At 34.8% G+C, this 55,692-nt stretch carries 66 protein-coding genes, 2 pseudogenes and 1 riboswitch (1 of these 69 only partly in view); of the genes and pseudogenes, 43 read left to right on the top strand and 25 right to left on the bottom strand.

Going from position 1 to position 55,692, the window contains the following annotated elements:
* The 5 genes from ABH957_RS24830 to ABH957_RS24810 form a co-directional block, all read left to right on the top strand.
* A protein-coding gene (locus ABH957_RS24830) for an FtsX-like permease family protein (RefSeq protein ID WP_404512426.1) crosses the window boundary here: on the top strand, positions 1 to 67 show its 3' end. It extends 1,796 nt beyond the left edge of the window; 67 of the gene's 1,863 nt are visible here — the last part of the coding sequence; its start codon lies beyond the left edge, outside the window; the stop codon is at positions 65 to 67.
* A 77-nt stretch (positions 68 to 144) separates the two neighbouring features.
* The gene (locus ABH957_RS24825) at positions 145 to 966 is read left to right on the top strand and encodes a peptidoglycan-N-acetylglucosamine deacetylase (protein WP_002143531.1); all 822 of its coding nucleotides are present in this window, start codon (positions 145 to 147) and stop codon (positions 964 to 966) included.
* Between the two features lie 14 nt (positions 967 to 980).
* Positions 981 to 1,640, top strand: a complete 660-nt coding sequence (locus ABH957_RS24820) for a YkyA family protein (protein ID WP_404512448.1) — start codon at positions 981 to 983, stop codon at positions 1,638 to 1,640.
* Positions 1,641 to 1,850: 210 nt separating this feature from the next.
* Positions 1,851 to 2,612, top strand: a complete 762-nt coding sequence (locus ABH957_RS24815; protein WP_003192015.1) for an ABC transporter ATP-binding protein — start codon at positions 1,851 to 1,853, stop codon at positions 2,610 to 2,612.
* Positions 2,613 to 2,627: 15 nt separating this feature from the next.
* Positions 2,628 to 4,475, top strand: a complete 1,848-nt coding sequence (locus ABH957_RS24810) for an FtsX-like permease family protein (RefSeq protein ID WP_404491839.1) — start codon at positions 2,628 to 2,630, stop codon at positions 4,473 to 4,475.
* Between the two features lie 217 nt (positions 4,476 to 4,692).
* Here the strand turns inward: ABH957_RS24810 and ABH957_RS24805 are convergent, their stop codons facing one another.
* Complete coding sequence (locus tag ABH957_RS24805) at positions 4,693 to 4,872, bottom strand: cold-inducible protein YdjO-related protein (protein ID WP_002015777.1); 180 nt, start codon at positions 4,870 to 4,872, stop codon at positions 4,693 to 4,695.
* Positions 4,873 to 5,245: 373 nt separating this feature from the next.
* Here ABH957_RS24805 and ABH957_RS24800 point away from each other — a divergent pair.
* From ABH957_RS24800 to ABH957_RS24790, 3 genes and pseudogenes are all read left to right on the top strand, one after another.
* A pseudogene (locus tag ABH957_RS24800) lies at positions 5,246 to 5,416 on the top strand (FtsX-like permease family protein); the annotation flags it as partial.
* 121 nt (positions 5,417 to 5,537) lie between these two features.
* Positions 5,538 to 5,792 carry a hypothetical protein gene (locus ABH957_RS24795; protein ID WP_002164894.1) on the top strand — a complete coding sequence of 85 codons (255 nt, stop codon included), beginning with the start codon at positions 5,538 to 5,540 and terminating at the stop codon, positions 5,790 to 5,792.
* A gap of 52 nt (positions 5,793 to 5,844) precedes the next feature.
* Positions 5,845 to 6,609 carry a hypothetical protein gene (locus ABH957_RS24790; RefSeq protein ID WP_113938183.1) on the top strand — a complete coding sequence of 255 codons (765 nt, stop codon included), beginning with the start codon at positions 5,845 to 5,847 and terminating at the stop codon, positions 6,607 to 6,609.
* Between the two features lie 39 nt (positions 6,610 to 6,648).
* Here the strand turns inward: ABH957_RS24790 and ABH957_RS24785 are convergent, their stop codons facing one another.
* The gene (locus tag ABH957_RS24785) at positions 6,649 to 7,560 is read right to left on the bottom strand and encodes an Rpn family recombination-promoting nuclease/putative transposase (protein WP_404512424.1); all 912 of its coding nucleotides are present in this window, start codon (positions 7,558 to 7,560) and stop codon (positions 6,649 to 6,651) included.
* Positions 7,561 to 7,626: 66 nt separating this feature from the next.
* Here ABH957_RS24785 and ABH957_RS24780 point away from each other — a divergent pair, with 66 nt between their 5' ends.
* Entirely contained in the window at positions 7,627 to 8,316 is a 690-nt protein-coding gene (locus ABH957_RS24780; protein WP_404512422.1) for a DUF7003 family protein, read from the top strand.
* Positions 8,317 to 8,395: 79 nt separating this feature from the next.
* Here the strand turns inward: ABH957_RS24780 and ABH957_RS24775 are convergent, their stop codons facing one another.
* Complete coding sequence (locus ABH957_RS24775; protein ID WP_404448399.1) at positions 8,396 to 9,298, bottom strand: diacylglycerol/lipid kinase family protein; 903 nt, start codon at positions 9,296 to 9,298, stop codon at positions 8,396 to 8,398.
* A gap of 150 nt (positions 9,299 to 9,448) precedes the next feature.
* A complete protein-coding gene (gene hpt / locus ABH957_RS24770) occupies positions 9,449 to 9,976 on the bottom strand; it encodes a hypoxanthine phosphoribosyltransferase (protein ID WP_000687586.1) in 528 nt (175 codons plus the stop codon).
* Positions 9,977 to 10,137: 161 nt separating this feature from the next.
* Between hpt and ABH957_RS24765 the strand changes: the two genes are divergently transcribed.
* From ABH957_RS24765 to ABH957_RS24735, 7 genes are all read left to right on the top strand, one after another.
* Complete coding sequence (locus tag ABH957_RS24765; RefSeq protein WP_002034478.1) at positions 10,138 to 10,353, top strand: hypothetical protein; 216 nt, start codon at positions 10,138 to 10,140, stop codon at positions 10,351 to 10,353.
* Between the two features lie 184 nt (positions 10,354 to 10,537).
* Positions 10,538 to 10,870, top strand: coding sequence for a hypothetical protein (locus ABH957_RS24760; RefSeq protein WP_000410947.1), 333 nt, complete (start codon positions 10,538 to 10,540; stop codon positions 10,868 to 10,870).
* 160 nt (positions 10,871 to 11,030) lie between these two features.
* Entirely contained in the window at positions 11,031 to 13,772 is a 2,742-nt protein-coding gene (locus ABH957_RS24755; RefSeq protein ID WP_404512446.1) for an S-layer homology domain-containing protein, read from the top strand.
* Between the two features lie 172 nt (positions 13,773 to 13,944).
* Positions 13,945 to 14,439: an LPXTG cell wall anchor domain-containing protein gene (locus ABH957_RS24750; RefSeq protein ID WP_404448396.1), complete on the top strand. Its 495-nt coding sequence runs from the start codon at positions 13,945 to 13,947 to the stop codon at positions 14,437 to 14,439.
* Positions 14,440 to 14,528: 89 nt separating this feature from the next.
* Complete coding sequence (locus tag ABH957_RS24745; RefSeq protein ID WP_113938178.1) at positions 14,529 to 15,149, top strand: class D sortase; 621 nt, start codon at positions 14,529 to 14,531, stop codon at positions 15,147 to 15,149.
* A gap of 54 nt (positions 15,150 to 15,203) precedes the next feature.
* On the top strand, positions 15,204 to 15,893 hold the full coding sequence (locus tag ABH957_RS24740; RefSeq protein WP_113938177.1) for a response regulator transcription factor: 690 nt from the start codon (positions 15,204 to 15,206) through the stop codon (positions 15,891 to 15,893).
* On the top strand, positions 15,890 to 17,743 hold the full coding sequence (locus ABH957_RS24735; protein WP_404457703.1) for a sensor histidine kinase: 1,854 nt from the start codon (positions 15,890 to 15,892) through the stop codon (positions 17,741 to 17,743). The genes ABH957_RS24740 and ABH957_RS24735 overlap by 4 nt, the downstream gene beginning before the upstream one ends.
* Before the next feature lie 219 nt (positions 17,744 to 17,962).
* Here ABH957_RS24735 and thiT read toward each other — a convergent pair whose 3' ends face one another.
* Positions 17,963 to 18,622: an energy-coupled thiamine transporter ThiT gene (gene thiT / locus ABH957_RS24730; RefSeq protein WP_044443876.1), complete on the bottom strand. Its 660-nt coding sequence runs from the start codon at positions 18,620 to 18,622 to the stop codon at positions 17,963 to 17,965.
* Between the two features lie 86 nt (positions 18,623 to 18,708).
* Positions 18,709 to 18,810: riboswitch (TPP riboswitch) on the bottom strand.
* 191 nt (positions 18,811 to 19,001) lie between these two features.
* Here thiT and ABH957_RS24725 point away from each other — a divergent pair.
* The 3 genes from ABH957_RS24725 to ABH957_RS24715 are packed head-to-tail and all read left to right on the top strand — an operon-like array spanning position 19,002 to position 21,398.
* On the top strand, positions 19,002 to 19,229 hold the full coding sequence (locus tag ABH957_RS24725) for a FeoA family protein (RefSeq protein WP_000060512.1): 228 nt from the start codon (positions 19,002 to 19,004) through the stop codon (positions 19,227 to 19,229).
* Positions 19,226 to 21,214 carry a ferrous iron transport protein B gene (gene feoB / locus ABH957_RS24720; RefSeq protein ID WP_404512420.1) on the top strand — a complete coding sequence of 663 codons (1,989 nt, stop codon included), beginning with the start codon at positions 19,226 to 19,228 and terminating at the stop codon, positions 21,212 to 21,214. Before ABH957_RS24725 ends, feoB begins: the two co-directional genes overlap by 4 nt.
* A gap of 16 nt (positions 21,215 to 21,230) precedes the next feature.
* The gene (locus tag ABH957_RS24715) at positions 21,231 to 21,398 is read left to right on the top strand and encodes a FeoB-associated Cys-rich membrane protein (RefSeq protein WP_000989601.1); all 168 of its coding nucleotides are present in this window, start codon (positions 21,231 to 21,233) and stop codon (positions 21,396 to 21,398) included.
* 35 nt (positions 21,399 to 21,433) lie between these two features.
* Here ABH957_RS24715 and ABH957_RS24710 read toward each other — a convergent pair whose 3' ends face one another.
* Positions 21,434 to 22,012: a lipoprotein BA_5634 family protein gene (locus tag ABH957_RS24710; RefSeq protein ID WP_002129594.1), complete on the bottom strand. Its 579-nt coding sequence runs from the start codon at positions 22,010 to 22,012 to the stop codon at positions 21,434 to 21,436.
* A 403-nt stretch (positions 22,013 to 22,415) separates the two neighbouring features.
* Between ABH957_RS24710 and ABH957_RS24705 the strand changes: the two genes are divergently transcribed.
* The 5 genes from ABH957_RS24705 (at position 22,416) to ABH957_RS24685 (ending at position 25,241) form a co-directional block, all read left to right on the top strand.
* Positions 22,416 to 23,081, top strand: a complete 666-nt coding sequence (locus ABH957_RS24705; protein ID WP_002015754.1) for a PspA/IM30 family protein — start codon at positions 22,416 to 22,418, stop codon at positions 23,079 to 23,081.
* Positions 23,082 to 23,161: 80 nt separating this feature from the next.
* Complete coding sequence (locus ABH957_RS24700; RefSeq protein ID WP_002015753.1) at positions 23,162 to 23,566, top strand: DUF350 domain-containing protein; 405 nt, start codon at positions 23,162 to 23,164, stop codon at positions 23,564 to 23,566.
* A 21-nt stretch (positions 23,567 to 23,587) separates the two neighbouring features.
* Positions 23,588 to 24,094 carry a DUF4178 domain-containing protein gene (locus tag ABH957_RS24695; protein WP_002015752.1) on the top strand — a complete coding sequence of 169 codons (507 nt, stop codon included), beginning with the start codon at positions 23,588 to 23,590 and terminating at the stop codon, positions 24,092 to 24,094.
* A gap of 13 nt (positions 24,095 to 24,107) precedes the next feature.
* Entirely contained in the window at positions 24,108 to 24,926 is an 819-nt protein-coding gene (locus ABH957_RS24690; RefSeq protein ID WP_002089171.1) for a DUF4247 domain-containing protein, read from the top strand.
* 96 nt (positions 24,927 to 25,022) lie between these two features.
* Positions 25,023 to 25,241, top strand: a complete 219-nt coding sequence (locus tag ABH957_RS24685; protein WP_193652298.1) for a hypothetical protein — start codon at positions 25,023 to 25,025, stop codon at positions 25,239 to 25,241.
* A gap of 138 nt (positions 25,242 to 25,379) precedes the next feature.
* On the opposite strand, the gene ABH957_RS24680 is transcribed toward ABH957_RS24685, so the two are convergent.
* Both ABH957_RS24680 and ABH957_RS24675 read right to left on the bottom strand, forming a co-directional pair.
* Entirely contained in the window at positions 25,380 to 26,252 is an 873-nt protein-coding gene (locus ABH957_RS24680) for a YitT family protein (RefSeq protein ID WP_000738210.1), read from the bottom strand.
* A gap of 202 nt (positions 26,253 to 26,454) precedes the next feature.
* A complete protein-coding gene (locus ABH957_RS24675; protein ID WP_404457696.1) occupies positions 26,455 to 27,489 on the bottom strand; it encodes a YdcF family protein in 1,035 nt (344 codons plus the stop codon).
* Between the two features lie 745 nt (positions 27,490 to 28,234).
* Between ABH957_RS24675 and ABH957_RS24670 the strand changes: the two genes are divergently transcribed.
* Positions 28,235 to 29,047: an S-layer homology domain-containing protein gene (locus ABH957_RS24670; RefSeq protein WP_002089166.1), complete on the top strand. Its 813-nt coding sequence runs from the start codon at positions 28,235 to 28,237 to the stop codon at positions 29,045 to 29,047.
* Between the two features lie 84 nt (positions 29,048 to 29,131).
* The gene (locus tag ABH957_RS24665; protein WP_002015747.1) at positions 29,132 to 29,365 is read left to right on the top strand and encodes a spore germination protein; all 234 of its coding nucleotides are present in this window, start codon (positions 29,132 to 29,134) and stop codon (positions 29,363 to 29,365) included.
* A 169-nt stretch (positions 29,366 to 29,534) separates the two neighbouring features.
* On the opposite strand, the gene cydB is transcribed toward ABH957_RS24665, so the two are convergent.
* On the bottom strand, positions 29,535 to 30,563 hold the full coding sequence (cydB, locus tag ABH957_RS24660) for a cytochrome d ubiquinol oxidase subunit II (RefSeq protein ID WP_002164909.1): 1,029 nt from the start codon (positions 30,561 to 30,563) through the stop codon (positions 29,535 to 29,537).
* Positions 30,553 to 31,902, bottom strand: a complete 1,350-nt coding sequence (cydA, locus tag ABH957_RS24655) for a cytochrome ubiquinol oxidase subunit I (protein WP_404512418.1) — start codon at positions 31,900 to 31,902, stop codon at positions 30,553 to 30,555. Before cydA ends, cydB begins: the two co-directional genes overlap by 11 nt.
* A gap of 224 nt (positions 31,903 to 32,126) precedes the next feature.
* On the opposite strand from cydA, the gene ABH957_RS24650 reads away from it, so the two are divergent.
* A complete protein-coding gene (locus tag ABH957_RS24650; protein WP_002015742.1) occupies positions 32,127 to 32,690 on the top strand; it encodes a beta-class carbonic anhydrase in 564 nt (187 codons plus the stop codon).
* Here the strand turns inward: ABH957_RS24650 and yidD are convergent.
* Positions 32,687 to 32,923 carry a membrane protein insertion efficiency factor YidD gene (gene yidD, locus ABH957_RS24645; RefSeq protein WP_002112460.1) on the bottom strand — a complete coding sequence of 79 codons (237 nt, stop codon included), beginning with the start codon at positions 32,921 to 32,923 and terminating at the stop codon, positions 32,687 to 32,689. The genes ABH957_RS24650 and yidD overlap by 4 nt on opposite strands.
* 128 nt (positions 32,924 to 33,051) lie before the next feature.
* Here yidD and luxS point away from each other — a divergent pair, with 128 nt between their 5' ends.
* Positions 33,052 to 33,525: an S-ribosylhomocysteine lyase LuxS gene (gene luxS / locus ABH957_RS24640; protein ID WP_001141371.1), complete on the top strand. Its 474-nt coding sequence runs from the start codon at positions 33,052 to 33,054 to the stop codon at positions 33,523 to 33,525.
* A 61-nt stretch (positions 33,526 to 33,586) separates the two neighbouring features.
* On the opposite strand, the gene ABH957_RS24635 is transcribed toward luxS, so the two are convergent.
* Genes ABH957_RS24635 through ytzI form a run of 4 tightly spaced genes read right to left on the bottom strand, consistent with a single transcriptional unit; the run spans position 33,587 to position 34,468 of the window.
* Positions 33,587 to 33,817 carry a YczI family protein gene (locus tag ABH957_RS24635; protein ID WP_002138770.1) on the bottom strand — a complete coding sequence of 77 codons (231 nt, stop codon included), beginning with the start codon at positions 33,815 to 33,817 and terminating at the stop codon, positions 33,587 to 33,589.
* 24 nt (positions 33,818 to 33,841) lie between these two features.
* Positions 33,842 to 34,072, bottom strand: coding sequence for a DUF3953 domain-containing protein (locus tag ABH957_RS24630; protein ID WP_404457689.1), 231 nt, complete (start codon positions 34,070 to 34,072; stop codon positions 33,842 to 33,844).
* A gap of 14 nt (positions 34,073 to 34,086) precedes the next feature.
* Positions 34,087 to 34,317: a YczI family protein gene (locus ABH957_RS24625; protein ID WP_113938167.1), complete on the bottom strand. Its 231-nt coding sequence runs from the start codon at positions 34,315 to 34,317 to the stop codon at positions 34,087 to 34,089.
* A 1-nt stretch (position 34,318) separates the two neighbouring features.
* Positions 34,319 to 34,468 (bottom strand): YtzI protein, encoded by a 150-nt coding sequence (gene ytzI, locus ABH957_RS24620; protein WP_404512416.1) that lies wholly within the window; start codon positions 34,466 to 34,468, stop codon positions 34,319 to 34,321.
* An 83-nt stretch (positions 34,469 to 34,551) separates the two neighbouring features.
* Here ytzI and ABH957_RS24615 point away from each other — a divergent pair, with 83 nt between their 5' ends.
* From ABH957_RS24615 to ABH957_RS24605, 3 genes are all read left to right on the top strand, one after another.
* Entirely contained in the window at positions 34,552 to 34,869 is a 318-nt protein-coding gene (locus ABH957_RS24615; protein ID WP_002089150.1) for a hypothetical protein, read from the top strand.
* Between the two features lie 84 nt (positions 34,870 to 34,953).
* Positions 34,954 to 35,433 carry an antimutator 8-oxo-(dGTP/GTP)ase gene (gene mutTA, locus ABH957_RS24610; protein WP_002015736.1) on the top strand — a complete coding sequence of 160 codons (480 nt, stop codon included), beginning with the start codon at positions 34,954 to 34,956 and terminating at the stop codon, positions 35,431 to 35,433.
* 113 nt (positions 35,434 to 35,546) lie between these two features.
* A complete protein-coding gene (locus tag ABH957_RS24605) occupies positions 35,547 to 36,083 on the top strand; it encodes a DUF3267 domain-containing protein (RefSeq protein WP_113938165.1) in 537 nt (178 codons plus the stop codon).
* A 107-nt stretch (positions 36,084 to 36,190) separates the two neighbouring features.
* Here ABH957_RS24605 and ABH957_RS24600 read toward each other — a convergent pair whose 3' ends face one another.
* A complete protein-coding gene (locus ABH957_RS24600; RefSeq protein ID WP_404457685.1) occupies positions 36,191 to 36,865 on the bottom strand; it encodes an HAD family hydrolase in 675 nt (224 codons plus the stop codon).
* Positions 36,866 to 36,958: 93 nt separating this feature from the next.
* On the opposite strand from ABH957_RS24600, the gene ABH957_RS24595 reads away from it, so the two are divergent.
* The gene (locus ABH957_RS24595) at positions 36,959 to 38,077 is read left to right on the top strand and encodes a recombinase family protein (protein WP_404448368.1); all 1,119 of its coding nucleotides are present in this window, start codon (positions 36,959 to 36,961) and stop codon (positions 38,075 to 38,077) included.
* A 225-nt stretch (positions 38,078 to 38,302) separates the two neighbouring features.
* Entirely contained in the window at positions 38,303 to 38,530 is a 228-nt protein-coding gene (locus ABH957_RS24590) for a hypothetical protein (protein WP_002089142.1), read from the top strand.
* A gap of 34 nt (positions 38,531 to 38,564) precedes the next feature.
* Here ABH957_RS24590 and ABH957_RS24585 read toward each other — a convergent pair whose 3' ends face one another.
* The 3 genes from ABH957_RS24585 to ABH957_RS24575 are packed head-to-tail and all read right to left on the bottom strand — an operon-like array spanning position 38,565 to position 41,147.
* Positions 38,565 to 39,371: an ABC transporter permease gene (locus tag ABH957_RS24585; protein WP_404457682.1), complete on the bottom strand. Its 807-nt coding sequence runs from the start codon at positions 39,369 to 39,371 to the stop codon at positions 38,565 to 38,567.
* Positions 39,364 to 40,128 (bottom strand): ABC transporter ATP-binding protein, encoded by a 765-nt coding sequence (locus ABH957_RS24580; protein WP_002034467.1) that lies wholly within the window; start codon positions 40,126 to 40,128, stop codon positions 39,364 to 39,366. The genes ABH957_RS24585 and ABH957_RS24580 overlap by 8 nt, the downstream gene beginning before the upstream one ends.
* 11 nt (positions 40,129 to 40,139) lie before the next feature.
* Complete coding sequence (locus tag ABH957_RS24575) at positions 40,140 to 41,147, bottom strand: ABC transporter substrate-binding protein (RefSeq protein ID WP_002089139.1); 1,008 nt, start codon at positions 41,145 to 41,147, stop codon at positions 40,140 to 40,142.
* Positions 41,148 to 41,267: 120 nt separating this feature from the next.
* On the opposite strand from ABH957_RS24575, the gene ABH957_RS24570 reads away from it, so the two are divergent.
* The 5 genes from ABH957_RS24570 (at position 41,268) to ABH957_RS24550 (ending at position 45,251) form a co-directional block, all read left to right on the top strand.
* The gene (locus ABH957_RS24570; protein WP_002034469.1) at positions 41,268 to 41,564 is read left to right on the top strand and encodes a DUF3986 family protein; all 297 of its coding nucleotides are present in this window, start codon (positions 41,268 to 41,270) and stop codon (positions 41,562 to 41,564) included.
* An 11-nt stretch (positions 41,565 to 41,575) separates the two neighbouring features.
* Positions 41,576 to 41,806 (top strand): hypothetical protein, encoded by a 231-nt coding sequence (locus ABH957_RS24565; protein ID WP_404457679.1) that lies wholly within the window; start codon positions 41,576 to 41,578, stop codon positions 41,804 to 41,806.
* 193 nt (positions 41,807 to 41,999) lie between these two features.
* Positions 42,000 to 42,563, top strand: a complete 564-nt coding sequence (locus tag ABH957_RS24560; RefSeq protein ID WP_404457676.1) for a YwbE family protein — start codon at positions 42,000 to 42,002, stop codon at positions 42,561 to 42,563.
* A gap of 184 nt (positions 42,564 to 42,747) precedes the next feature.
* A complete protein-coding gene (locus ABH957_RS24555; RefSeq protein WP_404512414.1) occupies positions 42,748 to 44,814 on the top strand; it encodes an LTA synthase family protein in 2,067 nt (688 codons plus the stop codon).
* A gap of 152 nt (positions 44,815 to 44,966) precedes the next feature.
* Positions 44,967 to 45,251: an ABC transporter permease subunit gene (locus ABH957_RS24550; RefSeq protein ID WP_404457779.1), complete on the top strand. Its 285-nt coding sequence runs from the start codon at positions 44,967 to 44,969 to the stop codon at positions 45,249 to 45,251.
* 25 nt (positions 45,252 to 45,276) lie between these two features.
* Here the strand turns inward: ABH957_RS24550 and ABH957_RS24545 are convergent, their stop codons facing one another.
* Both ABH957_RS24545 and ABH957_RS24540 read right to left on the bottom strand, forming a co-directional pair.
* The gene (locus ABH957_RS24545) at positions 45,277 to 46,086 is read right to left on the bottom strand and encodes an alpha/beta fold hydrolase (RefSeq protein WP_404512412.1); all 810 of its coding nucleotides are present in this window, start codon (positions 46,084 to 46,086) and stop codon (positions 45,277 to 45,279) included.
* 21 nt (positions 46,087 to 46,107) lie between these two features.
* A complete protein-coding gene (locus tag ABH957_RS24540; RefSeq protein ID WP_404448357.1) occupies positions 46,108 to 48,135 on the bottom strand; it encodes a catalase in 2,028 nt (675 codons plus the stop codon).
* 172 nt (positions 48,136 to 48,307) lie between these two features.
* Here ABH957_RS24540 and ABH957_RS24535 point away from each other — a divergent pair, with 172 nt between their 5' ends.
* Entirely contained in the window at positions 48,308 to 49,537 is a 1,230-nt protein-coding gene (locus tag ABH957_RS24535; protein WP_404457670.1) for an ATP-binding protein, read from the top strand.
* Positions 49,538 to 49,562: 25 nt separating this feature from the next.
* Positions 49,563 to 50,780 (top strand): ATP-binding protein, encoded by a 1,218-nt coding sequence (locus ABH957_RS24530; RefSeq protein WP_088032190.1) that lies wholly within the window; start codon positions 49,563 to 49,565, stop codon positions 50,778 to 50,780.
* A gap of 147 nt (positions 50,781 to 50,927) precedes the next feature.
* Here the strand turns inward: ABH957_RS24530 and ABH957_RS29495 are convergent, their stop codons facing one another.
* The 3 genes and pseudogenes from ABH957_RS29495 to ABH957_RS24505 all read right to left on the bottom strand — a co-directional run bounded on the left by ABH957_RS29495 (position 50,928) and on the right by ABH957_RS24505 (position 52,900).
* Positions 50,928 to 52,295, bottom strand: coding sequence for a collagen-like triple helix repeat-containing protein (locus ABH957_RS29495; protein ID WP_483862342.1), 1,368 nt, complete (start codon positions 52,293 to 52,295; stop codon positions 50,928 to 50,930).
* A gap of 138 nt (positions 52,296 to 52,433) precedes the next feature.
* Positions 52,434 to 52,655: pseudogene (locus ABH957_RS24510) on the bottom strand (Nif3-like dinuclear metal center hexameric protein); the annotation flags it as partial.
* A gap of 62 nt (positions 52,656 to 52,717) precedes the next feature.
* Positions 52,718 to 52,900 carry a hypothetical protein gene (locus tag ABH957_RS24505; protein ID WP_242310586.1) on the bottom strand — a complete coding sequence of 61 codons (183 nt, stop codon included), beginning with the start codon at positions 52,898 to 52,900 and terminating at the stop codon, positions 52,718 to 52,720.
* A gap of 211 nt (positions 52,901 to 53,111) precedes the next feature.
* On the opposite strand from ABH957_RS24505, the gene ABH957_RS24500 reads away from it, so the two are divergent.
* Both ABH957_RS24500 and ABH957_RS24495 read left to right on the top strand, forming a co-directional pair.
* Complete coding sequence (locus tag ABH957_RS24500) at positions 53,112 to 53,435, top strand: iron-sulfur cluster biosynthesis family protein (protein ID WP_002089124.1); 324 nt, start codon at positions 53,112 to 53,114, stop codon at positions 53,433 to 53,435.
* A 113-nt stretch (positions 53,436 to 53,548) separates the two neighbouring features.
* A complete protein-coding gene (locus ABH957_RS24495; RefSeq protein ID WP_002034445.1) occupies positions 53,549 to 54,454 on the top strand; it encodes a DMT family transporter in 906 nt (301 codons plus the stop codon).
* Between the two features lie 28 nt (positions 54,455 to 54,482).
* Here the strand turns inward: ABH957_RS24495 and ABH957_RS24490 are convergent, their stop codons facing one another.
* The gene (locus ABH957_RS24490) at positions 54,483 to 54,704 is read right to left on the bottom strand and encodes a hypothetical protein (RefSeq protein ID WP_002015710.1); all 222 of its coding nucleotides are present in this window, start codon (positions 54,702 to 54,704) and stop codon (positions 54,483 to 54,485) included.
* A gap of 288 nt (positions 54,705 to 54,992) precedes the next feature.
* Between ABH957_RS24490 and ABH957_RS24485 the strand changes: the two genes are divergently transcribed.
* Complete coding sequence (locus tag ABH957_RS24485) at positions 54,993 to 55,376, top strand: ATP synthase subunit I (RefSeq protein ID WP_002089121.1); 384 nt, start codon at positions 54,993 to 54,995, stop codon at positions 55,374 to 55,376.
* Positions 55,377 to 55,692: the final 316 nt, after the last annotated feature.

Below are 55,692 nucleotides of genomic sequence, written 5' to 3'. Positions count from 1 at the left end.
TTATATAGTCTACTATTTAATCACTGTACAATTATATAAGAGGATTGTTCTTCCGAAGGAAAGATAAATATATAACGAGGAAGACTTGAAAAGCTAGATTAATATTTCATTAATAAGTAAGGGATGTAGAAAGGAATTAATAGAATGGGGAAATTGTTAAAGGTAAAAAACATAGTTGTAATGACAGTAGCTACAGTTGTAGTGGGAGGAGCTTTTTTCGTATTTCAATCGATAACCTCACCTGCAAAAGCGATAGCAAATCAAGAAAATTCAGTTCAGTATGCAAATGAACAAATAAAAGTGGAAATGAATAAGGTAGCACCAACGCAATTTAATGGTCAAACTAGGAAAATTGCCTATCTTACTTTTGATGATGGTCCAGGAAAGTATACGGCACAGTTACTAGATATATTAAAGGAAAATGATGCGAAAGCAACATTTTTTCTAATCGGTCAAAATGTAAAATCATATCCTGATTTAGTAAAACGAGAAGAAGTAGAAGGACACTATGTGGGAATGCATAGTATGACGCATAATAACAAGAAATTATATGCCCAGGGTGGCTATGTAGATGAAATGAAAGAGGATCAAAGTTTAATTGCTAGTATTCTTGGACATGCTCCAAAACTAACACGTCCGCCATATGGTTCGAAGCCTGGGTTACACGAAGAACTTCGTAATAAAGTTGTAGAAAATGGTCTTAAAGTATGGGATTGGACAATTGATTCATTAGATTGGGAATACAGTGGAATGCCAATAAATACAGCAACAGCAAAAATTGTTCAAAATGTACTGGCTGGTGCGACAGATCAAAAAGAAGTGATTTTGATGCATGACATTCATCCGCAATCCGTTGCAGCAGTACCTGCTATTATTAAAGGGTTAAAAGAAAAAGGGTATGAATTGGAAGCGTATCATGAAGATGATCATTTCCCATTGAACTTTATGCATGATAAACGTATGTAACATAGGAGGAACTGATATTGATTTATAAAGCGTTAACGATTACGGGAATTATATCTATAAGCTTATTGACAGGGTGTTTTGGCGCAAAGCCAGAAGCAGAATTGTACGTCGCATTTGAAAACGCGATGAAGCAAGAAAAGATGGTTTCTGAAGATGCGAAAAAACTAGAGGTCTTAGAAAAACAAGGTCAAGAGTTATACAATCAAATTATAAATGATGGTAAAGATAGTAACCAAGCAATTATGCCGAAGCTAGAGCAAGCTACAAAAAGTATTGATGAACGTGAAAAAGTATGGAACAAAGAAAAAGAAGCTTTTGGAAAAGCACAAGAAGAAGTAAAATCAGTTCATAAAACTATAGATAAAATGGAAGATGCAGCTCTTCAGAAACAAGCAAAAAACATACAGGATATTTATAAAAAGCGTTATGCATCTTTTAGTAAGATAAATGATTCGTATCAAAAGTTAATGAAATCTGAAAGAGAATTATATAAAAGCTTAGGTGAAAAAGAAACGAACTTAAAAAAGGTTAGTGAAAAGATTAAAGGTGTAAATCAAATGAATGAGGACATTCGACGAGAAAAAGAGAAATTTAATAGATATACACAAGAATATAACAAAGAGAAATTAGATTTTTATAAACAAGCGAAAATTAAGATGAAAGAGGAGAAATAAATACTTTATTTCTTACTCCAAAATAGAATAGAGAAATCAAAAGTCCCAAGCTACTAGCCTTGGGGCTTTTTCATATTCTTAAAGAAATGTTAAGAATATCCGCTGCTATTTATTAAGAAATGCTATCTATACTTAGAAATGGGTTAAGAAGTGCTCGGAAAATATGTAGGGAAAATAAAAGATAGGAAAAAGAAGTGTAGGAGGATATATATGAAAGCATCAGTTGTAGAGGTAAAGAATGTACAAAAGGTATACGGTAAAAAAGATGAGAGTCAATCACATGCACTAAAGAATGTATCGTTCTCAATTCAAGAGGGTGAATTCGTTGGAATTATGGGACCATCTGGTTCAGGAAAAACAACATTATTGAATGTAATTTCTACATTAGATAAGGCAACAGGTGGAATTGTTGAAATTGCTGGAATAGATATTACGAAAATGAAGCAGGGAGAATTATCTGATTTTCGCTCAGAGACACTAGGGTTTATCTTTCAAGATTTTAACTTACTTGAAAATTTATTAATCTATGAAAACATTGCATTACCGCTTTCTCTGCAAGGCGTTCATTCGAAAAGAATTGAATCAAAGGTGAAAAAGGTAGCAGAAATGTTAGGGATTTCAGAGATTCTTCAAAAATATCCGTCCGAAGTATCTGGTGGACAAAAACAACGTTCGGCAGCGGCCCGTGCACTTGTACATGAGCCAGCCATTATTTTAGGAGATGAGCCAACAGGAGCGCTTGATTCTAAAAATGCGAAAAGTTTATTAGAGTCGATGACCAACTTAAATGAAGAACAGGATGTTTCGATTATGATGGTTACACATGATCCATTTAGTGCGAGTTACTGCCGACGTATTTTATTCATCCAAGACGGAGAACTGTATAAAGAAATTCATCGCAGAGGTACGCGTGATGAGTTTTATAAAGAAATTTTAGATGTGCTTGCGGATTTAGGCACACAAAAAGCATAAGAAAGAAGGTTCAACATGTTATTCAAACTTTCCATGTCGGGAATAAAAAGTAAACGAAAAGACTATATGGTCTTATTAGTTGGGCTTATTATGTCTATTTCAATTTTTTATATGTTTCAAACGTTAGCGTTAAATAAAACGTTTATTGAAGGGAATTCTATGGATGGGATTTTTTCCGTCTTTCAAACGGGCTCATTTTTATTAGGATTTATTACATTATTTTATATTTTATACGCCAATTCATTTTTATTATCACTTCGGCAAAAAGAATTTGGTATGTATATGGTATTAGGGGCAAAAAAGCATAAAATTACATTGCTCATGTTTATTGAAACAATTGTATTAGGAATAGTATCTCTTATAGTAGGTGTGATAGTCGGTATAATCTTGGCACAAGGTGTTGGACATTTACTGATGAAGGAGCTGGAATTTACTGGCGGTGGTTATCATGCATTTTATGTACCATCAATCGTTGTTACTTTCATCTTTTTCATTGCATTATTTATGTTGTCCGCAATTATGAATGGTATGAAACTAGTGCGTAATTCGCCATTACAACTCGTTCACTCCAATAGTCAAACAGAGCGTACGTTTATTAAAGGGAAACTAACAAGTATAGTAGCACTTTTATCAATTATTTTATTAGCAGTTGGCTATGTTTCGATGATTTATATGAAGGAGCTAAAGGAATCAGGATTTATCATTGCAACAATTACAGTAACATTAGGAACTTACATGCTATTTGCATCATTCCTTCCCATTATTATTAATAAACTAAAAGCGAATAAAAATCGTAGTGAAAAAGGAATCAATGTGTTTACGTTTGCTCAGTTAAGTTTTTCTATTAATAGCTTAACGAAAGTATTAGCAACAGTGACGATGTTAGTTGCTCTTGGTGCGGGTGCAATCTCCAGTGGTATGGCGTTAAAAAATAATGTTACAAATATAGTGGAGAGTGCAGAATACTATGATGTCGAAATTAAAAATCCCACAGCAGAAGAAAAGAAAATACTAGATAGTATTACATTTAAAGAAAAGAATGAATATCGATACAAAGTAGATGAGCAGTTTATTTATCAATTGAAAGAAGATTTGGAAAGAAAGCGTCCGCTAACACGTACTGGAAATGACAAGAATAGTAGCCGATTCATTCCTGTTTCGAGGGAACTAATTGCGGGATCCGTTTTAAGTCATAGCCAAGAAAAAAATGAGAATAATACCAATGTAATTCCAGAAGAATGGGGAAATGTTTTACGGTCTCTTCAAAAGACATATATGAATCCTAGTCAAAAGATAAAAATTGTAGATCAAAAGATGTATGATGGGATACAAGGTAAAGAAGAAATTATAATACTGGGGAAAACGGACAATTTTATAACGTATAAAGAAGAATGGAAAAAAATTGATGAATTAGAGCTAGCTAAATATAAAGATATGAAAGAAGTACATCTTTTGAGTAAATATATGCTGTATGAAGGATATTACAGTACTTACAGTGGAACAGTATTTATGGGTTTTTTCTTAGGCATAGCTTTCTTAGCGATGTTGGCAAGTTGTTTAATGTTTAAAATTCTTTCTGGTGCTTCAAAAGATATTATTCGCTATCAAATGCTTCGTAAAATTGGTGTACGTTATGAGCTATTAACGAAATCAATTTATAAAGAGTTATTTTTCATTTTCTTATTCCCAGCGATCGTAGGTATAACGCACGTATTAGTCGGAATGAACATGTTCTCGTTCTTAATAGATAATCCATATTTCCGTATTTGGCTGCCGATTATTATTTTCTTAGTCATTTATGTGTTTTATTATTTCATTACAGTTCAATTGTATAAAAAAATTGTTCTTCCGAAAGAAGTGTAGTGTGTAGTGAATAAGGGGGATGATGAATCGAGCTAAATTTAGGGGAATATTATATGGAATTTATAGTGATGAAGAAGTTATAAATTCAAAAAAGCAGCTATTCTACGTAATAGCTGCTTTTTTCATTATTTGTAATTAGGAAGCAACTTGTACTGTAGATAAGGAGAAACAAAATCCTCTATTTTTTCAGTATATAAAAGATAAAGAGGGAAAGGTATTATAACTTCTGTAGTAATCGTTCGCCGCTTTTCATGTCGCCTTTACACAACGGGCATTGTGGCTTATCTTCTAAAGAAAAGTTTTTACGCATCCATCCAAGGCAGTCGTCTGCTTCGCATTCCCACACAGCAATTGCTTCTGGTTCTTCTACAGGTTTATCATTTTTTCTCCAATACATGTGATCGCTTCTTTAATTTGAAAAGTTTTTCGGAAAAAACAAAAAAGGTTGTTAACGTTTTTTGTTAACAACCTTTTATTTATTCATTATACTGTATTTTTTAAAAAATGCGAAGGTTAGTAATTGTTAAAGTATAGCGAAATAGCGATTATACAAGCTCAGGATTATAAATCATCGTTGAACGCCTTAGTAATAATTCAATTTGACACGGTGTATGCCGTCAACCTTCTCCGCATGTTTCTACCTCTTTTTCTTCTCTTATTTCAATTAAGATAAGCCTAAAGAACTATAAAGGAAAATGAGTATACTATCAAAAAAAATTTTAAGAGAACTGAATTAAAATAGATTTAATATGAGTAATTGAGGAATATATCCATTAGTAGTTAGAGTTTCACATAGTTTATTTGTGCTAAAATGCTTATCGGCAGTACTTCCGTATGAAATTGCAGTCCCGTTATTAATTAGTATTGGTCTGTATGGCACCATGTATATTGGCTATTATTTCTTAACGGTTCGTTCTTATTTTCGGATTGTTAAGGAATAAAAATAGTGATGAAATTTCTCGTGAAACGAAAGGAAACATAGTGGGAATTATGTTCTCTTTCGCTTTTTTATTAGTTAAAATGAAGTGTGTATGACAATGGTATTTAAATGGAGTGTTATAATTGGGGATTTTAATTATAGTAGGATGCCTATTAATAGGCATCATTTTGATTGGCCTAAGCATTTATAGATTTGTAAAAGAAATAAAAGAAAAAGATTCAAAGAAAGATAAATGGACAGTAGTGGCACAAAATATTCTAGAGCTATTTAGTGATCCGCTGCACGGAGCACCGTTCTACTTTTTAATTGGTGCGCTCTTTTTTGTAGTGGGGCTTTTATTTCTCTCTATGGGAATGGGCTGGGTTGAAATTAATTAGTTGGTACTAGAGAATTAATTATATAGTCGTAGCGTTAAGAAGGAGAGAGTAAATGCCAATTATAAGAGATATCCAATTAAGTTTTCTAAAAAGAAAAGAGAATATAAGTAGCCTAGAAGTATTACAATTAACATCCTCAAGCAATTATGAGGAAGAGATATCTTTTTTACAAGAAACGAGCTGTATTACTTCTTTATACGAGCGACATATGCCAAAGCTAAGAACAGACTATGAAAAAGGTATTTTGATTTACTGTGTGGATGATATTTCATTATTAAATCAGTGGGAGAAGAAATATCGAATTTTCCCTGAATATATGAATGCTTTTGTAGAGTATGGGAGTGAAAAGGATTTTTCGTATTTATTAGAGCGAGAGAAAAAAGAATTAGCTCTTCGTATTGTACACTCTGAAATGAAGAATTTAGCTGTGAAATATGATTGGGATATAGAGGCGTTAGAAAAAGCATACAATCAGATACTGGATTTGGATTATAAAAATGAACTTGCATATATAAAGAAGAGTAGTCCAAATAAAAAATATGTATGTAGTATAATTTGTCAGCATGAAGTGGCTTATGCTGATATTTACTTAGAAATAAGGGAGTATAGAACTAGAAGGTTAATTAGAAAAGACAAACTTATTAGAGAAGAAGACATGTATAAAATGTTTAATCATGTTAGTGACGTGGCTTGGAAGTTAAACCATAAAGTGATGTTGATGAACGACAAAGGGAAAAATATATGGATGTTAACCTTTTTAGAGAAAAATGAGCCAGCTAATTTAGTTTGGAAGATTGAAAGAATTGAGGAAAGTTGATGAAAAAGAGCTTGAAACCATTCAAGCTCTTTTTCATTATTATTTATGTCTTAACATGCGTTCAACTTCATGTACACTTAATTTGCTTGCTTGAGAAATCGTTTCAAGAGGGATACCAAGTTCATACATACCTTTAATCATTTGTATTTTTCCTTGTTGAATCCCTTTTTCCATCCCCTTTTCTATGCCTCTTTTCATTCCTTCTTTCTCTGCGTGGGCAAATTTTGCAGCCTCATCCATTAAAACCTTTTCCCTCGCTTCATAGGCTTGGCGAAAAGAAGAATCTTGACTCATACGTTCCCATTTATTTATCGCTTTTTGTAAAATAGGATCTTGGTTCATAGCAATATCCTCCAATGTTTTAGTTAAGTGTTCATCCTCATTTGCTGAAAGTAATAAAAGCCAACGAACAAATGGATCTTTCCATGGATTTACTTTTTCTTCATGCCATTGTTCTGTTAACTTTGGGATTTCTACAATGTGAATTTCTATGTCATCACTTAGGAGTTTCTGTTGTTGTGTATTCCATAATGTGCCCATTGTATGAAATTCTTTGTGATCTAAAAACATTATGAAGTTCAATAAATTAATGGTGATGGTTTTACGAAGTGCACTGTATGGCATGCCTTTTTGTAATTGAGATGTGTATAATTTTCCCCAATAATATAAACTGCGTTTCATCATATCGTGATTATTATTGAGCTGTATTTCGACATTTACTTTTGTCCCTGTGTTTAACGTAGCTGAAATGTCTAGAATTGATAATTTATCATTTGCGTGTGCCCGGTGTAAATGCGGATCTTCTAGTTGTAGAGAAGCGATGGGTGATTCTAAAGAATCTTGTAACATGGCATTTAAAAATGCAATTAGAATATCTTCACTACCATTCGTACCAAACAATTGTTTAAATGCAAAATCAATGCGTAAATTAACTAACTGTTGGTTGAACACAGCTTTTCCTCTCCCTTGTATATCAGGTTGCCTCTTTCCCTCATTGTACCTAAAAAGAACTAGGTCATGCAAACAGACCCTTCTGCTATTTTGAAGCTATTAGATAGAAAGCAAAGTAACTATGAATTTCCTGCCTTTGATAATGAATATATGGATATTTCGCAAGTGAAATTTTCTCTTTTCTTTAAAGATACTAAGGATTGGTTAATGGTGTTTCAAATTGTCGGTGTAGGTTCATTAGGTGTATTTAATGATATTCAAGTATATGGCAATAGAATGAATCATTCAATTGGTGATGACGGTATTTTGCAAGTAAAAGATGGAGATTATGAATTATTTGATAATAAAGGTGAATTTATACCGGATATTCATAACGGTAGTTTAAAAATTCGCGATCATCATTTTGAATATCAATTTACAGAAGAAGATTATGCGAATAATGGAATAGAAGTGAAAACGAAAGAGTCTTGTCCAACATATTTCCTGCGTATGCTTGCTACTAATGAAGAAGCTAGAAAGTTATTATGGTGGGATAAAGAAGAAATTTTAGAAGAGTTGGGTTTAAAAGGTGATTGGGAAGTAGCTTATGAAACGGAAGAGTGGCAACATGTTGAAGAAGAGAAAGTAAGTGAAAATGAATTCTTCCAATCAGTAGCTGCAGCGATAGAGGAGCAAGATCCAAGTGTTATTGTAGATAAGGATGCTAATACGCACTGGAAAAATTGGGTGGAGTTTGATTACGAAAATTTATATTAAAAATTAAAGAGTAGATCAAAATGCCTTGCTAATAAAAAAGACGGGCCAAAGTGTTGAAACTTTAGCTCGTCTTTTTGCATTACACAACCGCAGGATTATAAATCATCGTAAAGTGCCCTTGTAATAGTTCAATATGACAAGGTGTATGAAGCGAACTTTCTCCATCTGTATCTACTTCTTTTTCTTCTTCTGTTTCAATATGAATGGATTTTGCTTTTACGTGGAAGATATCATTTTCATTTGTGTCTTCAAATAATTTCTTTCCGATATAATCTTTAAATGCTTGGATGCCTGTGGATTTTACGACGAAAATATCAAGTGTTCCGTCATCGCATTTCACGTTCGGAATAAAGGACGGGATACCACCAAGATATTCACCGTTTCCAACCATAACAAGGACAGCTTCGTCTTCATATACTTGTCCGTCGTAAGTAATTTTTACTGGGAATGTTTCAGCGTTTTTGACAGTTCGAATGGTACTTAAGTAGTAACCGATTTTACCAAGCTTTGCTTTCTCTTCTGCATCAATATTGTTTGATACTTCAGATACGAGTCCAATGCCCCAGAAGTTTAAGAAGTGTTGTCCGTTTGCTTTTGCGACATCAATTGGTTTTACATGTTCTTTTGTAATGAGTTTCGCTGCTTCTGCAATATTTTGCGGAACACCAAGTGTGCGAGAGAAGTCGTTGCAAGTTCCGCCTGGAATGATTGCAAGTGTAGGTCTAGTTTCAAGAGGGGCTAAGCCGTTTGTGCATTCAAATACAGTTCCATCACCACCAAAGACGATAATTAAATCTACTTTACTAGCAAACTCCTGACAATATTTTGTTGCATCACCTTGCTTTTTCGTATGAAGGATATGTAAGTCAGGAAAAGCTGCGGCAAGTGGTGGTACGATTTTCGTTAAGTTTGTATGTAAATCGCCTTGTCCAGCTTTTGGATTTACGATGAGGAGTACTTTTTTAAATTTTGTCTTTGTCATTCTTCATCTCTCCCTTTGTTTTTATAAATTACGGTAGAAATAAAACTTCCACCAATAATGCATGGAAGCTTATTTGATCCCGCTATTCGCGGGCCAATAATCATTGGGAATGGACAAAAATCCCAATGATTAAGGTTTCATTTTATTATATTATTCCGTTACAACTGAAGCGATAAATGGTAAGTTACGATATTTTTCTGCGCAGTCGATACCGTAGCCAACGATAAATTCGTCTGGAATTTGGAAGCCAACATACTCAGCTTTTAAGTCCACTTTACGGCGTTCAGGTTTATCAAGTAACGTACAGAACTTCAATGCTTTTGGTTTATGCATGAAGAAGTGATCTTTTAAGAAGTGAAGTGTTAAACCAGAATCGATAATGTCTTCTACGACAATTACGTTTTTTCCAGTAATGTTTACATCGATATCTTTTAATAGTTTTACTTTTCCAGTTGTTTCTGTTTGATTTCCGTAGCTAGATGCAGAGATAAAGTCGATAGTTACTTCGTTTTTAATATGACGAATTAAATCAGCAGCGAATACGAAAGATCCTTTTAATACAGCGATTACAACGATTTCTTCTCCTTCAAAATCACGTTCGATTTGAAGCGCTAGTTCTTTTACTTTTTCTTGTAATTGTTCTTCAGAAATTAAAGTGTCTTTTATTTCAATTTTCATTTGAATCCTCCTACAGTGTAAAACTTGTGAACATTTCGACTGTAAAGGATAGAAAGAAAAAAGTCAAAGAAGATATAAGGTTTTTACAGAAATCCCCACAAAATAGTCAGATGATATGATATACTGATAATATTAAGAAAACGCTTTCAAAAAGGGTGATTATGATGAAAAAGAAACAGTATACAAGTGTAACATTTATAAAAGCATTGCTTTTAACAATTGTTCTTGGTATGTTGGCTTACATAATTGATGTACCTGCAATTCGCATTTCACTAATTGGAATGACTTTAGTATTAGGCGCAATTTCCCACGGTATGATGTCGCAGCTGCAAGAGGCTAGACTTGATGATATGAAAGATTCTATAGATAAGAAATGAGAAACCTTCACGTATATAGAGTGAAGGTTTTTCGTTTCTTACAAAAATGTAAGGTGATTTGTAAGACAAATCGATAGTTGCATAGTAGTGTTTTGGATAAACTATAAGTGTAAGGTAAAAGGTAAGCATATTTTAGGTAAATTAAGTTTTAGGCACTCTATATGTGAAAAAGGAGTAGGAGGGCATGGAGAAACATTGGACGACCTTTTCTTTTTTAGCAACTAGTAACACCGTAATGCTAGCTGGAGAAATGGATTTTTTGCATACGTTTGATCGAGAAGACGATCATTCTTCTTCTAAATTTACAATGAAATGGAGTAAGTGGAGCGATAGTTGTAAATTGGAAGAAGAGGCCCCTAACGAAAGGCAAAAAATTATTTTAACAAATCCTATTAAAGCATGGGTCGTTCAATGTCGTAAGTGTAACGTCAAAAATCACTTCAAGAAAACTGAGCCGAGACAATTAGTTATCACTCCGGCCCTTCCTACTTCTCAATCACGCGAAAGTAACAAATAAATATCGAGACACATCGAAAGAAGCATCGTATTTATACGGTGCTTCTTTCCTGTCCATAAAAAGTCCCTTAGTGTATGAAAGATTTGTTATGATTATAAAGGAATCTTACATTTTGCATATGGTAGGAAATATGATGGAAGTAAAATTAGAAAAGGTGTGTATGATGAAAAAATATAGTGTAATTGCAGTAGCGAGTTTATTGGCAACAAATCTATTAACATTTCCTTCTAGTTCGCTAGCGGAAATTGAAAATAAAACAAGAAATAATATAGAAGCTTTACAGAGTATACATAGTGATAGACAAAGTGAATTGCAAAAACAATTGGAAGTTATACAAGAGCAACAAATGGAATTAGAAAAAAGAAAAGATATTTTGAAACAGCAGGCAGAGTTATTTATTAAGGTTGACGAATTAAAACGGAAAAAAGAAGAGTTACTAAAACAAGGTAGCGAAGATAAAGGACAATTAGAAGAAGTTCAGCAAAAATTAGATGAATTAAAGAAACAACAAGAAAAACTTGAAAAGAAGAATCCGTTAGAACTAAAAGAAAAGAAGATTGATGAAAAGAATAACCAAGAAGAAACAAACTCGAATGAATTAGAGGAACAAAAAAAGAAGGAAGAGCTTGAAGAGAAGGATCGATTAGAAGTAGACGAAAAGAATAAACAAGAAGGGACAAATCATGAATTAAAAGAGAAGCAAAAGAGAGAAGAATTAAAGAAACAGCAAGAAGAATTACGAATAAAGCAGCAACAATTGGAGAAGCAGCAAATAGAGTTAAAGCAGAAAGAAGAGCAGGAAAAACAAGAAATTGAATTAAAGCAAAAAGAAGAACAAACAAAACAAGAAATTGAATTAAAGCAAAAAGAAGAACAAACAAAACAAGAGCTTGAATTAAAGCAAAAAGAAGAACAAACAAAACAAGAAATTGAATTAAAGCAAAAAGAAGAACAAACAAAACAAGAAATTGAATTAAAGCAAAAAGAAGAGCAAGAAAAACAAGAGCTTGAATTAAAGCAAAAGGAAGAACAGGAAAAAAGAGAAGTAGAATTAAAGAGGGCAGTAAGTAATTTACAAGCAGCACCACAATCATTCCCTGATGTTCCAGGGTGGGCGGAAGAGTCTGTTACTTATTTAGTGAATAAAAAAGTAATTACAGGAATGCCGGATGGAACATTTTCACCGCATAGCGTATTAAGTAGGGCTGAAGCGGCTACAATTATGGCTAAAGTTTTAGGATTAGAAGTTAAAGAAGGAGACAAGCCGACCTTTATAGATTCGAAAGATAATTGGGCATCTTCTTACATTGCAGCGGTGGAAAAAGCAGGCGTTATTAAAGGTGAAGGAAACGGGAAATTTAATCCGTACGGTCAAATGACAAGAGCGGCAATGGCAACAATGCTTGTACAAGCATATCAATTAGATTCGAAAGTTAATGGAGAATTACCGACATTATTTAATGATGTGAAAGATCATTGGGGCGAGAAATTCATTAATATTTTAGTAGAATTAGGTATATCAAGTGGTATTGATGGAACACAGTGGCAACCTGATAAATCGATATCACGTGCTGAGGCAGCTCGACTTGTTGCGGTGACAGATCAATCTAAAGATAGCGAAGTAAAAGTGAAAAAGGTAAATATAACGAAAAATTTCTTTACTTATAATAGTCCATCATTATCATCAGGTATTTCAAATGAATATGCATCACAAGAAGTAAGGGTATATGAAGAAAGAGATGGTGGATGGATAAAAATTTATACGGATTTGGGTTTTAAGTGGGTGTGCTTAACTGAGAAGAAAGTAAAGATAACGAAAAACTTCGTTACATATAATGAATCGTCATTATCATCTGGTATTTCAGGCGAGTATACTCCGCAAGAAGTGACGGTTGTTGAAGAAAGAGAAGGCGATTGGATTAAAATTCGTACTAGTGTAGGCTATAAGTGGGTATGTCTAACTGAAAAGAAAGTACAGATTGATAGAGACTTTACTACTTATGATGCTCCGTCACGGTCTGCGAATGTTTTAGCGTATTATGGACCACAAACAGTAACTGTTGTAGAAGAAAGAGGAACGTGGCTTCGTATAAGTACATATGCAGGATACCAATGGTTGGACACGAAAAAGGAGACAAAGTATTTATCTAAAGTATTTTTCGCATATGACAGCCCTAGTTTTGTATCGCGCGTATCAGGGAAATATTCTCCGCAAACAGTAGAAGTGTATGGCGAAAGAGCAGGCGGTTGGATTCAAATACAAACTAATAATGGTTTGAAATGGGTGAATGAAGGCAATGTTAATCGTAGTCAAGTGATATTGAACGTACCATCAATTTACCAATTCCCAGAATTACACAATGGCTGTGAAGTAGTTTCTTTACAAATGCTTGTGGAACATCAAATTGGTCGTTCATTAAATAAAGTAGCATTTGCGTTTGAAATGCCTTTTGATCAAACAAAATTAAAGAACTATAAAACATCATCACAAATTTGGGGAGATCCAGATGTAGGGTTTGTAGGTGATGTGACAGGAAATACGCCAGGATATTCTATTAATCCAGAACCATTAAAAAGATTGTTAGATAAATATGCAAGAGGAACGAATTTAACAGGAAATGATTTCTCAGTCCTAGAAGATTATGTACGAAATGGGAAACCAGTTGTTACTTGGGTAACTGTAGCACTAAATAATCCAAGACCAATTACAACGTGGAAAACACCAGGCGGAAAAACAATTTATGGACGAATGAATACTCATGCGGTCGTTTTAACAGGTGTCGATGATAATTACGTGTATTATAATGATCCATTTTATGGAACGAAAAATGTGAAAGTGAGTAAGAGTTGGTTTGCAAGTATTTATAACCAAATGGGGAAGAAAGCTTTAAGTGTAGATTAAATAAAAAAGGTTATCCAAAAGATTATTTTTGGATAACCTTTTTTTATAATGAAATCTTTAAAAGAACTCCATTTCATCTGCATCTTATATTTACATCTCTTGTTTATTCTAGTAATACATCCGGTGCGACGTAATTTATTACTAGAATAAAGTATAAAAGGAGAGAAATAAAATGAAAAAAAAACTATTACCAATTTGTGCGATGGCACTTTTAACAGTAGGATATTCTTCAGTAGCAAGCGCTTCTACTGGAACATTAACAAAAGAAGAAACGGCGCAAGTACAGCAAGATGCAGCTAAAAAAGAAGAAGCAATTAAGGAACAGCAAAAAAATGATGTAGAGAAAAAGCAAGCGGCACAAGTACAAGAAAAAAGTGATATGGCTAAAAAAGAGGAAGCAATAAAAGCAGGGCAAAAGAATGATACAGCGAAAAAAGAAGTAACACCACAAGTTCAAGAAAAGGAAGCTCTTGCAAAAAAAGAAGAAGCAATTAAGGCCGGGCAAAAAAATGATGCAGTAAAAAAAGAAGCAGCAAAGCCAGTTGTACAAGGTGAAAAATTACCAAACACAGCATCAAACAATGTAGCAATGATGGCACTAAGCGCATGCCTTGTAGGGATAGGGACATTATTTGGTTTGAATCGTCGTAATAAAGTTAAGGCGTAAATAAAATATTTTTCTATAAAGAATGGGATAATTTCATATATTAAAAATGGTAGGTTATTCCTACCATTTTTTGCATGGAGGGATGGAACATGAAGTTACTCAATTATATCGGTATCATATTGATGGCCATAGGGCTATTCATGGGATCGTATTACGCTGTGGAATGGTATAAAGGAAAAAGCTCTGCTCGAGAATTAACGAAAGAAGAAATAAAGAGCTTTAAAAATATACAAGATAATCAACTTTCACATGAAACACCTGTAACTTCCCAAGTACCTTCTTCTCAAACCGAGCATAAAGAAGGAGAAAAGGTAGCAATGTTAAATATACCGAAAATAAAGAAGAAGTTTTCTATATATTGGGGAGCAAATGATGCAACATTGAAAAAAGGAGTCGGTATGTTTGTCAGTGATTTAACGACAACACCATCTGGAGGGGGACATACTGTACTGAGTGGGCATCGAGATACTGTATTTACAGATTTAGGAGAGTTAAAAGAAAAGGATAACCTTATTTTGGAGTATGATAATAAAATGTACACATACGAAATTCAAAAGACATGGATTACACATGCGGATGATCGCACTGTTATTGTAAAAAAAGAAGAGCCGACATTAACACTGACGACTTGCTATCCATTTGATTATATAGGGGATGCACCGGATCGATATATTATCGAGGCAAAGTTAATTACGAGCAATTCAAAATAAAATTATCAAGTACAAAATGCTAGCTACTTAAAATGAGAGGGGGAGACATAGATTATGTCAAAAAACATTTTAATTGTTGAAGATGAAGATATTTTACGCGAAATATTAAAGGATTACTTTTTGAGTGAACAATATAAAGTGCTTGAAGCGAGAGACGGGAAAGAGGCTTTAGTTTTATTTGAAGAAGAAGAGGTCGATTTAGTTATACTTGATATTATGTTACCAGAACTAGATGGATGGTCTGTTTGCCGAAGGATCCGTAAGACGTCCGGGGTCCCAATTATTATGCTGACGGCACGTGTAGATGAAGATGATACGTTACTTGGATTTGAGCTTGGGGCAGATGATTATGTTGCGAAACCGTATAGTCCGCCTATTTTATTAGCGAGAGCGAAACGATTATTAGAAAGTAGACAAGCATCAAAGAAACCTTTAGAAAATGAAGATGATACGTTATCAATTCATGGCATTCACGTCCATTTTCCGTCACGTACTGTTACTGTTGATGAGGCAGACATTACTTTAACACATACAGAATTTGAAATATTAGTGTATTTCATGAAAAACCAAGGAATTGTACTAACAAGAGAGCAATTAATTTCAAGAATTTGGGGATATGAGTTTGCTGGTGATGATCGAACGGTTAATAGCCATATTCGTAATTTACGAAATAAATTAGGAGAGAAATCAAAGCACATTACAACTGTAGTGCGAACCGGTTATAAATTCGAGGGGAACATATGAGAAATGGGATTGTACTTAAATTATTTACACTTACAACAGCCCTATGTATGTTGATTTTAGCGACGATATTTATTGGGCAAACAATATTTTTCAAACAATATTATGCGAACCGAAAAGTAGAAGATATTAAAGTGAATTTAAATTCCTTTGAGAAGAATTATTTGAATTATGCAGGAAGTGCAGAAGAAGTTCAGAAACTGGAGCAAGATTTTTTAAGAGAAAATAATACGTGGATTACGACGTTAGATCAGAATGGGAATTTAAAACATGTGGATGATTTTTATTTTGAAGTAACGATAGACCGTAGGCAACAAAAGAGCTTTGGACAACAAATATTCAAGATTCCCTTAGGTAATCTCGTCAATATAGAGGAGATTGATAATAAATTATCAGAGAAGTTTTTAGGACAAGAAATTTATTTTTCTGGAGTGAGAAAAGAAGAAAGTTTTATTCCATTCTCTTTCTCGTTAGGTAAACAAAATTTAAGTGGATCTAATAAACCGTTAGAAAAAGCATTTAATGAGAAAATGATTAAATTAGATCAGGAGAAAAAGAAAGCAGCTGAGGAACAAGTTGTTAAGGAAAAGAAGCCGGCCGTTCAGGAGCAAGCTGCTCAGGAATTAGATGCTTTCATAGTAGGACGTGTTACGAAAGTACAGTTCCCCGATGTAAAAGGTCCTGTGAATCCAATTTATAAAAATAGTTTATTCTTAGATAGCATAAAGGAATTTCAAACTGAGTTATTATTAAAAGAGAATAATCATATACAGTATTCAACACAAATAATGGACTATGAAAAAAATGATATAAAATATAAATTATTAATTAAACCAAAAAAAGAAAAAGACGGATCGGTAACATATATATATGCGATGGCTTCTTTACAGCCTGTAGATGAGGCTGTACAAATGGTGCAAGATTATTACATCTATATTGTAGCATTTGTAGTCGTTCTAATTTTTCTAGCTTCGTTTTATTACTCAAAACAAATTGCAAAACCGTTACTAAAAATAAATGATACAACGAAGAAAATAGCTCATTTGGATTTCACAGAAAAAATTCCGATTACTTCAAAAGATGAAATTGGTGATTTATCGCAAAATATTAATACATTATCTAATAAACTACATTCACATATTGGACAGTTAGAACAAGATATTGAAAAAGAAAGAAAGTTAGAAAACACAAGGAAAGAATTTATTGCGGGTGTATCGCATGAACTAAAAACGCCGCTGAGTATTATGAAAAGCTGTATTTCCATTTTAAAAGATGGGGTAGCTGAACATAAGAAAGACTACTATTTTCAGGCGATGGAAAAAGAAGTAGACAAGATGGATATACTAATTTTGGATATGCTTGAATTAGCTAAATTTGAGTCTGGCACATATAACATGAAGATGGATTCTTTCTATATAGATGGAGTGATTGAAGAAATATGTGAACAGCTTTCAGCGGAGATAGAGAAAAAAGAACTGAGTGTGCACAAACATATATGTCCAGCAGAAGTGATTGGGAATCAAAATAGAATTGAACAAGTAATTGTGAATTTTATTACGAATGCAATACGTTATACACCAGAAAAAGAAGATATTATTATTTCCACAATAGACGTGAAGGATCATATAAAAGTATGTATTGAAAATAAAGGTGCTCACATTGAAGAAGAACAATTAGATAAAATTTGGGATCGTTTTTATCGCGTGGATGCGGCAAGGAAACGTTCACAAGGTGGAACAGGGCTTGGCCTTGCGATTTCAAAAAATATTTTAGAACTGCACAATGCTGAATATGGGGTGAAGAATACCGAAGATGGTGTTTTATTTTACTTCTATTTACCGAAAAAAGCGTAGATAATACAATCTACGTTTTTTTAATTTAACTTCATATTATCTTTACCTAATCTTTATTTTTAAGAAGTATAATTTGGATAGAAAATGAGGTTATGTAAGGAGTAGATTAGCCGTGAATAGCGATTTACTAGGCGTGATGGTATTTATTTTTCTTTGTGCATTTATTGTATTTATTATTGATATTACTCATTGAGAGCTTTGATAAAAAAAGAGCGCTAATTAAGCGCCCTTTTTTTGTGTATTCATTTGATAAGCACCGATGCTTTTGAATAAGCGTGGTGAAGTTGTAAATAAAAGAATTAGTAATACAGTACATAGTATGAAAGAACCGATCATGGTACTGCCGTTTACAATTAATGAATATAGCACAGCTGATTGTCCTTTAGGTGCATATTGACCAAAGAAAATAATACCAGCAATAAAGTGACAGAAATAGCGTGCAAAGCTGCCGACAAATGTGGCAAGGATAATGTAAACGAGTGCTTTTTTTCCTTTGTTTTGTTTTGGTTTATCTTTGCGACTACCAAAACTTGAATGCTCTGCATTACTGTTGTCTGAGGCAAGTGCTTTTTGAATTGGACGATAGAATAAACCAGCAAAGCCGATAAAGGCAAAGGCAATGAAGTACTCAATGAATGCTTGAACTGGTGTTAGAATGTAAGCATCGCCTACGACAATTTGTAAAAGCCCCCAAATTAAGCCTCCTAAGAAAGCCCTTTTGAAGCCCCAGCGGTATGCGATAATAAAAATAGGAATCATAGCAAATGATATGGAACCGCCTGTTGGAAGTTTAATTGATAATGGTAGAATGTCGATAATCAAGGCGAAGGCTGCAAGAATTGCAGATTCGATCATCGCTTGTAAATTGGTGTTACGCATGTTGTCTCCCCCTAAATCCAAGTTTCACAAAAAAGAACATTATCATAGGAGGATACGAAATACGTAAATAAAAAAAGAGGTGTGTATTTCGGACGTTTGCACAATTCCTGCGTTAGCATTAACTAACAGGTTCAAAGGGTCGGAACGAATTGTTCCCTCTCAGCGGTAAGGCTCCCCCTGTGATAACGAGATTCTTTTGTTATTGTTTATTGTAAGTGAAATGGATGAGAATGGCAAACATACTTTGTATGACAATTATTGAAATATAATTGTATTGAAATGTTAATAAATATGAAGCAAAAAGATATAGTCCAAGTGAAATAGAGTATGATATAATTTTTTTGAAAATAATTATCATTCTCTTCTGAGGGGGAAGGTTATGAGCTTAGTAGATATTAAAATTGGCGAGAAAGTGTTAGTAAAAAGTATTCAGTCTTTAGATCAGTTATTAAAGCGTAGACTAGCTGCTTTCGGTCTCGCGGAAGGAAGCGAACTTCGCTTGAAACAGAAAGCGATGTTTAAAGGTCCTTGTACATTGGAGTGTCGTGGACAGTTAATTAGTATTCGTCATTGTGACGCGAAAATGATAAAGGTGGAATTAGCGTGAATAAGGTTGCTTTGCTAGGGAATCCGAATACAGGGAAAACATCATTATTTAATGCACTTACCGGTTCTTATGAATATGTAGGAAACTGGAGTGGTGTAACAGTAGAAAAGAAGGTTGGTAAATTAAAAGATAAGCAAGGAACATTAATTGATTTACCAGGCGTTTATGATTTGAATCCAGTTTCACGTGATGAAGGTGTCGTTACGAATTTTCTACTAACAGATGAATTTCATCATATGTTAAATATAGTGGATTCTTCTCAATTTGAGCGAAATATGCATTTAACATTGCAATTACTTGAATTTGGTAAGCCCGTTTCAATTGGTTTAAATATGATTGATGTGGCAAAGCAAAGAGGAATTGTTATTAATGTAAAACGGCTATCAGAAATATTAGGTGTAACAGTCGTTCCTGTCATCGCAAGAACCGGAAAAGGCTGTGAAGAATTACTTACTACTCTTCATGAAGAGAAACAAAAAGAGAAAAAGCCATTCATTATTTCATATGGTGTACAAATGGATGAAGGAATTGGAGAGGTAATCGCTCTTTTAGAGACAGCGAATTATGAGCATCCGAGATGGTTAGCCCTTCAATTTTTAAGCAATAACGAAGTAGTAGAAAAAGAAATGAAAGCATTACCAATTTATAAGGAACTTATAGCCATTCGATCTCGTTTAGATGGAAAACTTGATTGTACGTTGGAAGAGCACATTTACAAGACTCGTGAAGCGTATATTGAAAAGTTAAAAACAAATGTTATGCAACATGAGAAAGAAGGGAAAATTCCTTTTTCAGAAAAAATTGATAGGTTAATTACACATAAAATTTTAGGACTTCCAATCTTTTTAGCAGTCATGTTTTTTATTTTTCAGGTTACGTTTACGTGGATTGGTACACCTTTATCTGATATACTTGATGGATTTTTTGGCGGACAACTTACTGATTGGGTTACAGCTGGGCTCACAAGTGTTGGGGCTTCTGACTTTATTCAAGCACTCGTTACAGAAGGTATTATTGCTGGTGTTGGTGCGGTATTAGTATTCGTTCCACAAATCTTTGCACTATTCTTCTTCATTTCATTATTAGAAGACTCGGGATATATGGCACGAATTGCAGTTGTTATGGATAGAATTATGGAGTTTTTCGGTTTAAACGGAAAAGCATTTATTCCGATGATTATCGGCTTTGGATGTAACGTTCCAGGTATTATGGCAGCGAGAACGATTGAACAAGAAAAAGAAAGGTTACTTACAGTTCTTGTAACACCGTTTATGTCTTGTTCGGCACGTTTACCTGTATATGCACTATTTGCGGGAGTTTTCTTCCCTCATAGTCAGGCGACTGTTGTGTTCTCTTTATACATTGCAGGTATTGTTCTTGCATTACTCGTTACAAAAATTATGTCTCTTACTATTTTAAAAGCAGAAAAATCTATTTTTGTAATTGAACTACCACCTTACCGTGTGCCGCAAGCGAAAACGTTATGGCTGAGCACGTGGGAGAAAGGTAAAGGATTTGTTCGTAAAGCGGGTACATTCATCTTCGGTGGTTCTGTTGTCATTTGGTTATTAAACTATGCAGGTCCATCAGGATTTGGTGTTGATATGGGAGACAGTTTCTTAGCGATGATTGGTGGATTTATTGCACCACTTTTTGCACCGCTCGGTTTTGGAACGTGGCAAGCTGCGGCATCCCTTTTAACAGGATTTTTAGCGAAAGAAGTTGTCGTTTCTACGATGGCAATTATTTATGCGGTTAAAGAAGATGTGCTAGGAAATGTAATGGGAGCACATTATACTGCGCTATCAGCCTATGCATTTATGTTCTTTATTTTATTATATGTTCCGTGCTTAGCGACAGTAGCTGTTATTAAACGTGAAACTGGATCGATGAAATGGACAGTTTTCTCTGTCGTTTATCCGCTCGTTGTTGCTTATGTATTAACGCTCATTATATACCAAGTTGGGTCCTTACTCGGATTCTAGAAGGAGATGTATCGCGGTGATGGTCAATATTATAATTGGAGCTATCATTTTTGGTTATGCAGCATATACGTTAGTTAATTTTGTAAAGAGAAGTAAAAAGGGAAAATGCGCAGCATGCTCTTTAAGTAAGTCATGTCAGTCGCAAACTTGTAGTCCAGATATGGAGCAAATTGCTCATAAATAGAAAAAAGCTTTGCGAATTTCGCAAAGCTTTTTTGTTTACTTTTTAATTTTTACAAGCTGAGAAGCTTCTACTCCGTTGTAACCAGGGAATTCTTTACTAGGGTCTTTATCGAATTTTAATACACCAACAGATTTTTCATCACCTTTTACATTTCCATAAGTTGCATCGTCAACAATTGCGAACATGTCTGCATATGCACGGCCACTTCCGATAATTGTGTTGCCTTCGTATTTTAATTTTGCCCCATCAAGTGTAGCATTTTCTACTTTCTCTTTTGCAAATAACACGCCTTCTTCTGTTGTTACAGCTGGTAATTTATCAAGTGGTTTTGTATCATCGTTTTTATCAACTTTGCTAAGTAATTCTTTTTTCACCAGTTCTTCACCAGTTTTCTTATCCATTACAAGAACTTTTTTACCCTCTAATGTTGTCATTTTCATTTTATAGAAGTCTTTTTCTTTCACTTCTTTTTTATTTTTATCTGTAACTTGTTGAATTTGCTCATCTGTTCCGTATAGTACAAAGCCGTTCGCTTTTTCTCCTAATAAAGAACAACCTGATAATGCTCCGAATGAAATTGCTGCTGCTAATCCGATTCCTACTAATTTTTTCATGATGATTGCTCCTTTTATATGTTTTATAGTAAATACATTTTTTGTATTAGTCCTGAAATTATGAGAAGCTTGTTTGTTGCTTCTGGTATTAGTGTATAAGAAATATTGAAACGTAACTATCGAGTTAGCTTACAGTAACATTACAATAATGTAATTTAGTGAAAGTGCATAAAAATATGTCAATTCTGAAGAGGGTTAATGAGAATATATTAGGAATACAATGTTTTATCTAGAATGTCATATTATATTGGCTGTATTTTGGAAATAACATGTAAGGACATATTAGTTTTGTTATAATAAACACATAGGCTGTAAAAATGAATATTCTTTACTGTTAAGGGAGATTTTTCAGTTTTCCAAGTAGTGAATTTGAAATATGAGGTAAGTCATAGGAGGAATTAGAATGTCTGTATTTAAACGATTACGAGATTTAACAATGTCGAATGTATATTCATTAATTGAAAAAGCGGAAGATCCAGTTAAGATGACGGATCAATATTTACGCGATATGCAAGCGGATGTACAAGAAGCTGAGAAAAGTGTAGCAGCTCAAATTGCACTTGAGAAGAAATTCAAAATATTATTTGAAGAGCAAGAAGCACTTGTGAAAAAACGTGAAGAGCAAGCTCATATGGCTGTTCAAGCAAGCAATCTTGACCTTGCGCGTCGTGCTCTTGAAGAAAAACAAAATGCAGAGCAAAAGATGAATGAGTATAAAGCGAGCTATGAGCAAAACAAAGCAGCTGCTGATAACCTTCGTCTGAAGCTAGAAGAAATGCGTAAGCAATTAACAGAGCTGAAAAATAAACGTGAAACACTTGTTGCACGTGTAAATGCAGCGAAAGCACAAAAGAATATTAATCAGGCGATGTCTGGATTTGATTCAAATTCAGCAAAAGCTGGTTTAAGCCGTATGGAAGAGAAAGCACTTCAATTAGAGGCTGAAGCAGAAGCAAGCGGTGAAATTTACAAGAAAGAAAAGTCGTTAGATGATGAATTCGCAAGCTTAAACAAAAATTCTGTTGTTGACGATGAATTAGCTCGTATTATGAAGCAGTATGAGAAATAATATAGAATAGACAAAGAAACCGACATGTCTGAAGAGAATTCATGTCGGTTTTCTATTACTTTTTTAGAGGAGGTTTTGTAATGACGTGGATGAATGTTTTAGCTATGCTTGTATGGACTGGGGCGAGTGCAGTACTTTTATTTGCAATTATGTGGGTTGATTCGATTTTTACAAAATACAATGATTTAAAAGAAATGAAAAATGGAAATACAGCAGTGACAACGCGTTTCGTTATGAAATTATTCGCTCAAGGATACATTTTGTCACAATCGATTACGAAAGCGAATGACTTATGGCAAGCGCTTCTTGCCTCAGCAGTTTCATTCGTTATTTTATTAATTGTAGAAATGTTCATTGAGTTTGTGTTAAAGAAAATGTCTGGTTTAGATTTAGAAGAAGGAACGAAAGAAGGCAGCTTAGCACATGCGTTGTTAGCTGGTTCATTACATATCGTTGGTGCACTTATTTTAGGTGCTTGTTTATAAAGAGAAAAGGAGGGGTAGATTGTGAGTTTATTTAAACGTATTAAAAATATAATGAAGAGTCCGGAGCCGCCGAAGCCAGAAAAGAGTCTTTTAACGTTGGCTCCTGGCGATATGATTGAAGTCTCGTTAGTCATGTACGAATTAACTGGGAAAACGAGCATGCATTCTCGCAAGGAGATTATTTTAACTTTGCAGGATGGGAAAGATATTCGTTATTTGAAAATCGAAGACCGTGAAAATACGTATTACAAATTGTATACACCGATTGATGGTCGTTTAGATTCAATCGATGAAATTCCGACGACGATTGAAATGGATGATATAGAGTATCATATGGAAGAACAATATAATGGACGTGTTGTTGTTATGGGGAAAACACCATTCGCTGCTTCAGAAGAACAGTACGTATGGGAATTCCAATCTGATAACCGCAAATTATTACGTGTTGAATGGCAAAATGGTCGCACAATGATGTATGAGGGAGAAGTAATTATTCCTGCTGATGTACAAATCATAAGAGCAACATAAGGGGGGCGTAATCATGTCAAACCGATTGTTTACCATGATTAAATCGTTCGTGATCCCTATACTTGCTATCGTTACATTACTTGTTATTGCCGGTTATGCTTTATCGGGCTGTCAAAGTGGTCAGGCGAAGTCAATTCAGGACCGTTACCCACTAGAGTCTGTCGCAAAGGATGGTAAACAAGAATCTTACGTGTATAGGGCCGCCAATCGGTCAGTTCCTGAAGTTGCAAAGGAACTTATAGCTGAAAGGAAACCGAAGCAAGCATCTAAAGAAGACGAAAATCAAATGTTCCTCGTTTATTCTGATAAAATGTATAATTTACAAAAGGATAAAGAGAAACCATCTGATACGTTAATTGAAATAAGTAATGAAGAATTTGTCCGTCAAAATTACCAACCATCCTTCTTACAAGGATATATTATGGGGAGTATATTAAACGATATATTCGGTTCACGCAAATCATCATACGGTGATTATCGCGGATATAATGACAGACAAAATCATAAACCGGTTATCCCGGAAAGACCACCTACGAAAGAAGAAAAGAAAACCCCGCCTCCAATTACGAAGGAAGGGAAAGGATCTATTATTAAGCGAGGCGATAATGTAGATCCGAAATCATCTGTAGGTGATAAAGGAAGTATTACGGAAAAAGGAAGTAACAAGACGCCACCGCCTTCTACCGGAAGCAAAGGGAAAATTACGAAAAATCCGGGTGGTTCGAGTGGATCTGATGTGAAGCCGAAATCATCCATTAAAACCCCACCAAAGAATACGTCGCCCCCGAAAACAAGGGTTGGCGGTTCAGGGAAAATTATGAAGAGAAGATAGTATAGAGACCGAAAAGCGGAATTTGCTTTTCGGTCTTTTTATTATGGGAATTAATTCCTTGCAGCTGGTACAATTAATGAATAAGGAGGGAATATTATGACTATGTATAAAAGATTTAGTTTAATCATGTTCCTCGTATTATTCCTCAGTTTGTTTATTAGTACAACGATGAAATTTCACTTTGTAGTTGGTATTCTATGGATACTATGTACATGTACTCTCTTTCTATATGTTCCGCTTCGCTTTCAGCATGAAGTGCCCGCCTTTCAAAAGTACGTCGATTGGATTAAAAGCGGGGGAAGATGGGGGGAGTAAAATATATCAACGGTTTTTCGATTATATCTATCGTAGCTCAAAATATATCAACGATTCGAAAAGGAATATCGATTTACCAACTTCATAATAAAAAGAGGCTGCACCAATATTTTGGCACACCCTCTTTTTTCATAATGATTAATGAATATCACGTTTCTTAAAGTTACCGCCTTTTACTTCAGCTACGTCATAAACTGTAATAAAGGCATTAGGATCGATTTCATTAATCAGGTCCTTCATTTTACTTTCTTCTAAACGGTTAATTACACAAGAAATTTCTTTGAATTTCTCTCTTGAATAACCACCATATACTTCGTTATACGTTGCGCTTCGGCCTAAACGATCGCGAATTGTTTCTACCATTAATTCAGGCTCTTTCGTGATGATTTTAAATGTTTTCGAACCACTTAAACCAACTTCAACGATATGAATCACTTTCGAAGCGATAAAGTAAGCAATTGCCGAAAGGATAGCCCCTTGAAGACCAAATACTGTTGAAACAAAAATAAAGACAAACATATTTAAGAATAAAATAAGGTCACTTGTTCCAAAAGGTAACTTACGAGAAAGTAATACAGCTAGCATATCGATTCCATCTAATGCGCCGCCGTTACGTAAGGCTAGTCCCATACCGAAACCGATAATAATACCACCAACAACTGTAACGAGTAGTGTATCGCCTTCAATAATAGTTGGTATTCCGTGCATGACAACGGTACCTATTGCTAATGAAGCAATCCCGATGATGGAATAAATTGCAAAGCTTTTACCGATTTGTTTATATCCTAACCAAACGAAAGGAATGTTAATAACTGCGATTAGAGCTCCTAATGGCAATCCAAATAATCTTGAACTAACGATACTTAAACCAGTCACACCACCGTCGGATACGTTATTTGGAATTAAGACAGCTTCTAATCCGTACGCTGTGATAAATGCCCCAATAATAATCATCAAAGCTTTTGAAGCAATTTTCAGCTTATTGGGCTTACTCTTGATCATTTTTTTCATATAATTTCCTCGTTTCAAACTAGTTTCTTTTTCTTACATGTTTGCTAATCAGTTCGATTCATGCCTAACAACCATTTTAACATTATATTTGAAAAAATTCTCCTTTAATGGATGTATGCAGGGAATATTATCACCATAGTACCATTAAAATATTTTTGAAATTCGTATAAGAAATCCCACCCTTTTAAAGGATGGGATGTTGTTAAGAAAGTATAAAACTAACGACTGTTAGGAATAAAGCGAAACCTAAAATAGTTCCACATATTTTCATATGGCGCTTACGCCCCATAACGACAATTGCGACATATTCGCGAATCATTGCATTAGGCCAGTAATAAAAGGCTGTTTTTGATCCGATTCCTTGGCTATTAAGGCCAGCTTGTCTTGCATATATGCCAGCACGGAAAAGATGGAAATTATTCGTTGTAAAAATACTTTTATACTTACCTTCTGGTTTTAAAGAATCCATAATTTCTTTAGAGAACGACATGTTTTGATATGTGTTTACAGAACGATTTTCTTGTACCGTATATTCAAGCGGAATGCCTTTTTCAACAGCATAATTTTGCATCGCTTCTGCTTCCGGAAGACCTTCATCAGGCCCTTGCCCACCAGAGAAAATGATTGTTGGTGGTGTATTCACAGCGGCTTGCTTCCAATAAAAGTCGATTGATTTATTAATGCGACTTGCAAGTAAGGGTGGCACTTTGTCATTAATTAAGCCGCTACCAAGAACGATGATGAAATCTTGATTACGTCTCGGTCTATTGAATTGGTATAGAAAATAAGCGCTTAAGAAGTTAGATAAATGTATAAAGAAATACATAGTTACAAGAGAAATAGCAGCAAAAATAAATTGAAAATGCTCTGAGAATAAACTTGCTGGATTTATGATAGGGATTAGTATACAGAATAAAATCCCTAAAGCAGCAATTAAAGTTAAAGAGTTTGTAAAGCGTCTTCCTTCACGCCTCATCAAGATTCTCGCATTAAGAAATAGTCCAAACATTAGAGCAACGATGCCAAAAGGTATCATGAAAAGTAGAGCTAACATGGGTAGAATAACGATGAAATGTAAAGTGTTACTACCAGATGCAAACGAGGCGATTGCACAAAATAATAGAAATGAACAGAAAAAGGCATTAAATAAAAAGCCATTTATTATTTTTCGTGGATCTTTTAAGTAAGAGATAAGAAAAATAATAAACAATATAAGAGGAATGATTCCGAAAAACATAAATATAGTACACCTCAATTTGTATAATGTTTTATTGCATCCTTAATATTACATGATTTTGAAGATGTTGATAAAAAAATAACGATTTAGAATTTTCTCAACAATCGATATAGTTAAATATGGTAAAATGTATTCAAAGTGATATATTAAAAGTAAAATGGTTGAAGAGGCACTCTGTGGAGTGTCTTTTTCTTTTTGGTATGTAATTATGCATATTATGTTTATTTTCAAGGGAAGAGGATTAAAATATAAATTGTGGATACACGCTATAAAGCAGAATTTTATATTAATATTTACCTCTACTCTTTTTGTACCTAACAATCTTGTAACAATTCATGATTCTGTTTTCTAGTGTGTGTTTACAAAAAGCGGGATGGGGTATATATAAACAGGGGAAAGGACGTCTTCTTGAAAGGCGTCTTTTTGTTTCTTAGTATAGATAATTTCCACTATTAACGTAGTGCAAACTATCTATACTAAACATTAGCAATCTTCCGTATAAAGATTATCAATTTACTATATATTCCAGTGGTGTTAAGCTACATATGAAAGGCTTTCTTTTTCAAAATATTACCCCTAATAAATTTTGAAAGAGTCAACTGTCTCCAAAATTGCCATTTGTGCTTAGCAAAAAAAGAATCCTTCGGGGTTCTTTTTTTGTATTCGACAGAATATGACAAAATGAATTTATATAATTTGTTATATTGTTAAATAGTTATTATGGAAAAGAGAAGGAGACTTAAGTATGGGATTTAAAAAATTACTTTTAACAGGTGCAATTGTTGCAACTACAGCATTTACTTCAATCGGGACAGCGCAGGCAAGTACTCAGTTTAAAGATGTTCCAAACAATCATTGGGCTTATAAGGCAATTATGGATTTAGCAAATAAAAATATTGTTGCTGGATATGGAAATGGGATTTTTGGATTTGGTGATGATGTAACTCGTGAGCAAGTTGCAGCCCTTATGTTCCGTCAATTAAAGCCAGCAGTAAAAGAACAGTATAATAATCCTTATAAAGATGTTACTGATCGTTCGACTCAGTTTAAAAAAGAGATTCTTGCTTTAACAGAGATCGGTGTATTCGCTGGAGATGACACAGGGAACTTTAGGCCGAAAGATTCGTTAACTCGCGATGAAATGGCACAAATTTTAACAAAAGGGTTTCAATTGCAAATTAGAGGGGATCATAATTTCCCGGATGTAGATAGAAATGGATGGGCGAATCCTGCGATTACTGCAGTTAAATCAAATTATATTACAGCTGGAACTGGTGATGGTAAATTCGCACCTAGAATGCATGTAAGTCGTGAGCAATATGTTCAGTTCTTATATAACGCGACATTACCACTTGAAGAAAGACCAGGAGCAAGACAAGAACAACCACAACCAGAGGTGAAGCCGGAACAAAAGCCAGAACCAAAACGCTTTGCTAACTGTAAAGAAGCAAATGATGCTGGAGTTTACGATATTACAAGAGATAGTCCGTATTACGGTAAGCATTTAGATCGTGATGGCGATGGAATTGCTTGTGAGAGAAAGAAGAGCGGTAAATAAGAAAAAAGCACTCAGCCTGAGTGCTTTTTTCTTATTCACACATGCTATTTTTTTAGGCGATTCTCATAGAATGGGAGTAACGAAATGAAAGTAGGTGATAAAATGCCAGCTATTGTGGAAGGGGTTATTATTGAGAACTGTAATGGGACAATTAACTTAGGTGATAAATATAACGTACATCCAATTGAAAAAACGAAAGCTTATAATGGATCGGGATCTTCAAATACCGGATTAAATGTGAGGACATTCAGTGGTATTAGTACGGCAGATGTAACGGATAACGATGTGTATGACCAAGTAATTCAATCTACGTTATAATTTTTATATGTAAAATTGCATAAAATGATGTGCTTGCCCTGTGATACAATTTAGTTGTGAGCTGTTAGTGATTCTTCTTTATCATAGTTGTTAGATTAGAAATGTAACATCTTATCGAAAATCATACGTAAAATAAAAAAGACACTTCGCTCGAAGTGTCTTTTTTATTTTAGTGATATCCTTTAGCAGAGTCTTTATGAATTTTATTTTTAAATATGCTGTAGCTCCAAAGCTGATATCCAATAACGATTGGTACCATGACGATTGCAACGAAGAACATAATTTTTAAGTTTAATTGACTACCAGCTGCGTTGTATAACGTTGTACTATAAGCGTCGTTAATACGAGATGGTAACATTCTTGGGAACATACCTGCAAAACCAGTTGTCATAAACATTGCGATTGTTAAGCAAACGAATGTGAATGCAAGGCCGATTTTATGTTTGTACACCATAATAAGTGTGAGTACACTCATTAACATTGCAAGTACTGGAAGAATGAATAGTACAGGATATTCCGTGAAGTTTTGGAATAAATTTGTACGATTTGCAGTTGCGACATAGAAAATAGCTAAAATGATAGCAGCTGCCATTGAAAATGGTCTTGCGATTTTATAAGCACGATCAGATACTTCGCCAGTTGTTTTAATCATAATCCAAAGGGCACCAGATACGACGAATATAGCAGTGAAGAAAAGACCACCTAAAATACCATAATGGTTTAGTAAGCTAAGTAAAGTTCCTTCATAACCATCTTTTCCGATTTGCAGCCCGTAATACAGGTTAGCGAATGTAACGCCGAATAAGAAGGCGATTAGGAAACTACCAATTGTAAATGCCCATTTACAAGTTTTTTGCCAAATTGGTGAATCGTCTTTATGCATAAATTCAAGTCCAGCGGCACGAGCAAATAGTGCAAGTAATACTAAAAACAGTGGTGTATATAGGTAACTAAACATATTTGCATATGTGATTGGGAAGGCAGCAAATGTTGCACCACCAGCTGTAATTAACCATACTTCATTACCACCCCAGAATGGACCAATTGCTTCTTGTAATTGATTTCGTTCTTGTCGGTCTTTCGCAACGAATGGGAAAATCATCCCGTTACCGAGTGCGTAGCCATCAAGAATGAAGTAAACTGTCCAAATTACGCCCCATAAACCGAACCAGATAATTGCAAGCATATCATGAGACATGAGCTGTACCTCCTTCAGTAGCAGGCTCTTCTAATGCAGCAGGTCCTTTTTTCGCGAACTTTAGCATTAAGTATGCATCTGCGATTAAAAGTAATGTGTAGAACAAGATTAAACTAATTAAGGAGAACCAAATTTGTGGAACAGATATAGGTGATACAGATTCCGCTGTACGCATCAGTTTATATACTGTCCATGGTTGACGACCTACTTCGGCAACAATCCACCCAGCGTTAATTGCGATATATGGTAGTAAAACAGACCACATTGTGATTTTTAAATAACGTTTTGAGTTTTCTAGTTTTCCTTTTCGGTTTAAGTAGAAACCGTACCAAGTTAATGCCATAAAGAACATACCAAGTGCAACCATTAAGTGGAAGCTATAGTACACGAGGTTAACATTTGGACGTTCATCTTTCGGAATATCTTTTAAACCAACAATTTCGCCATCAAATGAGTTTGTGTAGAAGAAGCTTCCTAGTTTCGGAATAGTAAGGAATTCAAAGTTTTTTTCGTTTTTTACATCAGGAATTTGAACAATCGAGAATCCTTGTCCTTTTCCAGTTTCCCAAACTGCTTCCATCGCAGCTCCTTTTGCTGGTTGATATTTAGCAGCTGATACACCGGATTGATGGCCCATAAATGGTGTGATTGTTGCGGCGAATAAACCTAACATTAAACCAAATTTAAATGATTTTTTGAAGGATTCCACTTCGTTTTTACGTAGTAAGTGATATGCACTAATTGCCATAACGAAGAAAGCACCGACAATATAACAACCAATTACAGTATGGAAGAACATGTTCCAAGCGTATGGATTTGTAACAAGAGCCCAGAAGTCATTTAATTCAGCGCGGCCATTACGTACTACATAGCCAACGGGGTTTTGCATAAAGCCATTTGCAGTAATAATCCAAAGGGCAGAAATATTTGTTCCAAGTGCAACCATCCACATACAGAAAGCACGGAATTTTGGTGAGATTTTGTCTTTACCGAATAACCATATTCCCATGAAAGTAGATTCTAAGAAGAAGGCAACGAGTGCTTCGATTGCGAGAGGTGATCCGAAAATATCCCCCATATATTTGGAGTACTCAGACCAGTTTGTTCCAAATTGGAATTCCATCGTAATCCCAGTTATAATCCCCATTACGAAGTTAATTGTAAAAAGTTTTCCCCAGAAATTTGCCATTTTGCGGTATGTTGGATTCAATGTGCGGGCGTATTGAGTTTCCATACATGCTACTAAAATAACAAGTCCGATTGTCAAAGGTACAAATAAAAAGTGATAAAAAATAGTAATTGCAAATTGAAAACGACTTAGTAACAGAACGTCGGACATAATAAATATTCACTCCTTTTTTACATTATCTACAATCAGTTTATAGTGAAAAAACGTTTAAAGTATGTGAGACTTGTTACAAAGGTGTGTGTATATTTTGAAAGAAATATGTCGATTATCTGAAAATATCCTATTTTTACTATAAAGCAATATCCTTTTTGAGTTTTTCAAATTTTGGTACACTACATATGTAATGTAAATGAGAGAAAAGAGGGTTCTTTACTATGAAGTCATTAGAAGAGATTTTACAATACAATGAAAAATTCGTTGAAGAGAAAAAATACGAAGAGTATGAAACAGGAAAATTTCCAAATAAAAAAATGGTAATTATCTCTTGTATGGATACTCGTCTTGTTGAATTATTACCGAAAGCAATGAATATGCGTAACGGTGATGTGAAAATTATTAAAGTAGCAGGCGCTGTTATTTCACATCCATTCGGAAGTATTATGCGTAGTATTTTAGTCGCTGTATATGAGCTTGGAGCTGATGAAGTATGTGTTGTCGGTCATCATGATTGTGGTATGGCAAAAATTCAAGCAAGCAGTACAATTGAAAAAATGAAAGAGCGCGGCGTAACAGAAGAGAAATTAGATACACTTCGTTATTCTGGAATCGATTTAGAAAGATTCTTACAAGGGTTCTCTAGTGTAGAAGAAAGTGTAGAACATAGTGTGTCAATACTCCGCAACCATCCGTTACTTCCGGAAGAAGTACCTGTTCACGGTCTTGTTATAGATCCTGACACAGGAAAATTAGATTTAGTTGTAAATGGTTACGACAATTAAGAATTTACTTTGTCATCCTTTTTATCTGGGACAGGATCAAATCCTCCTGGATGGAAAGGGTGACATTTTAATATACGCTTACATGTAAGCCAAAATCCTTTGAAGGCACCGTGTTTTTGAAACGCTTCTAATCCATAATGAGAGCAAGTCGGATGAAAGCGGCACGTTGGCGGTGTCATCGGAGAAATGAACTTTTGATAAAAGCGTATAATACCGATAAAAATCTGTTTCATAATGGTCTCCTTTTCAGCATAGTCTTAAAGTATTATAGCACGACAGTACATAATACTTTACTAATGTGCATTTCCGTTATATCATATTGGATATAACGGAATTAAATTAAAAGCGGGAGAGATGTTGTATGCCATCAGTAGAAAGCTTTGAATTAGATCATACGATTGTAAAGGCACCTTATGTAAGACATTGCGGAGTTCACAACGTAGGTAGCGACGGTATTGTAAATAAATTCGATATTCGTTTTTGCCAACCGAATAAACAAGCAATGAAACCAGATGTTATTCATACGTTAGAACATTTATTAGCATTTAATTTACGTAAATATATTGATCGTTATCCGCATTTTGATATTATCGATATTTCACCAATGGGTTGCCAAACAGGATATTATCTTGTAGTAAGCGGAACACCGACGGTTCGAGAAATCATTGATTTATTAGAACTAACATTAAAAGATGCGGTTCAAATTACAGAAATTCCAGCTGCAAATGAAACACAATGTGGCCAAGCGAAGCTTCACGACTTAGAAGGAGCACAACGCTTAATGAACTTCTGGCTAAGCCAAGATAAAGATGAACTTGAAAAAGTATTTGGATAAAGAAAAACTGCCTGTGAAAGGGCAGTTTTTTTATTTTGTTAAGAGAAAACTTGCTCTTCTTTTATGAAAGTATACTAGACACTCCAACATATAAAATAAAGACAGAACCGAGAAAATAAACAAATGCTTTTGCTTTTTGCTGCTCTTTTATTTCATCAATTCCAAAAAGGATAAACATAATACTTAAAAGGATAAATACGAATGGTAAAAGCATAGAGAGGTTTGCAAAGAGGCTAAGTAGAGCGAGAATGAGAGCGATAGTAGCTATTATAATTCGAAAGTTTTTTAACATGAAATCCTCCTTTAAATAGACAAATTAACGAAGTATTTCTGAGATACCTAGATATAAAACTGCTGCACCGACTAAAAAAGCGAACGTACTACTTACTTTTTTATGTTCCATTATTTCCTCTATACTTACAATGAAAGCCATACCGCCTAAAAAGATAAACATATAAGGCATAATTCCTATATTGCCAGCAATAAAACTATAGATTGCTATAGATAAAGCGATAAGTGAAAAAGTAATTCGAACTCCTTTTAACATAAAGGACCCTCCTTCTATTTTATGTAGGTAATGATGAGGACAATCCAAATGAAAGCTCCAGCAACAATGCAAATAAATCCGGTTCCTGAATCCTTCTTTTTTATTTGCTCAATTGCGATGAGAAACATTAAAGCGCCTAATAGAAATTGTGAAAGTGGTAGAAAGTTATTTTGACCTGTATAGAGCCCAATTGCCGACATAATTATCACAGTGAGTGCGATTGCGATGCGAAGTATACGAGGCATACTATGATTCCTCCTTATTATTTTTCGAGTAAGGGTTATCTTCGGGCTTATCAACAGAATGTTTATATGCGTAGCCTTTATTAATCGTCATGACGGAGAGTACTAATACGATCAGTACGATTATAATGCCGATAATTAATATTTGGAGCATGAAATCCCTCCTTTTCTTTATTTTACATAATTTTGTAATTGATGAAAACAATAGAAATTAAAAGGATGAAAGAAGGGTGTTACATGGAGAATAAAAAAACATATTATATATCAGTTGGGAATGGTCAAATTTCGCAAGTGAAGACGGCGGATACGTATAATTTTGAAATTTATGCAAATGACGAAGAGATTACGGAGTTAAGAGAGTATTTTGATCAAGCGTATGAAGAGGACTTAGGTTCGTATGTACGCTCCCACGTTCCATTCGTTGAGTATCATCACGATTCGAATAATGATCGATACGATGAACAACTACAAAAAGCATATAAAATGATTTATGATCTAGGGAATCATGAAACGAAAGAATTAGTCGCGCAAATGGGAATAATCAATGGATTGTAATTGGATAATATTATGCAGAAAAGCGAGAATATGCTACAATTTGTGGTAGGAAAAACTTGTAATCATCAATAGGGGAGTAATGGCATGTACAAATTTAAAGATTATTACCACAACACTGTACAATTATCGTTTGAACGTTACCCATTTTCTCCTGAGCCAAAGCATGTTTGGGTTGTATGCCGGTACGGGGATCAATGGTTATTAACGCATCATTTACGCCGTGGTCTTGAATTTCCAGGTGGTAAAGTAGAACTCGGGGAAACACCGGAAGAAGCGGCAGTTCGAGAAGTTCATGAGGAAACCGGCGGCATAGTTTCTGATTTAACTTACTTAGGGCAATACAAAGTATCCGGAAAAGACAAAATAATCATTAAAAACATTTATTTTGCAACAATTAGTGCGGTAGAGCAACATACGCATTACGAAGAAACGAAAGGGTCTGTGTTATTAAAAGACATTCCTGATAATATTAAAACTGATAGAAAATTTAGCTTTATTATGCGCGATGATGTATTAGCGCGTACGATGAAACATATAGAAGAAATCGGCTGTTTTACGAAGTAAAGTGGCCGGTTTCTTTTTTTGTGTTCAAAATAAATGTAAATATATCTTTACATTTATTTTGGGTATATTATACAATTTTGTAAAGGTGTATTTACGTTTTAGGAGGGGAAAAGATGGATAAAAGAAAAGAAACGACTGTTGCGGTTTCGATGGTTAAATTAAATTTCTATGCATTTCTTATAATATTTGTTTTGGCATTTGGAATTAGTTTTTTACATGCGCTTTTTTCAGGCGAGTTTCAAATTGAAATTACATTGCCGATTATGTTTCTTTTGATTATTGGAATGATTATTCTCGTTTGTATTCATGAGGCAATACATTTAATTGGATTTCGCTATATCGGAGGTGTTCCGTGGAGTGAACTAAAATGGGGCGTCAATTGGAAATTAGGTGCTGCATATGCTCATTCTAAACAGGTGATTACAGTAAAGCAAATGAAGACAGTGTTAATGCTTCCGTTTTTACCAACTGGAATTTTACCAATTGTATTGGGATTAGCTATGAATCTGGAGCCACTCTCATTTTTAGGGATTCTACTAACAGCAGGTTGTATCGGTGACATTGCTTTATATAAAAAAGTTTCAAAGTTTCCAGATGATGCGCTAGTTAAAGATCATCCGAGTAAACCGCAGTTTACAGTATATGAATAATAAAGGAAGAGGAGGCGTTTTTGAAAAATGGCCTCTTTTTGTTTGTCAGCTTTTGTCGATAAGCCGATGTTCCTTGGCGAATCGCTGATAAAGTGAAATTTCATTTACTATCGTCTTGTTTTTCTCTCCGCCCCTAAAAATGAAAGAACCTCCAACAAATCATCCACCACACGTGAATGTTCAAAGTCACCCCAAAATAAATCTCTCTTCCAAACGCCAAGAATCCCTACTTGTTCAGAACCAAGCACATCATTTTCTGGATGGTCTCCAACGTAAAGGCATTCTTCTGCTTTTACGTTTAGCTTTTGTAAAGCACGTTCGAAAATCTCAGGGTGAGGCTTTTTAATTCCTTCCGCTTCTGAAACAAGAATCGTGTTTGTATACGTATGTATGTTTAGTGCTCGAAGGTTGTTCATTTGAAAATCAGTAAAGCCGTTTGTAATAATACCGATTTTAATGTTTTGCTGAGTTAGTTGTTGAAGTAATTCATGCATGTTTGGGAAAGGGATACAATGATGTTGGAAGTTTGTAATGTAGTCGTGCAGCAGTTGCTCTTGCGTTAAAGTGGTAATGTTGCATTCGCAAAGGAGAGTGGAATATACCTTATCTTTCCATGTGTAACCATTATTGTCGAGTTCGAGAAAACGAGAGCAATACTCGAATTTTTCTATGTTTATCAAATGAAAGGCGAAGCGATTATATTGATCACGAATAAATTGCTCTAGAGATTGGCGACGATCTAATAGTGTTCCATCTAAGTCAAATAAGATTGCTCGAATCATGGGAAACCTCCATACAGTTTTTATAATTAATTATCGCATATTCGTTAAAAAATGATTATGATATTTTTGTAGAATGGAATAATGGAGGTGCGTATGAAGAAACTGTATGGCAAGTTAGTGTGTTTTATGATTTCAACGGGCTTAGTAGCTGGATGTGATATGTCGGAGCAAACTTCGAAAAGAGAGAAAAAAGATGTGTGCGAAACGACAGAAGAATGCACACAAATAGGTGATAAAACACTTCAAAAAGTATATAAAAAGATAGATGGACTTTCAGAACTTGAAGTACTAGAGGATTATGATTTAGAAGGACATTCAAGTAACGATATGAAAGAAGCAGAAATGAAAAAAAAGGATGATGAAAATTATTTCTTTTTAGCTTCTTATTATATTGATGGTGATGAAATTGTAGATCCTTATTTCGATAAATTAGATCGCAAACGATTGAATAAGGCTTTTGCGGAGGATAAGGACGCGAAAGAAGAAGTATTAAAGCAACGTCAAGATAGGGATTATCATGAATCGTTATGGGAGATGTATAGCACGCTTATTCCTGCTAAGTATCGCACTGACATAAAAGAGTTTGATATGGTAACAGATGGATACGATGGAATTGTGGCTCATGTTATGCCGAGTATGGAGTATCCGAAAGAGTGGACCATTAGTTTAGATACGCTTGATTCTGCAGTAAATATCGATCAAGTGATGAAAACATTAATACATGAGACGGCTCACGTATTGACACTGGGACATAAACAAATACCAGTAAATGAAAAGTACTTAAAGGCTTTTGAAGAAGATAAAGATATTTCATCATACCAAAATAAATGTAAATCTCTTTTCTTACAAGAAGGATGTGCGAAGGAGAGCTCTTATATAAATCAATTTTATAATTCTTTCTGGAAACCAATTGACCAGGAGTGGACAGAAAAGAAAGTGGAAGAAAGCGAAGAAGCTCAAATTGAATTTTTTAAGGAAAAGCATGGTGAGTTTGTTTCACTGTATGGAACGACAAATGTAGCGGAAGATATCGCGGATACATTTACAGCGTTTATTTTACAAGATTCAAAAAAGGTGAAAGAAGGAACAGAATTAAAATATAAAAAAATTGCCTTCTTCTATCAATTCCCCGAGCTTGTAAAAATGAGAGCGGAAGTGTTAGTGGGATTATATGATGTTTCGAAAACGATGGAACAACCAAGTGGACATTAATGCGAATTATGTGTTCGATATATTTTAGCCAAGGGAAAACGTGAAGAATTATAGTTCTTTGCGTTTCTTTATGTTTATAAAATTGAAAATTCTGTCTTTTTTAAAAAAGAAGAAGGAACTGAATCATTAAAATAGAATTAGTATAAAAACGTCACAAATTAGACACAATTATAATGCGCATAGTATAGGGGCTATAAGTTTACTCTCGAGGAGGTAATGAAACGTATGAAAACGATTCTTGCTGTTGCTGGTCTCATTTGGGTAATGTCTCACGGTTTTCCGATTTTTGAAGGGGAGCAAATTCGTAGTGCATTAAATAAAGAGTTTAATGATTATCATATTATTGATCGAAAAGATAATGTCGTTACGGTGCGTGTGAAAGATTGTTTCCATACAGTTACGGTTGCTAATGGGAATGTTACAGATGATTCGAAAATGTGTGATAAAAGGTAGAAGAAAGAAGCTGACTCTAGCGTATCGCTCTAAGTCAGCTTTTTTTTCGTTTTCCAATAAGGAGTTTTTCAAATGCCTCGACAAATACATACATAAGAGTTGCGAGGACACAAGTGAGCAATACACTGAGTAAGACGAGTGTGAAGTTAAAGACTTGGAATCCGTAGCTAATTAAATAGCCAAGCCCTTGTTTAGAAACGAGGAGTTCCCCGAAAATAACACCGACCCATGATAAGCCAACATTCACTTTTAACGTTGAAATAATTGCAGGGAAAGATGAAGGGAGAATAACGTGCTTATAGCATTGCCATTTATCTGCGCCAAATGTGTCCATGACCTTAATATAGTTGGAATCGACTTCTTGAAATGCGCTGTAAATAACGAGAATGGTAATGATGATGGAGATGATTACCCCCATTGCGATAGAGGATGAAATATTTGGACCGAAAATAACAATGATGATTGGACCGAGTGCAACTTTTGGCATTGCATTTAGGACGACGAGATAAGGATCAAGTACGCGGGCCAAAAGTGGCATCCACCAAAGGAGAGTAGCAATAATAGCTCCGAGTATAGTTCCGAGAATGAAGCCTACTCCTGTTTCAAGTAATGTCGTCCATATGTGGACCCAAAGTGAACCGTCAATCCATTTCGTTAAAAAGAGATCCCAAATACTTGAAGGAGAGCTAAAGAGTAAAGGATCAATCCATTCTTTTTTACTAGCTATTTCCCATAGTGCAAAGAAAAGAACAAGAAGTACAAGTTGTAAAGAGCGAGCTAACCATGCATGTTGTCTTTCTTTTTTTCGAAACTGTTCATGTAGTTGTTTTATATTATCCAAGTCGTTCCAGCTCCTTCCATATTTCTTGGAAGAGGGATGGGAAGTCATGGTGGTGGCGTGCTTCTAACGGCGATAAGGAACGGATACTTTCTGGGACGATGAATGTTTTTGCAATTTTTCCAGGGTTCGCTTGCAGCAAATAAATACGATCACTCATCGCAATTGCTTCTTCAATATCATGTGTCACAAGTAGGGATGTTTTCTTATAGTTACGTAGTAATGTGAAGACGAGATCTTCTAGTTTTAATTTTGTTTGATAATCAAGAGCGGAAAATGGTTCATCTAACAATAAAATTTTTGGGTCGGTCGCTAATGTTCGAACGAGTGCAGCACGTTGGCGCATACCACCGGATAGTTCACGAGGGTATTGCTGTTCTATATCATATAGGCCGACTTGTTTTAAAAGCTTTAATGTATGTTCTTTCGTATTTTCATCATAAACCTTCCGAATATGAAGTCCGAGCATAATATTTTCTTCAATTGTTTTCCACGGAAACAAGTAATCTTGCTGGAGCATATAGCCCATAGAGGGGGTCTTAGTTGTAATCGGTTCACCATCTAAAAATACGATACCTTCAATTGGATCGAGTAGACCTGCGATGATGGAGAGGAGCGTTGTTTTTCCGCAACCACTTGGACCAAGGATTGAAATAAATTCGCCTTCTTCTACTTGCAAACTCATATCTTCAAGAATAAGTTTGGCATTTTCTTTTGCAAAAAAGCAGTGAGAAACGTTACGTATTTGTAAAAAGCTCATACACTTCGCCTCTATTTCTTAATAACGCTTTCGGCAATTTTTGTATTGACGAGCGCTTCATGTGGAACTTCTTTTTGTAATTCACCAGATTCTTTCATAATCGTTTGGAGTTGTTTCCATTCTGCATCATCTAATAATGGATTTGTCGCATAAGAATGTTGTTTTTTGTAGCGCTCAATTACTTTTACTGAAATGTCTTTTGAAGTGTCTTTAAATAGTGGTGAAACGGCATCGGCAATCTCTTCTGGACTATGTGTATCAACCCATTGCTGCGCTTTATATAGTGCGCGCGTGAATTTTTCTGCAGCAGCTTTATCTTTCTTTAAGAAACTTTCTTTTGCCATAAACGTTGTATAAGGAACAGTACCAGATTCAGCTCCGAAAGACGCGACGATATAACCTTTTCCTTCCTTTTCAAGTATACTTGCAGTCGGTTCAAAGAGCTGTACAAATTCTCCCGTACCAGATGCAAAGGCATTTGCAATATTAGCAAACTCGATATTTTGAATTAAGTTCGTATCTTTGCGAGGGTCAATGCCATTTTTCTTTAAAACGTATTCACCAACCATTTGCGGCATGCCGCCTTTACGCTGTCCTAAAAACGTAACGCCTTTTACGTCGTTCCAATTAAAAGAGTCTAATTTTTTACGGGAAACTAAAAATGTGCCATCTGTTTGTGTAAGCTGCGCAAAATTAATGACAGGATCTTTTGCTCCTTGTTGATGAACATAAATAGACGTTTCTGAACCAACGAGAGCAATATCAATTCCGCCAGATAAAAGGGTGGTCATCGTTTTATCTCCGCCAGCTGTTGTTTGTAAGTCAATATTTAAGCCTTCATCTTTAAAAAATCCTTTTTCAATTCCAACATATAATGGTGCGTAGAAAAGAGAGTGTGTAACTTCGCCAACGCGAATTTTTTGAGCTTGTTCTTTCGTACTTTCCTTTGTACTACTACAAGCAGCGAATGTGAAAACAGCTAGTAACATGATGCAAAAAACGGTTATTAATTTTTTCACTATATGACACCTCCTAGAAGTCAATCTACAAGCATAATATGTAGGTAAGTGCCCATATGTGAGTATATATAGCAGGAATTTTTTGGGTAGTAAAGAAGTACAAATATAAGGGGTGATAAAATGGATTACGAATACGATGATAGCGTACATTTACATCTTGATTATTTCGGAACTGAATGTGATATGGAATCGATTGCTTATAAGAGGAAGCATGAAGACGTGTGGGATGTGTATTTTAATTTTGGAGTATACGGTCTTCAGAAAGAGGAGATAGAGACAGGTCGGTTTATGGACGAATATGCTGGTTATTACGTTTTTTCTGTACATGCTCGTGATTTGAGCTGGGAATTTGGAAGTGCTCAGTTTGAAGAGTGGGTTTTGAAGAACCATATAGTAGAAAGAACGCTTCAAAAATAGGGAAGAATTTCGTGGTTGAATTTCTCATCTTATTGTTTATTTTTGTAGTCGGATCTCTTATTATGCAAGTGCTCATGTACCGATTTGCAAAGAAAAATATTCATAAATACAAAAGATTGAAATTGGTTCATATGTGGTTAGATATGACTATGAAAAAGGGTCCGAGATTAGATTTTTTTGATTTTATCTTTATAGTAATCGTGTGTATCATATGGAAACTATGGATGCTTCCTCTTGTATAGTAAACATGCTAATCATCGTATCCTAATAAATAACGAGAAGAACCTGTCACATGACAGGTTCTTCTCTATTTGGAGCATGTAGTGTTACATGGAAAATCCAATGTATACGACAAATTACGACAAGGGGATTCATACACATTTGTTATTCTATTAAAGGTCATTATTTGTAATGTATATATAGGAGGATTTTTTAATGTTAAAAAAATTATTATTATTTTTACTTACGGGCTTATGTGTAGTTGTTTTAACAGCTTGTAAAGATGAAGAGGAAAAGCTGAAAGCAGCGGAAGAACAGAAAATAGATGAGAAGAAAGTTGAAGAAGGTAAGAAGATAGAAGAGCAGCAAAAAGCAGAGGAAGAAAAACGTAAGCAAGAAGAGCAGCAAAAAGTAGAGGAAGAAAAACGTAAGCAAGAAGAGCAGCAAAAAGTAGAGGAAGAAAAACGTAAGCAGGAAGAGCAACAAAGAATAGAAGAAGAGAAGCATAAGCAAGAGGAACAAAGAAAGATACAAGAGCAACAGAAAGCACAGCAACAACAGTCTGCAAAACAAGAAAAAACAACACAAGCAACAGGTGGGAAACCGACAAGATCACAAATTTCGGTTGGTTCACATGTAGTTATTCAATTGGATAAAGATTATAGTAAAACAGTGAGTGGTGTTGTGAAAGATATTTTAACAAACACAGAAACACACACGTACGGAATTAAAGTTCGATTACAAGATGGACAAATTGGCCGTGTTCAAAGTGTTGGGTAGTGAAAAAGAGATTTCCTTTCTTAGGAAATCTCTTTTTTCTATTCGGTATGTACAAGAGGTAACAGATGACATTATACGGAGGGTGTACATGAGAAGACGTTGTGTACATAATATGTTATGTTTATATAAGTAATATTTTATTACGGTGCGGGGTGAAATTAATAAACAGAAAAGAGGGAATGAATTGAGGTGTGATTTTTCATTTCATCAGCCAAGAAGAAGTATATTAATTTCAGCGATGTTAAGTGGCCTAGTAACCCTATATGTAATACCCACACTTTTCTTGATTTTAAAATATTTTAGTTTAGATACGATGAAAGATATGTTAAATCAAAAAATTGTCTTAAGTATAATGACAATTTTGATGTGGATTGTACTATTGTATGTTGCGCATTTGAATAAAGATATTGTTAATAAATTTAAACGGATTATTAGGATTTATATTAGAATGTTTTTAGTAGCGCATGTGGTTACTTTGCTTTTTATTTTTATGCAAAATAATATGAATCTCGTAAATACACTGAATTGGATTTACAATTATAACGCACAGTTTATATTTAGTTTAATTGTAATTTATGCGATATATGTTTTGGTGTATAACGTACTTGGGAAAGTTTTTTTGAGTACTATTTTGACAAGCATTTTGCTAATCATTTTGGCTATTGTAAATCACTTCAAAATTGTTTTTAGGGGAGACCCACTATATCCTTCTGATTTTACACAGATTGGACATATGCAATCTGTTATACCAATGGTGATGGATTATTTTAGTTGGGGTTATATTCTTCTCGTTATTGTAAGTGTTGTTGTCTGTATTTTGGCGGGTATGTATGTGAGGAAGTATATTCAAAATGTAAAAGTTCATGCAGGCGTACGAGTACTATTTATAATAGGATCCGTTTTTATTTTATATGTGTATGGTAATTTTACGAATACGTTTATGAATAAATGGTTTCAAAAGTCAGGTATAGAGTTCGTTTTGTGGAATCAAAATGAAAATTATGCTTCGAACGGTTTTGTGTTAGGCTTTATAAGTAATCTAGATACAACAGTTATTGAAAAGCCGAAAGAGTATTCAAAAGAAAGTATGCTTCAAATAGCAAACGATATAAAGAAACAATATAGTAGCAATATAGGGACGCAGAAGCAAAAAGAGAAACCGAATATTATTTTTGTAATGAGTGAATCGTTTTGGGATCCAACGAAGTTAACGAACCTGTCCTTTAGTGAAGATCCTTTACCGAATTTACATCATTATATAGAAAGTTTTCCGGGTGGACAAACTATTTCTCCTGCATTTGGAGGAAATACTGCAAACGTTGAATTTGAGGTATTAACGAGTTATTCAATGAGTTTGTTAAAACCAGGATCTATACCGTATCAGCAAGTTGTTACAAATAAGAAAGAAATTCCATCAATTCCTCGAGCTTTGAAAAAAGAAGGGTATTATACAAGTGCAATTCATTCGTTCGGTCGCTCATTCTTTAAACGGGATGACGTATATAAAGTGTTAGGGTTTGATAAGTTTAATGCACAAGATACGATGGAAAATGTAGAAGTTGATGGAGATTATATTAGCGATTTATCTATGAGTAAAGAGATAATAGCTGAATTAGAGAAGCAAAAGAAACCTACTTTTATTCATGCGGTTACAATGCAAAATCATTTTCCATTTACAGAAGGAAGATTTGGCGAAAATCAAATAGAGATTAGTGGTTTAGAGAATGAAGAATCGAAGGCTGAATTAGAGACTTATACAGAAGGTTTAAGACGTTCAGATGAAGCTCTTCAATATTTAATAGAGGAGCTAGATAATTTAGATAGACCTACATTATTAGTATTCTTTGGGGACCATCTCCCATCACTAGGAACAAATAAATCTCTTTATAAAGAGACTGGTTATATAACGAATGAAAAAACGCCAAGTGAACGATTAGCGATGGCGCAAACGCCGTTATTAATGTATGCAAATTTTGATATGCCAAATGACAATTTAGGTTTAGTAAGTCCAATCTATTTTTCAAATCTTGTCTTTGATTATGCTGGATTAAATAAGGTACCGTTCTATCAATTTTTATCGAAGTTATATGGAGAAATTCCCGTACTTCGTGATGAATTGAAGATAGGAAAAGACGGAGAAGCAATAAAAAGTTTAACAGAAAAACAAAAAGAAATGTTAAAGAAATATGAGTTTATTCAATATGACTTACTCATCGGAAAGCAATATAGTAAGGATATATTATTTAAATAGGCGACAAAAAAGAACTTGTATACGATACAAGTTCTTTTTTCATAGTATTTAACGGGATAACCAGACAAGCTAGGTTTAGGGAGTATTACTTGTACATTTAGTATAAATTAAAATAGAGTCGTTTTAATAATTGATTTGTGAGAAGTATGTGAATTTTTCATCTAGTATATAATTGGACAATTTGTTTAATTTTAATAGAATCAGTTCCAAATTTGTTATTAATTTTTAGTTTGCAATTATTTGTTGTATGGATTTATAAACAGACAGGATATCGCTTCGTTACTATTTATGCGTTTAATGATGAACGTGCATATGTCTTACCGATTCTTTGTATGACGATTGTTCCAACTCTTCATTTTTTCCGCATTATCGTTTTATTTTTAATGGAAGAGAAGAATAAGCCATATGTGGAATTTGCTCGTGCAAAAGGTAGTTAAGAAAAAAGAATTTGCCGTAAAGGAACTATAAATTTAAAAATTTTATCAGTTCTTTATTTAACTCATCCGCTTGATCGATTGGAGAGCCGTGGCCACTATTTGTAAGAGGATATAGTTCAGAATTTTTAATTCGCTCTTTTGTTAGCTCAGCACTTTTATAAGGGATGAGTTGGTCGTGCACGCCGTGGAATATTTTTGTTGGAACGTTAATTTTACTTAAATCTTTCGTTACGTCTTCGTTCGCGGCTGCTTGCAAAATTTTGATGAGAGCGTATGAAGCGGATTGCATACCGAGATAAGAAAACCATTCTAGTGTAGCCGCTCCTAAGTTTCTATTAAAAAATGATAAAGATACATCACTTAGAAACTTAGGTAAATTTACATACATTTGATTAATAAGAGCATCTGCTTGTTCTTTCGGTACGCCGTAAGGGGATTCTTGGTTTTTCACGAAAGAAGGAGAGACAGCATCCACTAATGCAAGTTTGGAAATACGACGCCCATCATATCGTGACATATACCGAATAGAGAGAGCGCCACCGACTGAGAAGCCGACTAACGTAGCATTTTCTATTTGAAGTGCTTCTAATACAATTGCGATATCATCAGCTAAACGATCATAAGTGTAACCAGTCCATGGTTTATCAGACTGTCCGTTTCCTCGTATATCCATGGCGATGCAGCGGAAACCATGTTGTGGTAAGATATTAAATTGATATTGGTACATTTGATGATTTAAAGGCCAGCCATGAATGAAGAAGACAGGTTTACTTCCAGGGCCTGGGTTAATATCCTCAACAAAAATGTGTACATCTTTTTCAACTGTAACGAACATGATGTATCCTCCTCATGCATTTTAATAGGCTCTTTCCCAAAATCGCTGTTTTGTCATTGCCTGAATAAATTCATTTGCAAGTAAGGTAGGGTTTTGTTCTGTTATAACGCCAGGTTTTCCTTCGATGTTTAAAGATTGAACAATAGTAGTTCCATTTTGGAAAGCGCCAATTGGCTTAAAGTGATTATACGATTCTACGACGAATGAACTTGCCTTGTTAAGAAAATGATCATTAATATTTCCGCCAATAAGAAGTAGCCCATCATAAAGAAGTGGTGACCCTGTTAAGAAAGTATCATTCACTTCCCACTGTCCATTTTGAGAGCCTTGCACAAAACCTAATTGTTCGGAAATAATAACGGGCTGAAGACCGGCTTGTTTGAATTGATTTATAATATATTGTGCGTTTTGACCGTCATATCCGTTTGCGACAATGACGCCTACTCGTAATGTATTTGGGCTGAATGTTGTATGTTCCATACTTAGTGCTGGTGAGGATTTTGTAACATTTGATTCTTGAACATTTGGCACTGTTGCCCCGACTGCTTCAGCTACTAAAGTAGCTAATTCTGTACTTATATGACCAATCATACCTACGACTTGTTGGCGAACTGATTTACTTTTTACTTTTCCTAATTCAAAGGAAAAGGCCTGCATAATATGGATTTTTTCGACGTGGCTCATACTATTCCAAAATAAACGGGCTTGTGAGAAATGGTCTTTAAAACTAGCGGCTGTTTCTCTTGTTTTATGTCCAGAAACAGTAGAAGGATATGTAACGAAACCGCCTTTCGTACCAGGTACAGTAAAGGGAGAGTTATTAGCTAAAGAGTTATTATGGTAAGCGACTTTTCCTTTATCAATTATATATTTAGACGCACCATCTCTTTGATTGTTATGAAAAGGACATACTGGACGATTAATCGGTAACTCTTGATAGTTTGTACCGACGCGTGCTAATTGTGTATCTGTATAAGAAAATAGTCTACCTTGTAAGAGAGGATCATTTGTAAAATCGATACCGCGGACGATGCTTCCAGGGTGCAGTGCGACTTGTTCTGTTTCCGCAAATACGTTATCAACGTTCCGATTTAACGTCATTTTTCCGATGATTTTAACAGGGAAGTCTTCTTCCGGCCAAATTTTCGTTGCATCTAATATATCGAAATCGTATTTAAATTCGTCCTCTTCTTCTAAAATTTGAACGCCAAGTTCATACTCAGGGTAGTTTCCAGCATTAATATTTTCCCATAAATCACGGCGATGATAATCTGGATCAGCGCCGCCTAGTTTTTGAGCTTCATCCCAAATTAACGAGTGAACGCCAAGCTTTGGCTTCCAGTGGAATTTTACGAATCGTGACTTCCCATGTTTATTAACTAAACGAAATGTATGAACGCCGAACCCTTGCATCATTCGAAAACTTCTCGGAATTGCGCGATCCGACATAATCCACATCATCATCGCAGCTGATTCTTGATTATTGGCGATAAAGTCCCAAAAAGTATCGTGTGCTGTTTGTCCTTGGGGAATCTCATTATGTGGCTCTGGTTTAAGGGCATGAATAAGATCCGGAAATTTAATACCATCTTGAATGAAGAAAATCGGAATGTTATTACCCACTAAATCGAAATTTCCTTCCTCTGTATAAAACTTAACAGCGAATCCTCGTACATCTCGGTTCGTTTCATTTGCACCTTTTGATCCAGCAACTTCAGAAAAACGAATAAAAATAGGTGTCTTTTTAGATGGGTCTTGTAAAAAATGAGCCATTGTTAAGTCTTCTAAAGAATCATATAGCTCAAAAACACCATGTGCTCCGTAACCGCGGGCATGAACGACTCTTTCAGGAATTCGTTCACGGTCAAAATGAGCGAGCTTTTCTCGCATCAGGAAATCTTCTAAAAGTGTAGGACCACGATCGCCGGCGGTTAAAGAGTTTTCATCATTTGAAATTTTGACACCCGTATTCGTTGTCATCTCTTTTCCTTCATTGTTTTTCGTAAAGGATTGTAACTGTTCTATCTTCTTATTTTCACGACCGTCCATATAAAGCACCTCCCATATTATACGTATTATTGTTCATGGTTTTTATGCTTACATATGGTGTGGGGAAGTATATTATCTATGGATTTATTTTCCTCATTTGTTCAATTTATCTTTGTTTGTCTATGGAAATCATTTATTATAATAAATGGTATTCTTTTGAAGGGGTGTTGAAGTGGAAGAGAGTTTTCTATCAGCTAAAGAAGAAAAGAAAAACGCTAAGATTTTCTTATGGGTAATACATGTTATTTTAATTGTATACGAGGTTGCATACGCGATTATATTAGAAGATACAATGCCTTTAGGAAATTGGCATAAAGGGATATGGAAGCTTGCATATATTATGGCTATATTAGGTATTAGTGTTTACTTATTTGAGAGAGAAAAAGCATATTTAGTTAAATATACATATTTATTTGCATACATGATCGCAGAGACTTTTAATATTGGATGGTATGCTTTTCATAATACAATAGCATTTGATGAAGGGAATGTAATTGAATATATTTTCATTTTCTTCGTGCCGATCTTTTTGAGTAAAAGATATTTATTTGTCCTAGCGCCATTCCTTATAGGGAAATATATGATATACCTATTTGTATTTGGAGAACTTAACCTGTTTATGTCTCTTGTTATAAATATGGTGTTACTTTTCGTGTCATTTATTATTTTAAATCGATTTTTACAATATCTTTCAGCAGTAAAGGGACGTATTGCAGAGGCAAGTCAGTCACAAAAATTGGCGGTTATCGGAAAAATGGCAGCGACAGTCGGACATGAAATTAAAAACCCACTTGCTTCATTAAAAGGGTTTACGCAATTACAAAAAGAGAAACACGAAAAAGATGCAACATATGAACAAATGATTCTCGAAATCGAAAATATGAATAATATGATTAGTGAATTAATGGAGGTTGCTACATGTAAACCTTCTGTTTATGAAAAACACATTGTAAGTGATGTTTTAGTACAAGCGGTAGAAAACATGCGCGGAAAAATGAACGAGTTAAATATAAATTGCACCTTTAATGAAGAGCAAAATAGAAGTGAAATTGAATGTGATAAACGCAAATTAAAAGGAGTATTTTTGTATGTTATTAAAAATGCTTTAGAGGCAATGGAACATGGCGGAACATTAAAAATACAAGTTGAAAATAAAAAAAGAGATTATGTAATAGTAAGTATAGTAGATAGTGGTTTTGGGATAAAAAAGGATAATTTAGGACGAGTTAAGGATGCTTTTTATACAACGAAGCAAGATAGAATTGGATTAGGTCTTACGGTAGCAGAGCGAATTGTGACAGAGCATCTTGGAGAATTACACATTTCTAGTGAAGTAAAGAAAGGAACGAGAGTAGAAATACTGCTCCCGAAAAAATGTGAGCGCAATGTGACACAAGATTAAGAGGTGTTGTTAAAGGAGTTATCATATGGAAAAAGGCAATATATTTGAAAAAGAAGAGATAAAGGCATTAATAATATTTTTAAGCTTATTCTTCGTTATATTTTTTGCGTATGATTTTGCTGAAAAAGCTATTGTCCTTTTATCAGATAAAAATCAAAAACTAGCAGATGCTTTTGGAGAAGGATTAGGTTTATGGCTATATAGTTTGATGGTTGGATTATTCTTTATAGGACTTTATTTTATGAAATGGAAAAAGCCGTATATTGTGAAGTATATTATTTTAATTGGCTATAATATATTGGATTTTATTAATAACTTCATTATTTATTACGGAAGTGATGCGGAATTTGATGGTGGGAATATAGTAGAAGGATTCTTTATTTTATTTGCACCGATATTTGTGAATAAGAGGTACTTTTGGTTAGTTGCCGGAACTATTGTTGGAAAATATGCACTTATGGGATTCGTTGTTCAATCCTTTATTGTTCTTATCCCCATAGCATTATATAGCGTGTTTGTTATTATATGTTGGATTATATTTTTAAGATTCCAATCTTACGTTCGTACACTTGAAATGATGGATAAAGAAATACGAAATGTAGAGAAATTAGCAATGGTTGGAAAAATGGCGACAGTAATTGGCGATAAGATTAGAAGACCGTTAGAAAAATTGAAAAAACTTGTGAATAAGCAAGCGAAAAAATATCCAGAAGATAAAATTTATAGTGAAATTATGAGACAGGAAGTAGAGCGAATTCATACAATTGCTACAGAACTAAATGGGTTTGAGAAATCTAAATCGGTAGAATCCGAAACGCATAATATTAAAGAAATCATCTCTTATGTTATCAGGGTTATGGAAAAGCCAGCTTTAGAACAAGGGATAAAAATGCATGCTATTTATAGTAAAGATATACCATCAATTACATGTGAGGAAAAACGATTGAAACAAGTATTTTTTAATTTAATAAAAAATGCGATTGAAGCAATGTCAGTTGGCGGAACTATTACTGTAAAAGTTATAGTGGAAGATGTGATCATTGTTCAAATTATAGATGAGGGATGCGGCATTCCGAAAGATAAAATTCCAAAGCTAAATGAAGCTTTTTACACAACGAAAGAAACTGGAACAGGTTTAGGATTAGTAGTTACGGAAAAAATTATTAAAGATCACCACGGTAAATTGAACTTTGAAAGTGAAGTTGGAGTTGGAACGACTGTTGAGATTATGTTGCCGATTTAATGATAGTGTAAGAGATAAATAGAAAACATCACTTAATCAAAAGTGATGTTTTTTAATTTATCTTGCGTTAAGATCCAATTGGTTCAACCAATAATCAGTAGGGAAGGGATCCCCCTACTGATTAAAGCTTTTTCTATAGAGTACAGTTTAAATAGAGGTAATTAGAAAAATAGAGTATATAGCACTGTCAGTAATCCCAGGGCTAATATAAAGGCATAATGCGTCTCCTCTTGAAACTGGATTTCCAGTTGTTGTACTAGTCCAAATAACAGTGGCAGGTCCTGGTAAAGGGGTAGGGTCATACACTTGAACTAGCTGTGATCCAACGTCTGAAGGAGTAATAGTAAATGTGATTGTTCCAGTGATTTTAGCCGTAGTGGTAAAAGTAATAGTAGATATAACGTGATTAGAGGTAGGGGCGGAAAGGTTTGTTGGGATATTAGTGCAGATTTGAATTGTATAAACTTCTATAGGCAAATTATTTACATTTATAGATGCAGAAAAACCAGCTATATTTCCAGATCCAGCAATTACATAAGGAATAATATTGGAATCAACTGCTGGAGCACCTGCTATACGTTGAAACTCAGCGTTAGTTCCTTGGAAAAGGATGCTTTTTGCTGAACTGCTACCGGTGTGCCCAGTGATTCCGGTAGGTCCAGTAATACCAGTGGGTCCAATGCTGCCAGTAGGCCCGGTGTTTCCGATGGAACCAGTAGAACCAGTAGAACCAGTAGAACCAGTAGGCCCGGTGTTTCCGATAGAACCAGTAGGACCAGTAGCTCCGGTAGAACCAGTAGCTCCGGTAGAACCAGTAGCTCCGGTAGAACCAGTAGAACCAGTAGAACCAGTAGAACCAGTAGAACCAGTAGAACCAGTAGAACCAGTAGAACCAGTAGAACCAGTAGAACCAGTAGAACCAGTAGAACCGGTAGAGCCAGTAGACCCGGTAGGTCCGGTAGAACCAGTAGAACCAGTAGAACCAGTAGAACCAGTAGAACCAGTAGGACCAGTAGAACCAGTAGAACCAGTAGGACCAGTAGAACCAGTAGAACCAGTAGCTCCAGTAGCTCCAGTAGCCCCGGTAGGTCCGGTAGGTCCGGTAGAACCAGTAGCCCCGGTAGGTCCGGTAGACCCGGTAGACCCAGTAGGTCCGGTAGACCCAGTAGACCCAGTAGACCCGGTAGAGCCAGTAGAACCAGTAGATCCGGTAGGACCACCTTCTACCAATAAGATATAATCTTGAGACACATTCGGAAATCCTTGAGGTGCATCTTTTTTTACAACATAGCCGCTACTCGTGTAAGTGACAACTTGTCCCGTTTTATAGTTAGGAGCGGCTGCTAGACTAAAAGCGGTAGTACTTTGCAAACCGGACCCGGTAGGCCCGGCATTGCCAGTAGGACCAGTAGAACCAGTAGCACCAGTGGGTCCAGTAGCGCCAGTAGGTCCAGTACTGCCGATAGAACCGCTGTTGCGTCTACCGTCACAACTAAAGCAATTGCGTTGGTACATATATTATCTCCTTTCTATATTTTTGAAAATATAGTTTTAAAAGTAGAACTACTATATATATATTGTAGATTCTATATTTTTGTGTGGTCGATCGTATTGTGTATATAGATTTTAAAAATAGGGGAGGTATTATTAGTTTTATAACCACCAGGTCTCCTGCGGAATCAAAGTAACATCTACATCAAAATTCTCTTTAAACCAATCATACATCAATGTCTCTTTCACTAAATATTCAGAGGCAGAGTGTGACACACCGATGAGTGACATATTTGTTTCTTTCGCATAATCCATAATGAGTGAGTATTTATGCCTACCATAATCATTGTCGATATGGCAATGGATTTCTCCTGTAATAAATGATTAAGTTATTGTTCTATTTCTTTTAAGGCTGGCATGTTTGGTAATCCTCCTTAAGATAGTTCTTACTTTGTTAGTTGTTTTTGTTTTTTTATGGAAAAATAAGAAGCGGATAGGAAACAAATAAAACCTAGAATCCAGCCAATAGAAGGAGAATAGGGAAGTATATGTTGTAATATCATTCCGCTAGAAATAAAAAAGCTACCTAATAGACATAAGAAAATGAGATATCGCTGTAGTTTGAACATCAGTGATACAACCTCCTTTATCACGCATTAACTGCCCGTAAAAGCTTGATTGGCGAGGGCTAATAATCAGAGGGGGATGGATACCCCCCTGATTAAAGTTTCACTTTATCACATATATTTTATAGTAGTCTTAATTTTCTGCATATAAGATTCAAGAAAAATGGTGGTACAATATATAAATGATACGAGAAGAGAGGATGTAGGTTAACACATGTACGTTACTGTAACAGAGGCAGCATATAAAAAGATTATGGATACGATTCCAAGTGAAACGAAATATATAAAGTTATTTTATGATAATGAAGGTTGCGGTTGTGTTATGAGCGGGATTATTGATTTAGTAGCCGTTTCAGAGAAAGATGAGCGCGATGTAGATATCGAATCAAGCGTACTAAACTTTATTGCAGATCGCACAAAGCTTGTATTTATGGATGATAAATTAACAGTTGATTGGCATGAAGTTGGAGGGACTTTCCAGCTGAAGAGCCCAAGCCAGTTTTATAATCCGAATATGAAGTTACATGTTCGAGTATAATGAAGAGAGAAGGAGTATATAATATGCTCCTTTTTCTTATGGATTTTTTCACATAATGAAATGTACATATAGTTGAATTTTCTGTATAATTCTCTTTGCGGAGGGGGTTGCGCATGAAAAGATGGGGAATTGAGTTATTAATTTTAAGTGTCGTTATTATTTGGGGGATTAACTATACGATTGCGAAATATGGACTTTTAGAATTTACAGCAATTGAGTTTACTGCAGTTCGAATGATGACAGCAGCACCACTACTGTTATTACTTACGTTCTTTATCGAAAAGTCACTTTATATGGAGCGAAAAGATATACCAAGATTAATCATCGTTAGCGTTGTAGGTATTGTACTGTATCAAACGTTATTTATGGAAACTGTAAAATACACATCCGCTACAAATGCTTCTTTACTCATATCTATTTCACCTATTTTTACAACTTTATTTGCGATTTTCTTGAAACAAGAAAAATTCTCTTCTCGAAAGTTAGTTGGTTCCATGATTGCCTTTATTGGTGCTACATTAGTTTTAGTAGCGGGGCATTCACTCGCTAGTTCTTTCTACGGAAATGGGATTGGACTTATTACATCAATATGTTGGGGACTTTATCCCGTTTTAGCAGGGCCGCTTATTAAAAAATACTCAGCATTACGTGTTACTGCATGGTCGACATTAGTTGGAGCGATTCCGCTTTTATTGTTAAGTGGTCCACATGTATTTGTCATGCCATTTCACATTACACACGGAATGACACTATTTGCTTTACTATATTCTGTTTTCTTTGTAACAGTATTCGGTTTAGTCATGTGGTATGTTGGTGTTCAAAAAATTGGTGCGTCACATACGATGGTATATATGTATATTACGCCGCTTGTAGCTGTTTTATTTGCAGCTGTATGGGCAAATGAATATGTATCGTTTCAACAAATAATCGGTGGAATCATCATTTTCTTCGGTTTATGGTTTGTGAAATCAGAGAAAGTAGAAGCTAATTCTATCGTGCAAGAACCTATATCAAAATAGGAAAACAGATCACCTATGATCTGCTTTCCTATTTTTTTATTTTTGGTAAAAATACGAGGAATAAAATGGCAGTAATAAGTGGGATTAAATTAAGAAAAGGAATACGGAAGAGTGTAATAAGAATAATACCTGGAAGAAGAACACCGAGGACAGCATAGAAAATACTATGTTTTTTCATGTACCAATATAATGAAAGTCCAATAAGTGCAGGAACAATGAGATGAATGAGAGCCATTAAAAAATAAATCATTAGACGCCCCCTTTATTTATGTGCTTATTACATCATATCCGTATGTTCATAGATTGATATCAATTTTTTCATAATTGGACGAAAATGTTTTGAAAAACGTCACATTTATGAGGGATTCTATATTAGAAATCTTGTATAATATTATTTCCTAAAAGCATTTTAAAAACATAAACATACTGTTTATGTTTTTAAAATTTGAGTGAAATGAATTTTTAGTATATGGACTCGAAAGAAATGAGTTATATAGCTTTGGTTAGATAGATAAAAACTATTGAAGGGGAGTACAATATGATTAGTATGTCATTAAGGTCGTTTAAAATTCAATCGTATTATCTACTAGGTATTCTGTTATTAGGCTGGATGTTAACACCGTTTTCAGCACATTTTCTAGGTGCAGGAATTGGACTTATTGTAAGCATGTATTGTGTTTGGATTTTAGGAAGGCGTATCGAAAAGCTTGGAGATAGTATAGTAAAGAAGACGAAAGCGCCGACGCTTGGTATGTTTAATCGCTTTGCAGCTGCAATTTTGGGTGCTATTATTATGTACGAAATTGAGCATCATATGGTAATGTGGGCATTTGCAGTAGGTATTCTGGGTGGTTATTTCTTAATCGTTATTAATTTAGGTTATTATAGTATGAAGGATGAAGAAGAATTAACAAAGGGTTAAAAGAGCTAAAAGAGCCTCTTTTTAGATGGAATAGAGGATCCAGCGACGGATAGAAGCGGTTAGGGCCTTTTTTAGCCACATGCGGTGTGAAACCAGAAGGAGCAAGTGAGCGAGAGATCTCTTTATATTTTCAAAGCCTTGATTTGTATGTGTGAAAATCCGAGTATATCAATTGAAAATTAGGTTTGGAGTTTTTTTAGATGGAATAGAGGATCTGGCGGTGGATAGAAGCGGTCAGATCCTTTTTTAGTCCCATGCGGTGTGAAACGAGAAGGATGTAGTGAGTGGGAAAATAGTTTATATGTTCGAAGCCGTG

Source organism: Bacillus sp. RC242 (genome assembly GCF_044908245.1).
In the GTDB taxonomy this organism is placed as follows: domain Bacteria; phylum Bacillota; class Bacilli; order Bacillales; family Bacillaceae_G; genus Bacillus_A; species Bacillus_A mycoides.
Note: the sequence above shows the minus strand (reverse complement) of the source record. Positions and strands in the feature narration are given on the sequence as shown.

What these genes read in the sequence shown, in the direction of transcription:
- ABH957_RS24665 (WP_002015747.1), top strand. Translation starts at nt 29,132, where the DNA reads ATGAAAGTAGGTGATAAAATGCCAGCTATTGTGGAAGGGGTTATTATT.
- ABH957_RS24675 (WP_404457696.1), bottom strand. Translation starts at nt 27,489, where the DNA reads ATGTTTTTCGGAATCATTCCTCTTATATTGTTTATTATTTTTCTTATC.
- ABH957_RS24735 (WP_404457703.1), top strand. Translation starts at nt 15,890, where the DNA reads ATGAGAAATGGGATTGTACTTAAATTATTTACACTTACAACAGCCCTA.
- ABH957_RS24560 (WP_404457676.1), top strand. Translation starts at nt 42,000, where the DNA reads ATGTTAAAAAAATTATTATTATTTTTACTTACGGGCTTATGTGTAGTT.
- ABH957_RS24825 (WP_002143531.1), top strand. Translation starts at nt 145, where the DNA reads ATGGGGAAATTGTTAAAGGTAAAAAACATAGTTGTAATGACAGTAGCT.
- ABH957_RS24495 (WP_002034445.1), top strand. Translation starts at nt 53,549, where the DNA reads ATGAAAAGATGGGGAATTGAGTTATTAATTTTAAGTGTCGTTATTATT.
- mutTA (WP_002015736.1), top strand. Translation starts at nt 34,954, where the DNA reads ATGTACAAATTTAAAGATTATTACCACAACACTGTACAATTATCGTTT.
- thiT (WP_044443876.1), bottom strand. Translation starts at nt 18,622, where the DNA reads ATGCGTAACACCAATTTACAAGCGATGATCGAATCTGCAATTCTTGCA.
- ABH957_RS24650 (WP_002015742.1), top strand. Translation starts at nt 32,127, where the DNA reads ATGAAGTCATTAGAAGAGATTTTACAATACAATGAAAAATTCGTTGAA.
- ABH957_RS24725 (WP_000060512.1), top strand. Translation starts at nt 19,002, where the DNA reads ATGAGCTTAGTAGATATTAAAATTGGCGAGAAAGTGTTAGTAAAAAGT.
- ABH957_RS24680 (WP_000738210.1), bottom strand. Translation starts at nt 26,252, where the DNA reads ATGAAAAAAATGATCAAGAGTAAGCCCAATAAGCTGAAAATTGCTTCA.
- ABH957_RS24635 (WP_002138770.1), bottom strand. Translation starts at nt 33,817, where the DNA reads ATGTTAAAAAACTTTCGAATTATAATAGCTACTATCGCTCTCATTCTC.
- ABH957_RS24630 (WP_404457689.1), bottom strand. Translation starts at nt 34,072, where the DNA reads ATGTTAAAAGGAGTTCGAATTACTTTTTCACTTATCGCTTTATCTATA.
- ABH957_RS24750 (WP_404448396.1), top strand. Translation starts at nt 13,945, where the DNA reads ATGAAAAAAAAACTATTACCAATTTGTGCGATGGCACTTTTAACAGTA.
- ABH957_RS24500 (WP_002089124.1), top strand. Translation starts at nt 53,112, where the DNA reads ATGTACGTTACTGTAACAGAGGCAGCATATAAAAAGATTATGGATACG.
- ABH957_RS24690 (WP_002089171.1), top strand. Translation starts at nt 24,108, where the DNA reads ATGTCAAACCGATTGTTTACCATGATTAAATCGTTCGTGATCCCTATA.
- ABH957_RS24540 (WP_404448357.1), bottom strand. Translation starts at nt 48,135, where the DNA reads ATGGACGGTCGTGAAAATAAGAAGATAGAACAGTTACAATCCTTTACG.
- cydB (WP_002164909.1), bottom strand. Translation starts at nt 30,563, where the DNA reads ATGTCTCATGATATGCTTGCAATTATCTGGTTCGGTTTATGGGGCGTA.
- ABH957_RS24485 (WP_002089121.1), top strand. Translation starts at nt 54,993, where the DNA reads ATGATTAGTATGTCATTAAGGTCGTTTAAAATTCAATCGTATTATCTA.
- ABH957_RS24605 (WP_113938165.1), top strand. Translation starts at nt 35,547, where the DNA reads ATGGATAAAAGAAAAGAAACGACTGTTGCGGTTTCGATGGTTAAATTA.
- ABH957_RS24615 (WP_002089150.1), top strand. Translation starts at nt 34,552, where the DNA reads ATGGAGAATAAAAAAACATATTATATATCAGTTGGGAATGGTCAAATT.
- ABH957_RS24490 (WP_002015710.1), bottom strand. Translation starts at nt 54,704, where the DNA reads ATGATTTATTTTTTAATGGCTCTCATTCATCTCATTGTTCCTGCACTT.
- luxS (WP_001141371.1), top strand. Translation starts at nt 33,052, where the DNA reads ATGCCATCAGTAGAAAGCTTTGAATTAGATCATACGATTGTAAAGGCA.
- ABH957_RS24765 (WP_002034478.1), top strand. Translation starts at nt 10,138, where the DNA reads ATGATGAAAAAGAAACAGTATACAAGTGTAACATTTATAAAAGCATTG.
- ABH957_RS24670 (WP_002089166.1), top strand. Translation starts at nt 28,235, where the DNA reads ATGGGATTTAAAAAATTACTTTTAACAGGTGCAATTGTTGCAACTACA.
- ABH957_RS24775 (WP_404448399.1), bottom strand. Translation starts at nt 9,298, where the DNA reads ATGACAAAGACAAAATTTAAAAAAGTACTCCTCATCGTAAATCCAAAA.
- ABH957_RS24755 (WP_404512446.1), top strand. Translation starts at nt 11,031, where the DNA reads ATGATGAAAAAATATAGTGTAATTGCAGTAGCGAGTTTATTGGCAACA.
- ABH957_RS24700 (WP_002015753.1), top strand. Translation starts at nt 23,162, where the DNA reads ATGACGTGGATGAATGTTTTAGCTATGCTTGTATGGACTGGGGCGAGT.
- ABH957_RS24600 (WP_404457685.1), bottom strand. Translation starts at nt 36,865, where the DNA reads ATGATTCGAGCAATCTTATTTGACTTAGATGGAACACTATTAGATCGT.
- ABH957_RS24590 (WP_002089142.1), top strand. Translation starts at nt 38,303, where the DNA reads ATGAAAACGATTCTTGCTGTTGCTGGTCTCATTTGGGTAATGTCTCAC.
- yidD (WP_002112460.1), bottom strand. Translation starts at nt 32,923, where the DNA reads ATGAAACAGATTTTTATCGGTATTATACGCTTTTATCAAAAGTTCATT.
- ABH957_RS24685 (WP_193652298.1), top strand. Translation starts at nt 25,023, where the DNA reads ATGACTATGTATAAAAGATTTAGTTTAATCATGTTCCTCGTATTATTC.
- ABH957_RS24805 (WP_002015777.1), bottom strand. Translation starts at nt 4,872, where the DNA reads ATGTATTGGAGAAAAAATGATAAACCTGTAGAAGAACCAGAAGCAATT.
- ABH957_RS24815 (WP_003192015.1), top strand. Translation starts at nt 1,851, where the DNA reads ATGAAAGCATCAGTTGTAGAGGTAAAGAATGTACAAAAGGTATACGGT.
- ytzI (WP_404512416.1), bottom strand. Translation starts at nt 34,468, where the DNA reads ATGCTCCAAATATTAATTATCGGCATTATAATCGTACTGATCGTATTA.
- ABH957_RS24530 (WP_088032190.1), top strand. Translation starts at nt 49,563, where the DNA reads ATGGAAAAAGGCAATATATTTGAAAAAGAAGAGATAAAGGCATTAATA.
- hpt (WP_000687586.1), bottom strand. Translation starts at nt 9,976, where the DNA reads ATGAAAATTGAAATAAAAGACACTTTAATTTCTGAAGAACAATTACAA.
- cydA (WP_404512418.1), bottom strand. Translation starts at nt 31,902, where the DNA reads ATGTCCGACGTTCTGTTACTAAGTCGTTTTCAATTTGCAATTACTATT.
- ABH957_RS24580 (WP_002034467.1), bottom strand. Translation starts at nt 40,128, where the DNA reads ATGAGCTTTTTACAAATACGTAACGTTTCTCACTGCTTTTTTGCAAAA.
- ABH957_RS24545 (WP_404512412.1), bottom strand. Translation starts at nt 46,086, where the DNA reads ATGTTCGTTACAGTTGAAAAAGATGTACACATTTTTGTTGAGGATATT.
- ABH957_RS24790 (WP_113938183.1), top strand. Translation starts at nt 5,845, where the DNA reads ATGCCAATTATAAGAGATATCCAATTAAGTTTTCTAAAAAGAAAAGAG.
- ABH957_RS24780 (WP_404512422.1), top strand. Translation starts at nt 7,627, where the DNA reads ATGCAAACAGACCCTTCTGCTATTTTGAAGCTATTAGATAGAAAGCAA.
- ABH957_RS24505 (WP_242310586.1), bottom strand. Translation starts at nt 52,900, where the DNA reads ATGTTCAAACTACAGCGATATCTCATTTTCTTATGTCTATTAGGTAGC.
- ABH957_RS24740 (WP_113938177.1), top strand. Translation starts at nt 15,204, where the DNA reads ATGTCAAAAAACATTTTAATTGTTGAAGATGAAGATATTTTACGCGAA.
- ABH957_RS24570 (WP_002034469.1), top strand. Translation starts at nt 41,268, where the DNA reads ATGGATTACGAATACGATGATAGCGTACATTTACATCTTGATTATTTC.
- ABH957_RS24595 (WP_404448368.1), top strand. Translation starts at nt 36,959, where the DNA reads ATGAAGAAACTGTATGGCAAGTTAGTGTGTTTTATGATTTCAACGGGC.
- ABH957_RS24625 (WP_113938167.1), bottom strand. Translation starts at nt 34,317, where the DNA reads ATGCCTCGTATACTTCGCATCGCAATCGCACTCACTGTGATAATTATG.
- ABH957_RS24810 (WP_404491839.1), top strand. Translation starts at nt 2,628, where the DNA reads ATGTTATTCAAACTTTCCATGTCGGGAATAAAAAGTAAACGAAAAGAC.
- ABH957_RS29495 (WP_483862342.1), bottom strand. Translation starts at nt 52,295, where the DNA reads ATGTACCAACGCAATTGCTTTAGTTGTGACGGTAGACGCAACAGCGGT.
- ABH957_RS24760 (WP_000410947.1), top strand. Translation starts at nt 10,538, where the DNA reads ATGGAGAAACATTGGACGACCTTTTCTTTTTTAGCAACTAGTAACACC.
- ABH957_RS24705 (WP_002015754.1), top strand. Translation starts at nt 22,416, where the DNA reads ATGTCTGTATTTAAACGATTACGAGATTTAACAATGTCGAATGTATAT.
- ABH957_RS24710 (WP_002129594.1), bottom strand. Translation starts at nt 22,012, where the DNA reads ATGAAAAAATTAGTAGGAATCGGATTAGCAGCAGCAATTTCATTCGGA.
- ABH957_RS24745 (WP_113938178.1), top strand. Translation starts at nt 14,529, where the DNA reads ATGAAGTTACTCAATTATATCGGTATCATATTGATGGCCATAGGGCTA.